Consider the following 55,237-nt stretch of genomic DNA (forward strand, 5'->3'; position numbering starts at 1 on the left):
CCCGCTGATCAGCGAGGTGATGCTGGCGATCAGATCCGTCAGCAGTTTCTCCAGGCTGGTGTCCTGGGCGCTGTCATCGCACGTTTTCTGCTGGGCGCTCAGCGCCTCGCTACCCTGGCGATCATTTGCTAAGGCGCCGAATTGAATGGCGTTATCGGCATTCATACCGAAAGAGATCGCATCCTGGCGCTGGGCGAATCCCTGCTTTTCACTGGTCCCATCCTGCAGCGGCAGCTCTGAAAACGGCGCCTGCTGTGGGATCTGCAGGGGCCCCAGCCCGTTCAATGTCGTCATGATGATCTCGCCGCTAGATATCGTTTATCGCCACTGAGTGGTAAGCGAAAGCATTGGGTTCCATTGAACCAGGAGCCAGGGTCTGTCGACGTTTCGTCGCGACCGCGCCGGAGCCCGTCGGTCGTGCATGAAGTCCATCGCCAGCAGGGCTTGATTGCCTCCGGCACCGCCAGCGGCCCGGGCGTTTCCCGCACGATGCGTTGGCGACGTTTAATGACGCGTTGGGATTAATCTCAGGTTGAAACGTTCTTCGATAAAAGTGAATTCCACCTCGCCGCGCCCTGCTTGCATCATGCCGTCATTACAACGAACGATGGATGTAGGGCATGGCAGATTTCGATCCAGCGTCCTGGCTGGGCCGTACGCAAGACGTGCATGACCAGCTCAGCCGCAACCTGATCCGCCGCATCGCCGCGACTTTCGATGTCGAGGCGCCGGGCCACGGTGAAGAACTTCCCTGGCTGTGGCACTGGTGTTTCTTCAACGAGCCGGTCGATTGCAGTGGCCTGGGCCCGGACGGCCACCCGGTGCTAGGCGGTTTCATGCCGCCGGCGCACGGCCGTAACCGCATGTGGGCCGGCGGGCGCCTGGAATTTCTCGCGCCGTTGCGAATCGGCGGCGAGGCCTGCCGCAAGACCCGTATCGAGCGCATCGAGGAAAAATCCGGGCGCACGGGTTCGCTGCTGTTCGTGACCCTGGGCCATGAATACTGGCAGGACCGGCAACTGTGCATTCGCGAGGAACAGGACATCGTCTACCGCGAGCCCACGCCACCCAAGCTGGCTGAGGGTGAGCCGGTCCCGCCGGGCGACTGGCAGCATGACGTGGTACCCGACCCGACCCTGCTGTTCCGCTACTCGGCGGTGACGTTCAACGCCCACCGCATCCACTTCGACTGGCCTTACGTGACCGAGACAGAGGGTTATCCCGGCCTGGTGGTACACGGCCCGCTGACCGCCAGCCTGAGCCTGGCGGCCTTCGTTCGCGCCAACCCGCTGGCGCGCCTGCGACGCTTCGCCTTTCGTGGCGTGCGTCCGCTGATCGCCCCCGGCGCCTTTCAGGTGGGCGGCCGCCACACCGAGCCCGGCGTCGCCGAGCTGTGGGCAAGCAATAGCAGTGGTATCTGCCAGCGCGCCGACGTGCTGTTCGACTGACCCAATGAGAATCGCGCGCCTGAATACAGGCGCCGCTGCGAGGAAAGCCCGATGATCGACCGCAACAGTGAAGAATTGAATGCCATCCGCGCAGGCGTGCGAGCCCTGTGCGCCGAGTTTCCCGCGGAGTACTGGCGCAAGATCGACGAGGAGAAGGGTTTCCCCGAAGCCTTCGTCACAGCCATGACCGAGGCCGGCTGGCTGTCGGCGATGATTCCGGAACAATACGGCGGCTCCGGCCTGGGCCTGGCCGAGGCCTCGGTGATTCTCGAAGAGGTCAACCACTGCGGCGGTAACTCCGGCACCATTCACGGGCAGATGTACAACATGTTCACCCTGCTGCGTAACGGCAGCGACGAGCAGAAACGCCACTACCTGCCCAAGCTGGCCAGCGGCGAACTGCGCTTGCAGTCGATGGGCGTGACCGAGCCCAGCACTGGCACCGACACCACCAGGATCAAGACCACCGCCGTGCGCCAGGGCGACGACTATGTGATCAACGGCCAGAAGGTGTGGATCTCGCGCGTGCAGCATTCGGACCTGATGATTCTGCTGGCGCGCACCACGCCGCTGGCCGAGGTCAAACGCAAGTCCGAAGGCATGTCGATTTTCCTGGTCGACCTGCGCGAGGCCATCGGCAACGGTTTGACCGTGCACCCCATCGCCAACATGGTCAACCACGAAACCAACGAGCTGTTCTTCGACAACCTGAAGATTCCGGCCAGCAGCCTGATCGGCGAAGAAGGCAAGGGTTTTCGCTACATCCTCGACGGACTCAACGCCGAGCGCACGCTGATCGCCGCCGAGTGCATCGGTGACGGCCGTTGGTTCACCGAGAAATCCGCCCAATACGCGCGCGACCGCAGCGTGTTCGGCCGCCCCATCGGCCAAAACCAGGGCGTGCAGTTCCCCATCGCCGAGGCGCACATCGAACTGGAAGCCGCCGACCTGATGCGCTGGCGCGCCTGCGAGGAATACGATACCGGGCTCAACGCCGGCGCGGCGGCGAACATGGCCAAGTACCTGGCAGCCAAGGCCAGCTGGGAGGCGGCCAACGCCTGCATGCAGACCCACGGCGGGTTCGGCTTCGCCTGCGAATACGACGTCGAGCGCAAATTCCGCGAGACGCGCCTGTACCAGGTGGCACCGATTTCGACCAACCTGATTTTGTCCTACGTGGCCGAACACCTGCTCGAACTGCCGCGTTCGTTCTGAGGGAACCGTCATGCTCGACAGCCAACTGCGCAGCGCCCTGTTCGTGCCCGGCAATCGACCCGAGCGTTTCGCCAAGGCGCTGGCCAGTGGGGCCGATGCGGTCATCGTCGATTTCGAGGATGCCGTGGAGGAAAGCCATAAGGCCCAGGCGCGTGAACATTTGCGCGCCTTTCTCGACGAGAATGCTGAAGCGCGGGTATGGGTGCGGGTCAACATGGCCGCGCACGCCCAGCACCTCGCCGACCTCGACCTGTGCCGTCATAGCGGCGTGCTTGGCGTGCTGCTGCCCAAGGCGGAAAGCGCCGGACAGGTCACCCAGGCGCTGGCGCGCACCGGCAAGCCGCTGCTGCCCATCATCGAAAGCACGCTGGGCATCGAGGCGCTGGCGCAGATCGCACGCGTGCACGGCGTGCAGCGCCTGACCTACGGCGGCCTGGACCTGAGCCTCGACCTGGGGCTAACCGCTGGCACGCCAGCGGCCGAGCGCCTGCTCGACCAGGTGCGTTTCGCGCTGCTCCAGCACTCCCGCCTGGCCGGGCTTGCGGCACCACTGGAAACGGTGTTTCCCGCTATCGGTGATCCCGCCGGTCTCGCACGATTCGCCCGCGATGCCGCCGACATGGGTTTCTCCGGCATGCTCTGCATCCACCCCAAGCAAGTCACGGCGGTGCACCAGGCGCTGGCCCCCAGCGAACAGGAACTGGACTGGGCCCGCCGCGTGCTGGCCAGCGACGATAGCGGCGGCGCCTACCAGCTCGACGGCCAGATGATCGACGCGCCCGTACTGGCTCGCGCACGACGCTTGCTGGCCAGAACCCGTTGACGCGCAGCCACGATGAAAGCCTGTTGCAAGGTGGGCGGTAACGCCAACGCCCGGTCTGTCGTGGAGACCGGACGTTGGCGATTTCGCAGCAAACCGGATGGGCACTCGACCGATCGATCGCCCATCCGCGGTCGAGGCACACGGGGGTTCGTGCGCGGGTCAAGGGCAAGGCGCCTTCCGAGCGGCTTGCCCCGGCGACTCATTTCAACGGCAGGGTGTAGGAGAGGATCAGGCGATTCTCGTCCAGTTCACCGGCGCCATCGGAGCGCACCGTGGCGTTGCGCCAGCGAATGCCGAGGTTCTTCAGGGGGCCTTGCTGGACCACGTAGGTGATGTCCAGGTTGCGTTCCCATTCCTTGCCGCTGCGCCCGGCGATCTGGTAGCCGTCGCCGCGGATGTAGCGGTTGATCATGGTCAGGCCCGGCACGCCAAAGAGGGTGAAGTCGAGGTCATGACGCACCTGCCAGGAGGTTTCCTGGGCCCGCGTGAAATCGAGGATCTGCACCACGTTGGCGGCATTGGCATCGGTATCCTGCAGGTACGGGAAGGGGCTGTCACCGCTGTTGTCCTGGTAGCCGACACGGAAGGTATGGGCACCATGGGCGGCCGAGAGCATGATTGTGGTCAGGCCGTTGTCGATATTGCCGCCACGAGCCGCACCGTTCTCCGAGGAGTCGAAGTAGCCGAGGTTGGCACCGAGCACCCAGTCACCCATCTTGTGGCTGCCTTGCAGGCCGAGGTAGTTCTGCTCGTAGACGTCTTCCAGCTCGGCGCGCCAGTAGGCGGCGTTGAGCGTCGGCGAGACGCTGTAGGTAGCGCCGAAATAATCGAAATGGTCGCCGCTGACGTTGTAGTTGCCGGCCAGGATTTCATCGTGGTTGCCGCTGGAATTACGCAAGTTGACCTTGTCGAAGCGGCCCAGGTCGAGCGCCAGGTCGTCGATGTCGGTCGAGCTCAGGGTCACACCGTTGAACAGCGGCGGCAGCAGGCGCGCATCGCTGGCGAGCAGCACCGGCGTCTTGGGCGTAAAGCCGCCAACCTTCAGCTCGGTCTTGGAGATTTTCATCTTGGCCACTCCGGACAGGTCGCTGTAATTGCCCGGCCCTTCATCGCCAAAGGCGTTGGGCAATAGCCCGGTGCCGGCGCGCGCGTCCGAGGAGTCGAGCTTCAGGCCCAGTGCGGCATAGAGGTCGACACCAACGCCGACCAGGCCGTCGGTGTAACCGGACTTGGCGCTGAGCATGAAGCCTTGCGCCCACTCTTCGCGCTTGGACTGCGCGGCGTTTTCCTGGCGGAAATCACGGTTGAAGTAGACGTTGCGCAGGGACAGGTTGACCGTGCTGTCTTCGATGAAGGCCGCGCGGGCCTGGGTCGGGATGATCAGAACCGGAGGAAGGGCGAGCAGCGCACAGAGCTGCGTCAGCGAACGTGTATGCATGTGTCGTGTCCGTCTTGATTGTTCTTGTAGGTCTGCCGGAGCGAATGCCGGTATGACGCACTATGCGCAGGGCCATGCACGGGCAGGTATTGGGTTTTCCTTAAGCGTTCCTTCGGCGCAGCCAAACATCGCCCGCTTAAGCAACGTGAAAGGCTGCCTTTCGCGATGAACAATTGCCCAGCGCACGGCGCGTTGCCCATGCTGGCCGCTATCGCCCCTCGACAAGGTCACTCCATGAAAGACGCGCTGATCGTTTCGCCCCTGCGCACGCCCATCGGCAAATTCGGTGGCGCCCTGGCGGCGCTGACCGCCGACCAACTGGCCGCCGGCCTGATCAAGACGCTGATGGAGCGCCTCGACGTGCCGCCCGCCTCGCTGGACGAGGTGATCGTTTCGCAGTCCTACGCCTCCAGCGAGGCGCCATGCATGGGCCGCTATGCCGCCCTCGCCGCCGGCCTGCCGATCGAAGTGCCTGGCTATACCCTCGACCGCCGCTGCGGCTCCGGCCTGCAGGCGCTGGTGGACGCCGCCCTGCACGTGAAGACCGGGCATGCCCAGGCCGTACTGGTGGTGGGCGTGGAGAGCATGAGCAACATCGAGTACTACAGCACCGACATGCGCTGGGGCGTCCGTGCCGGCAGCGTGAAACTCCATGACCGCCTGGAACGCGGCCGCGAACGCTCGCAGCCGCAGGAGCGCTTCGGCTACATCTCCGGCATGCCGGAAACGGCGGAGAATCTGGCGCGCGACTACTCTATCGGCCGCGAAGACGCTGACCGTTTCGCCGTGCGTAGCCACCTCAACGCGGCAGCCGCCTGGCGTGACGGACGCTTCCTCGATGAGGTGGTGCCGGTGCGGGTGCCTGGCAAACGCGGCGCCAGCACCACGGTGAGCCGCGACGAAGGTATTCGTGAAGACGCCAGCCTCGACAGCCTGGCCGACCTGCGTGTGATCCTGCCCGACGGGGTGTGCACCGCTGGCAACTCCAGCCAGCAGAACGATGCCGCCGCCGGTTGCCTGGTGGTTTCGCCCGAGTACGCCCAGCGTTATGGCCTGAAACCCCTGGCACGCCTGGTCGATTGGGCCGCCGCTGGCTGCGATCCGGCGCGCATGGGCATCGGCCCGGTGCCCGCGGTGAAGCGATTGCTGGAACGCAGCCAGCGCAGCCTCGCCGAGATGGACCTGATCGAGATCAACGAAGCCTTCGCCGCCCAGGCCCTGGCGGTACTGCGCGCGTGGAAGATGGACGATATCGAGCGGGTCAACGTCAACGGTTCGGGAATTTCCCTGGGCCACCCGATTGGCGCCACCGGCGTGCGCATCATGACCACGCTGCTGCACGAAATGCAGCGCCGCGATGCGCGCTACGGCCTGGAAACGATGTGCATCGGCGGCGGCCAGGGGATGGCCGCGCTGTTCGAGCGCGTGTGAGGACTGGTCATGCAGTGGATCGAGGCGAACCACACCATCCTGCGTTATCAATGGCAGCCCTGCGCGGTATCAGGCGACGTTCCGCCGCTGGTGCTCATCCACGAAATGGGCGGCAGCCTGGAAACCTGGGACGCCCTCTGCGCCAACCTGCACGGGCAGCGTCCGGTGCTGCGTTATGACACCCGCTGCGCCGGGCTGTCGGAAAAGAAACCCGGTGAACTGGACATCGACGACCACGTCGCCGACCTGCGCGCCCTGCTCGACGCCTTGCACATCAGTGGACCGGTGGCGCTGCTGGGGGTGGCCGTGGGTGCGGCCATCGCCATTCGCTTCGCCGCCACGCACCCGGCGCGCTGCCGCCAACTGATCGGCCTGGCGCCGGCCTGCGGCGTGGCCGCCGACGCGCGCCAAGGCACGCGTGACCGCGCCGAGGCGTTGCGCCGCGAGGGCCTGCGTGATCTGATCCCGGCCCTGCTGGACAAGACCTGGCCGGCGCCCCTGCGCACCGACCCGCTCGCCTTCGAGGCCTTTCGCCTGCGCTGGACCGCCGCCGATCCCCAAGGCTTCGCTGCGACCTTCAGCATGCTCGCCGGCCTGGACCTGGAAGACGACCTGCCGCGCCTGCCACCACGCACACTGTTGGTGGCCGGCGAATACGACGCCCTGCGCCCGCCCAAAGAGATCGACCGCCTGGCCGGCTTCGCTCCGCACATCGAGGCCTTGCACGTCGCCTCCGGGCATTTCATGCCGCTGCAAAGCCCGCGCTGGGTGGCGACGCTGGTGCGCCGTTACCTGGATGAGCCGGTGCGCGGCGCGGCGATCTACCAGGCATTCATCGACGACGCGACCAACCGCCGTGGCGAGGCGGAACACGCGGCGTGAGCAACGCGCTACAACGATAAGAACCTACGAGGACATAGCACCATGATGCAGTCACGCATGATCGGGGACATCAAGGTCACCCGCATTCTGGAATACGCAGGCCCGACCCACGATCCAGCGTTCCTCTTCCCACAGCTGGATAGCGCCGTGCTCGCCGAGCACAGCGAGCTGATGGCGCCGAATCACTGGGTGCCGCACATGAACAGGCTGATCGTCACCATCCAGTTCTGGATCGTCCACGTGGGCAGCAACATCGTGGTGATCGACACCGGCGTGGGTAACTTCAAGCCGCGCCCCGGCATCGCGCGGATGAACATGCTCAACGGCCTGGTGCGCGAGTGGATGATCGCCGCTGGCGCGTCGCCGGAGAAAGTCACCCACGTGGTGATCACCCACCTGCACGCCGACCATGTGGGCTGGAACACCACCTGGCAGGACGGGCGCTGGGTGCCGACGTTCCCCAACGCCACCTATCACCTGCCCAAGGACGACTTCGACTTCTGCGACCAGGGCAAGAACAGGGAGCCAGGCGTGATCGACGTGTTCGGCGAGGCGTTTTTCGACAGCGTGATGCCCATCGTCGACGCGGGCCTTGCCAGGATGATGGTGCCAGGCCAGGAAATCGCCGACTGCCTGGTGGTGGAACCGGCCCCCGGCCACAGCCCCGGCCAGGTCACCTTCCGCGTTCGCTCGAAGGGCGAGGAAGGCATCTTCTGTGGCGACATCCTGCACAGCCCGGTGCAGATCGTGCGGCCCGAGGTCAACTCCGGCTACTGCATCTGGGAAGACACCGCGCGCAAGACACGCCTGGCATTCCTCAATGCCGCCGCCGACCGCGAGGCGCTGATCATGCCCGTGCATTTCGGCGAGCCTCATTGCGGCTACATCCGCCGCCAGGGTGACAGCTTCCGCTTCGAGCCGGCGAGCTGGTAGACATCCAACGCCTACTGGCTGGCAAGCGCCGGTAGGCGCCGCAGACGCCCGGCAGGCAGTCGACGAATACCGGCTAGCAGGCCGTTGAAAAACGTAGGCGAGGCAGGATGGCCGAGGCAAAAATCACCGAAAAAGCGCAGTTTACGTATTGTAAATGAGCATTTGAGGTGGTTTTTAACGAAGGCCAGCCAACGCAGGTAGTTTTTCAACGGCCTGCTAGGCAGCAATGGCGACAGACAGTAACTTGGTCCATCACTTGGCAAGAAGTACCCGACCATGGCGATGCACTTCGATATCACCGACTTCCGTCTGTTCATCAACATCGCGGAAACCAGCAGCCTCACACGCGGGGCGGAACGCTCGTTCCTCTCGGTGCCGGCGACCAGCAACCGCATCAAGAACCTCGAAGACAACCTCGGCATGCGCCTGCTGGAGCGCTCGCCTCAGGGCGTGACCCTGACCAACGCCGGCAAGACCTACCTGCAACACGCCCGCGTCATCCTCTCGCAACTGGAAATGCTGACCGGCGACCTGCAGGAATATGCCATCGGCCTGAAGGGCCAGTTGCGCCTGCTGGCCAACACCACGGCCATCACCGAGTACCTGCCACCGGTGGTCGGCGAGTACCTGAAAAGCCACCCTGACGTGCACATCGACATGCGCGAACGACTCAGCGATGACATCGTGCGCAGCATCCGTGATGGCAGCGCCGACCTGGGTATCGTCTCCGGCAGCGTGGTCACCGACGGCTTGCAGAGCGTGCCGCTGGTCAGCAGCCGGCTGATGGTCATCGCCCCCGAGGGGCACCCGATTCTCCAAGGCGGCGAGGTGTACTTCAAACAGGCCCTGCAATACGCCTTCGTCTCGCTGCTCGAAGGCAGTGCCATCCATGTGTTTCTCAGCCGCGCCGCTGCCGCATTGCACACGCCGCTGACCATCCGGGTGCAGGTCGCCAGTTCCGATGCGATCTTCCGTATGGTCGAGGCCGGTGCCGGTATCGCCATCGTTCCCCAGGCGGGCTTCGAGCGCCTCAAGGGGCGGCAGAACATCGGCTCCTGCACCCTGCTCGACCCATGGGCGGTGCGCTCTTTCCAGCTGTGCGCCCAGGATTTCGACGGCCTGTCGGCGTTCGCCCGCGATTTCGCCAACAGCCTGATCGACTGGTATCGCACCCCAGGCGCCGAATAAGAGCCCCGTCACCAGACCGTGTGAAAACGTAGCGAGCGAAGGTCAGGCAAGGGCTAGGCGCCCCCGCAAAACGGCGAAAAAGCGCAGTTTACGAGCTGTAAATGAGCATTTTGACTGGGCTGGCATTCCAGCCGGTTTTTAACGCCGCATGGCCGAGCGCAGTAGTTTTCACACAGTCTGGTCACGCTGCCTTAACACGAGGTTAAGCCGCGCTTTCGAAGAGCGAAATTGTCGGCGCCGGAAGGCTCTGGGAGCCTTGTCGCACAGGGATGCGCTGCCTCGCCGGCAGAACACACCGATAACAAGAAGGAAACCCCATGGCCACGCAACGCTGGAAGAACCGCCCCGAGGGCTCCAACTGGGGCGACTTCGGTCCCGATGACCAGAGAGGCCGGTTGAACCTGCTGACCCCGGACAAAGTGCTGCAAGGCATCGCCGAAGTGCGCGAAGGCCTCGCCTTCTGCCTCAGCCTGCCGCTGGACTACCCGGGCGGCAACGCCATGAACGTCAACCGCCTGCCGCCGATCCTGCGCCCGCTGCTGCGCAAGGGCGGCGTGAACATGAACTACCAGTACCAGTGGATTCAGGAGGGTCGCCCGGACGTACTCAGCGACGACCTGGCGATCCTCCACCTGCAATATTCGACACAGTGGGATGCCTTGTCCCATGTCGGCGCGCTGTTCGACGCGGATGGCGACGGCGTTGCCGAGCCGCTGTACTACAACGGATTCAGCGCGGGCGGCGACGTCGAAGGGCCGAGTTCTCTGGATGACTGCGGCATCGCCGGGCCGATCAAGCCGCACAGCACCTCCCATGCCCACGCGCTCGGTATCGAACGCATGGCCGAAACCTGCGTGCAGGGTCGCGGTGTGCTCATCGACCTGCACCATCACCACGGCCTGGCGCGCACGCACATCGGCTATGACGCGTTGATGCGCGTGCTGGAGCAAGACCAGGTCGAGGTGGAAGCCGGCGATATCGTCTGCCTGCATACCGGCTACGCCGAAGCGTTGCTGGGCATGCACAAGAACCCCGATCCACAAGAGCTGGAGCGCCTGGCCGCGGTGCTCGACGGCAACGACCAGCGCCTGCTGAACTGGATCACCGACAGTCATCTGGTGGCCATCGCCGCCGACAACTACTCGGTGGAAATCTTCCCGGCCGGGCAACCGGGCACCTGCTGCTCGGTGATGCCGCTGCACCACCACTGCCTGTTCAAGCTCGGCGTGCACCTGGGCGAGCTGTGGCACCTCACGCCGCTGGCCAACTGGCTACGCGCACATGGCCGTAGCCGCTTCCTGCTCACCGCCCCGCCGCTGCGCCTACCCGGTGCCGTAGGCGCGCCGCTCAACCCTATCGCCACTGTCTGATGCCCAGGAGTCTTCCGTGTCCAAACAACGCGTACTGATCACAGGAGGTGCCTCTGGCATCGGGGCCGCCATCGCCGAACGCTGTCGCGAGGACGGCTATGAGCCGGTCATCATCGACCGCATCGGCGCCGGCTTGATCGCCGACCTGGGCGACACCCGCGCCACCGCCCACGCCCTGGAAGCCGCGCTGGCCGATGGGCCGATCACCCGGCTGGTGAATAACGTCGGCATGGTCTGCCCGAACGCGGCGCACGAGCAAAGCCTCGAGGAGCTGGAAAAGGTCTGGGCGCTGAACCTGCGCTGCTCGCTGCAATGCATGCAGGCGCTGCTGCCCGGCATGAAAGAAGCCGGCTTCGGCCGCATCCTCAACATGTCGTCCCGGGCGGCGCTGGGCAAGGAACTGCGCAGCGCCTACGCCGCCACCAAAGCCGGGCTGCTGGGCATGACCCGCGTCTGGGCGCTGGAGCTGGGGCGTTTCGGCATCACCGCCAACGCCATCGGCCCTGGCCCGATCCGCACCGAGCTGTTCGAGCGCGCCAACCCGCCGGACAGCCCGCGCACCCAGGCGATCATCGACAGCGTGCCGGTCAAGCGCCTGGGTCTTCCGGACGACATCGCCCAGGCCGCCTCGTTTTTCCTGGATCAGCGCAGCGGCTTCGTCACCGGGCAGGTGCTGTATGTCTGCGGCGGCATGACCGTCGGCGTGGCGGGCGTCTGACAACGCGCTGGCGCCGGGGCGCGCGGCCTTAACCGCCGGTTAAGCAGCCCTTGCGCAGACTAAAATTGTGACCCTGCAAGCGCACTGGCAAGCTGATTTCCAGGCGCGATACAGCCCCCGCAGGCCGTGTCCTGACAGCCATAAAAACGAGAAAGGACCTGCACTCATGATCGACAAACTTTCACCCAGCGCTGGCGAGGCACTGGCTGACATTCCGGATGGAGCCATCGTCGCCGTGGGCGGTTTCGGCGGCGCCGGCATGCCCGAAGACCTGATCGACGCATTGATCGAACAAGGCGCACGCGACCTCACCCTGGTGAGCAACAACGCCGGCCAGGGCGAGACCGGCCTGGCCGCGCTGCTCAAGGCCGGGCGTGTGCGGCGCATTCTCTGCTCGTACCCGCGCATGGTCGGCTCCCACGTGTTCGAAGAGCTGTACCGCGCCGGCAAGATCGAGCTGGAAATCGTGCCCCAAGGCAACCTGGCCGAGCGCCTGCGCGCCGCCGGCTGTGGCATCGGCGGGTTCTTCACCCCGACCGGCTACGGCACGCTGCTGGCCGAAGGCAAGGAAACGCGCCTGATCGACAACCGCCACTACGTGCTCGAATCACCGATTCATGTCGACTACGCGTTGATCAACGCCGAGGCCGGCGACCGCTGGGGCAATCTGGTCTACCGCAAGACCGCGCGCAACTTCAGCCCGGTGATGGCCATGGCCGCGCGCCACACCATCGCCTCGGTAGGCCGCGTCTGTGCCCTTGGCGAGCTGGACCCGGAACACGTGGTCACGCCCGGCATCTTCGTCAAACGCATCGTCCAGCGCAGCGCTGCGGTGCCCTCCACACAGGCAGGCTGAAGCATGGACAAACAGACCCGTAATGCGATGGCCGCCCGCGTGGCCCGCGACATTCCCGAAGGCGCCTACGTCAACCTGGGCATCGGCCTGCCGACCCTGGTGGCCAACCACCTGGACGCCAGCAAGGACATCTTCCTGCACAGCGAAAACGGCGTGCTCGGCCGCTGGACCGGCGCCCCGGCGGGGGAGGAAGACTGGGACATGATCAACGCCGGCAAGGAGCCGATCAAACTCGAACCCGGCGCAGCGTTTTTCCACCACGCCGATTCGTTCGGCATGATGCGTGGCGGCCACTTGGACATCTGCGTACTCGGCGCCTTTCAAGTGGCCTCCAACGGCGACCTGGCCAACTGGCACACCGGCGCGCCGGACGCGATTCCCGCAGTCGGCGGCGCGATGGACCTGGCCATCGGCGCCAAGCGCATCTTCGTGATGATGGAACACCTGGCCAAGGACGGGCAAAGCAAGCTGCTGGCGCACTGCACCTACCCGGTCACCGGCCTGGGCTGCGTGAGCCGGGTGTACACCGACCTGGCCACCTTCGACCTCACCGACAGCGGAATCCAGGTCATCGAGTTGGTGGGCGAAACCAGCGCCGAGCAGTTGCAAGCGGTCACCCCAGTGCCGCTGGACTTCTCCACCCTGGGCGGCAAGCCGGCGCGCGGCCTCAGCCGCAGCGCCGCGCGTGCCCTTGGCGTGACCGATTGAGACCCGCGCCATGGCCAACCCGCACCGCTGGGATCAGCGCGACCTGATCGAGTTGCTGATGCTCGAATGTGGCGTCCAACGCAGCTTTCTCAGCACGGTCAATGACACCAACGTCAATGGCCGTGTCTACGGCGGGCAGTTGCTGGGGCAAGCCTTGTGGGCGGCCGCGCAGACCGCGCCGGGCCGCAGCCCCTGCGTCCTGCAGGCGACCTTCCTGCAAGGGGCCCGCCCCGACGACGCGATCGAATACAGCGTCGAATCTCTGCAAGACGGCCGGCGTTTTTCCAGTCGCCACGTGTACGGCGTGCAAGGCACCGGGCTGGTGCTCAGCGCCAACGCTTCGTTTCAGCTCGCCCAGCGCGACCCAGGCAACCCTCACCGGCTGCAACGCCAGTGGCCCGCCCCGGAGCAATTGCCGACCCTGAACGAGCTGGCGGCACGTTATCCGCTGCGCAGTGAGGCGGTGCAGTTGCGCTTCAACGGACGCCCCTTGCTGGACGTGCGCCCGATTCATCCCGAGGGCTATTTCGACCACCCCGCCGAACACCGTGAGATCGCCTACTGGGTGCGTCTCGAACAAGCGCTGCCGCGCGAAGGCTGCCTGCACCATGCGGCCCTCGCCTACCTCAGCGACTGTTGGTTGAACGGCAGCCTGGCGCCGCCGCTGGGCCTGCTCGAACTCTGGCAGCACCACTACGTCAGCAACCTCAACCACACGCTGTGGTTCCACAGCCTGGAGCCCGATGCCAACGACTGGCTGCTGTTCGTCAACGACGCCGTACGCAGCCTTTCCGGCCGCGGCTTGGCGACGAGCCATATCTACCAGCGTGACGGGCGCCTGGTGGCAAGCATGGCGCAAGACATGCTGATTTCGCCGCGAGACGCCTGAGGCGGTGCTTAGCGCAATCGAAACACGTCCTTTCGGAAACTCGAATGGGCGCCGCGACAAAACTGACGCATGCTCGAAACACAGGCGATGAACGGCCGAGGGCAGGGCCGGCTGGATGCCACACCGCTCACCGACGAGCACATAACAACAATGTCATGGCCGACGCGCCATGCGCCGATCTCCAATAACAATAAGGACGGTCAACGACATGTTCGAATGGTACAAATCCGGCTCCCGGCAGGAGCGCAAGACATTCTGGGCCTGCTTCTCCGGCTGGGCGCTGGATACCTACGACGCGCAGATGTTCAGCTTCCTGCTGCCGGCGCTGATGGCGGTGTGGCAGATCTCCAAGGGCGAGGCAGGCATCCTGGGTACCGCCGCCCTGCTCTCCGCGTCGCTCGGCGGCTGGGTCGCCGGCATCCTCAGCGACCGCTACGGGCGGGTGCGCATCCTGATCTTCACCATCTGCTGGTTCACCGCCTTCGGCTTCCTCGCTGGCTTCACCCAATCCTTCGAGCAGATGCTGGTGGTGCGGACGCTGCAAGGCCTGGGCTTCGGCGGTGAGTGGGCGGTCGGTGCGGCATTGATGGCCGAGGTCATTCGTCCGCAACACCGTGGCAAGGCACTCGGCTTCGTACAGAGCGGGTTCTCCATCGGCTGGGCCGCAGCCGCCGTGTTCATGACCGCCCTGCTCGCCTGGTTGCCGCAGGACATGGCCTGGCGCGTGGCATTCTGGGTCGGCGTGATTCCTGCCGGTTTCGTGCTGTTCATCCGCCGCCACGTCAAAGACCCGGATATCTACAAGGAAGCCACCGCAAAGGTCGAGGAGAAAGCCTCGATCCTATCCGCTTTCCGTCCGAACGTGGTTCGCCTGACGCTGCTCGGCGCGATGCTGGTGACCGGCCTGCAAGCCGCTGCCTACACCATCATGACCTGGCTGCCGACGCTGATGGTTTCGGAACGCGGCCTCAAGCCCGGACCAGTGATCTTCACCATGCTGATCATGTGTGCGGGTGCCTTTGTGGGCTTCATGGTTACCGCCTGGCTGGCCGACCGCAAAGGACGCCGTCCGGCCCTGCTGCTGTTCAGCATCGGCGCCTGGATTTTCACCGTGGTGTACATGTTGGTGCCGATGAGCACCACGCTGTTGATGCTGATGGCGTTCCCGGTCGGAGCCTTCGCCACCGGTATCTTCGCGGTGCTCGGTCCCTTCCTCAGTGAGCTGTTCCCCACTCACGTGCGCACCACGTGCATGGGTTTCTCGTACAACCTGGGCAAGTCCCTGGGCGCGCTGTCCATCACCGGTGTCGGCGTGTTGTCCGAGCGTATCGGCCTGGCTCAATCGATCGGCACGTTCTGCCTGGTGGCGTACGCGCTGTCCGTCACCGCCGTGCTGCTGCTACCCGAAACCCGTGGCGTGCGCCTGGAAGACGTCGATGCCAAGGTGCTCGGCGACGCCGATGACGCTGGCCACAACAACCTTTCCGAAAGCAAAGCCTGAACAGGAGCGCCCCATGCTGTACTGCGTAAAGATGGACGTGAACATTCCACGCGACATTCCGACAGACGAGATCGACGCGATCAAGGCTGCCGAGAAGGCACGCGCCATCGAGCTGCAACAGGCCGGCAAGTGGCCACACCTGTGGCGGGTGGTCGGTCACTACTCGAACATCAGCATCTTCGACGTGGAAAGCAACGACGAACTGCATGCGCTGCTCTCCAGCCTGCCGCTGTTCCCGTTCATGACGATGCAGGTCACGCCGCTGGCCAAGCACCCTTCTTCTATCTTCTGACGCCAACAGCGGCCCCTTGCGGGCCGCCTTTTCGCAGATTCCCATGCCCATTGAATCGTCTCTCGATGCGCTCGACCTGAGTGCCCTGATACGCCCTGGCGACACGGTGCTCTGGGGCCAGGCCAACGCCGAACCGCTAGTGCTGACCGAAGCACTGATGGCGCAGCGTCACAGCATCGGCCGCTTTCGCGTGATGCTCGGCATCGCCAACAGCACCACCTGCCAGCTGGCGCATGCCGACACGGTCGACTTCCTCGCCTACTGCGGGGCAGGCGCCAACCGGCAATTGGCCGATGCCGGCGTGCTCGACATTCTGCCGGTGCACTACTCGCAGTTGCCCACGCTGTTCGCCAGCGGCGCTCTACGTATCGACGTGTTGTTGCTGCAAGTAGCCCCTGCCGACGCGCAGGGCCGCTACAGCCTGAGCATCGCCCACGAGTACCTGTTGGCAGCGCTGGACACCGCGCGGGTGGTGATCGCCGAGGTCAACCGTAAGGCGCCGCGCACCTTCGGTGAGCGCTGGTTGAGCGCCGATGACCTGGACCTGATCGTACACACCGATCGACCGCCCCTGGAAAACGCCAGCCCGCGCATTCGCGAAGCGGACAGCCGGATTGCCGCGCTGATCGCCGGGCACGTCGAGGATGGCGCCACCCTGCAGGTCGGCATCGGTGCGATTCCCGACGCGGTACTTGGCGCTCTGGGTGGTCACCGTGACTTGGGGGTTCATTCCGGTGCCCTGGGTGACGGCATCGCCCGGTTGATGCAAAACGGCGCCCTGACCAATGCGCGCAAAACGCGGGACCGTGGCGTGAGCATTGGCGGTGTGCTGCTAGGCAGCCGCGTCATCCACGACTTCGCCCATGACAATCCGGCCATCTCGCTACGCTCCAGCGCCTACACCCACGATGCCGAGGTGTTGGCCAGCCTGGACAAGCTGGTGGCAATCAATTCCGCAGTCGAAGTCGACCTGAGCGGCCAGATCAATACCGAAGTGGCGGCCGGCAGCTATGTCGGCGCGGTAGGCGGATCGCTGGACTTCCTGCGCGGCGCCCAACGCTCCCGAGGCGGCGTGCCGATCATTGCCTTGCCGTCGACAGCCGGCGGCAGCAGCCGGATCGTCTCCAGGCTGAATGGTCCGGCGACCGTTGCCCGCAGCGATGCCGGTTTGATCGTCACCGAATTTGGCGTCGCCGACCTCCGCGGTTTGACGCTGAAGCAGCGCCGACAGCGCCTGATAGACATCGCTCATCCCGATCATCGAGCCTTGCTGGATAGATGACCAGGCGCGAAATCAGGGATATCCAGCGAGGGCCTGCGATGTACTGAAAATTCGCGGCTGGGACTGGAGCCGAATGGATTCCAGAAAACAAAAAAGCGACCCTGAGGTCGCTTCTTCGTTGCTCCAGGGCGTTCAGTGACCCATGAAGCGAATATGGCGCAGCGGACGGGACTCGAACCCGCGACCCCCGGCGTGACAGGCCGGTATTCTAACCGACTGAACTACCGCTGCGCGTTACTGCGAGATTGGTGGGTGATGACGGGATCGAACCGCCGACCCTCTGCTTGTAAGGCAGATGCTCTCCCGGCTGAGCTAATCACCCTTCACTCTCGAAGTGGGGCGCATTCTAGAGAGCGCTTAAGGCCTTGGCAAGTTCTTTTTCAAAAAATTTTTTCATGCGTTCCAAAGGCTTAGCGATATGTCGGGAACGGGTTGGCCAATCGGCCCCAGCGGAGAATAATGCGCGCTTTGCGTAATTGGAGACTCACCGCATATGTGGTTTCGCAACCTGCTCGTATATCGCCTGACCCAGGACCTGCCATTCGATGCCGAAGGGCTGGAGGCCGCACTGGCCACCAAACTGGCCCGCCCCTGCGCCAGCCAGGAGCTGACCACCTATGGTTTCGTCGCCCCTTTCGGCAAAGGCGCCGATGCGCCGTTGGTGCATGTCAGTGGTGATTTCCTGCTGATCTCCGCCCGCAAGGAAGACCGCATCCTGCCCGGCAGCGTGGTCCGCGATGCGCTGAAGGAGAAGGTCGAAGAGATCGAAAACGAGCAGATGCGCAAGGTCTACAAGAAGGAGCGCGACCAGATCAAGGACGAGATCATCCAGGCCTTCCTGCCGCGCGCCTTCGTCCGCCGCTCTTCCACTTTCGCCGCGATTGCGCCGAAGCTCGGCCTGATCCTGGTCGATACAGCCAGTGCGAAGAAGGCCGAAGACCTGCTGTCGACCCTGCGCGAAGTGGTCGGCTCGCTGCCGGTGCGCCCGCTGGGCGTGAAAATCGCCCCGACCGCCACCCTCACCGACTGGGTCAAGGCCCAGCAAGCCGCCCCGGACTTCTTCGTCCTCGACGAATGCGAGCTGCGCGACGTCAACGAGGACGGCGGCGTGGTGCGCTGCAAGCGCCAGGACCTGACCAGCGAAGAAATCCAGCTGCACCTGTCCACCGGCAAGCTGGTCACCCAACTGTCGCTGGCCTGGCAGGACAAGCTGTCGTTCATCCTCGACGACAAGCTGACCATCAAGCGCCTGCGTTTCGAAGACCTGCTCCAGGACCAGGCCGCAGAAGACGGCGGCGACGAAGCGCTTGGCCAGTTGGACGCCAGCTTCACCCTGATGATGCTGACCTTCTCCGACTTCCTCCCGGCGCTGTTCGAGGCCCTGGGTGGCGAAGAGATCCCGCAAGGCATCTGACGCCTGAACGCGCCTGGAACGCCAGGCGCGCTGCCTTTCCCGTAAGGAACATAGATGCGCGCATTGGCCGCCCTCAGCCGCTTCGTCGGCAACACGTTTGCCTACTGGGTGCTGCTGTTCGCCGTGCTCGCCTTCTTCTTGCCGGAGCTGTTCAAGCCGCTGTCGGTGGCCATCGTGCCGCTGCTCGGCGTGGTCATGTTCGGCATGGGCCTGACCCTCAAGGTCGACGATTTCGCCGCAGTGGCCCGCCAACCCTGGCGCGTCCTGCTCGGCGTAGTCGCCCATTTCGTGATCATGCCCGGAGTCGCCTGGCTGCTCTGCCAGCTGTTCCACCTGCCAGCGGAGATCGCCGTCGGCGTGATTCTGGTCGGCTGCTGCCCCAGCGGCACATCGTCCAACGTAATGACCTGGCTGGCGCGTGGCGACCTGGCCCTGTCGGTGGCCATCGCCGCCGTCACCACGCTGCTCGCCCCGCTGCTGACGCCGGCACTGATCTGGCTGCTGGCCTCGGAATGGCTGCCGGTGTCCTTCGCCGCGCTGTTCTGGTCGATCCTGCAAGTGGTGCTGCTGCCGATCGTCCTCGGCCTCATCGCCCAGCGCGTGCTCGGTGAACGGGTGCGTCATGTGGTCGATGTGCTGCCGCTGATATCGGTGGTCAGCATTGTGCTGATCGTCGCCGCCGTGGTTGCCGCCAGCCAGGCCAGGATCGCCGAGTCCGGCCTGCTGATCATGGCGGTGGTGGTACTGCACAATGGCTTCGGCTTCCTGCTCGGCTACTTCACCGGCAAGGCCTTCCGCCTGCCGCTGGCGCAGCGCAAGTCGCTGGCCCTAGAGGTCGGCATGCAGAACTCCGGGCTCGGCGCCGCCCTCGCCAGCGCACACTTCTCGCCCCTGGCGGCGGTGCCGAGCGCACTGTTCAGTGTCTGGCACAACATCTCCGGAGCGCTGCTGTCGACCTGGTTCCGGCGCATGCGTGACGACGCGAACCAGCCGTAAGCTTGCCCGTGCCTACGGGATATGCAGAATACGCAGGCCAGTAGGGACGGCCCTGCCACTCGTCGAGTGACCATAGCGGAGACGGCTCCGACACCACCAACCGTCTCCTCGGAGGTTCACTGCATGTCCTGGGTCATCCTGTTCTTCGCCGGCCTGTTCGAGGTTGCCTGGGCTGTCGGCCTGAAATACACCGAGGGCTTCAGCCGACCGCTCCCCACCACCCTGACCGTGCTCGCGATGCTGATCAGCATCGGCATGCTCGGCCTTGCCGTGAAGCAATTGCCGCTGGGCACCGCCTACGCCATCTGGACCGGCATCGGCGCAGTCGGCACGGTAATCGCGGGAATCATCCTGTTCGGCGAATCGACCAACCTGATTCGCCTTGTCAGCGTCGCCCTGATCATCTGCGGGCTGGTCGGGCTGAAGCTGAGCACCAACTGAGCGCAAGCAAAAGCAAGGGTGCCGGAAGCGGAGAACCGCCTATCTCCGCTCCCCGCGCAACGCGCTCACCCGCGCCTGCAACACCAGCCGCCCGGTATCGGCCGGCAACGGTTGGCCGACCACTAGGGTAATGCGCGACCACAGGCGACGGAACAGCCCCTTGTGCGGAGCGCGGCTGAAGAAGCTGCCCCAGAGACCTTGCAGCGCCATGGGAATGACCGGCACCGGGCTGTCCCTGAGGATGTGCTCGATGCCGGCCTTGAACTCATCGATTTCGCCGGTGGCGGTCAGCTTGCCTTCAGGGAAGATGCACACCACTTCACCGTCTTCGAGATATTCGCGAATACGACGGAACGCACGTTCGAAGGTCTGCGGATCTTCGCTGCGCCCGGCAATCGGCACGGTACCGGCGGTACGGAAGATGAAGTTGAGCACCGGCAGGCGGTAGATCTTGTAGTACATGACGAAGCGGATCGGCCGCCGCACCGCGCCGCCGATCAGCAACGCATCGACGAACGACACGTGGTTGCAGACCAGCACCGCGGCACCTTCGTCCGGGATCGCCTCGAGGTTCTCGTGGGTCACGCGGTACATGGAGTGGCTGAGCAGCCAGATCATGAAGCGCATGGTGAACTCGGGGACGATCTTGAAGATGTAGGTGTTGACCGCGATGTTCATCAACGAAACGACGAGGAACAGTTCGGGGATCGATAACCCGGCAACACCCAGCAGCAGCATCGCCACCAGCGCCGAGGCGACCATGAACAAGGCATTGAGAATGTTGTTGGCAGCGATCACCCGCGCCCGCTCGTTCTCGGCCGTGCGCGACTGGATCAGCGCGTACAGCGGCACGATGTAGAAACCACCGAAGATGCCGATGCCGAGGATGTCCAGCAGTATCCACCAGGCCTGCGCCTGGCCCAGCAGCGCCAGCCAGCCGTATGGCTCCGCCGCCTGTGGAAACGCGCTGGAATGCCACCACAGCAGCAGGCCGAACAGGGTCATGCCCATCGAGCCGAACGGCACCAGGCCGATTTCCACCTTGCGTCCGGACAAGCGCTCGCAGAGTACCGAGCCCAGGGCGATGCCCACCGAGAACACGGTGAGGATCAGGGTGATGACCGTCTTGTCGCCATGCAGCAGTTCCTTGGCATAGGCCGGAATCTGCGCCAGGTAGATCGAGCCGAGGAACCAGAACCAGGAATTACCGAGCAGCGAGCGCGACACCGCCGGACGCTGCTTGAGGCCCATGCGCACGGTCGCCCAGGTCTGCCGGAAGATGTTCCAGTCCAGCATCAGCTCCGGCAGCGCCGCGGGCGAGCTGGGAATGCGTCGGCTGGCCAGGTAGCCGAGCACGGCCACCAGCACGATGGCGGCGGAAATCTCGCCGGCGGCATGGCCACCGGACATGATCACTCCGGCACTGATGGTGCCCGCCAGGATGGCCAGGAAGGTGCCCATCTCCACCAGGGCGTTGCCGCCGACCAGTTCCTCGTCACGCAGGGTCGCAGGCAGGATCGAATACTTCACCGGGCCGAACAGTGCCGAATGCGTGCCCATGCCGAACAGCGCCAGCAGCAGCAACGGCAGGCTATTGAGGAAGAAGCCCGCCGCTGCGACCAGCATGATGCCGATCTCGGCCAGCTTGATCGCGCGGATCAACCCATCCTTGGCGAACTTCTCGCCAAACTGCCCACCCAGCGCGGAAAACAGAAAGAACGGCAGAATGAACAACAGGTGGCAGATATTGACCAGCAGGTTGCCCTTGTCGGCGTCGGCCGCCAGGCCGAACAGCACGACCAGGATCAAGCCCTGCTTGAACACGTTGTCGTTGAACGCCCCCAGCAACTGGGTCACGAAGAACGGCAGGAAACGCCGGGTACGCAGCAAGGCGAATTGCGATTGATGACTCATCGTCCATGTACCTGGATTGGGAATAAGGCGGAGTTGCACGCGGCTCCGTGATATTGGAGGCCAATCGCGGACTAAAAGCCACAAAGCAGCCATAAGCTGCAAGCGAGCGCACGAAATCCCCCGTGGATTTTACTGGTGGCTTGAAGCTTGCCGCTCTGTTACCCGAGCAGTGCCCGCAGGCAGAAGAAGATCGCCATCCCGCCGCCGATGGTGGCGAGCAGATTACGGCTCAGCGCCGCGATGGCAATGGTGGCAATGCCCGCCAGCAGGTAAGCGTTGTTCATCGACAATTGCAGGCTCTGGCCATCGGGCATGAGCATGCCGGGCACCACGATGGCGGTCAGCACGGCAGTGGGCACGTAGTGCAGCGCCTGGCGGATCAGCGGTGGAAAACCCAGGTTGGGGAAGGCGAACAGGCTATAGCGGATCAGAAAAGTGACCAGTGCCATCGCCGCGATCAACAGCCAGAGGCTCATCGAGCCGCCTCCTTGTGGCGCTCCAGCAGCACGCCGGCAACGATGCCCGCCGCCGCGGCCGCCAGCAGGCCGAGTTTGTACGGCAACCCCTGGCACGCCAGGGCGACCGCGCCAGCCGTCAATGCCGCGGCCAGTTGTGGCCTATTGCGCAGCGCCGGCACGACGATGCCGATGAAGGTCGCCAGCATGGCGAAATCCAGTCCCCAGCCCGCCAGCGCCGGCATCGCCTGGCCAAAGAGGATGCCGGCCAGGCTGGAGCCGATCCAGCACAGGTACAGGGCAAGCGCGGCACCGGCGTGATACCACTGGCCGTTTTCCTGCACCCCATGGGCCAGGTAACGACGCTGGACCAGGGCGAAGGTCTCGTCGGTCAGGCCGAAGGCCAGAAGCAGGCGCCAACGCCCCGGCAGATGCGCCACGAAAGGTTGCAGGGAGGCACTGTAGAGCACATGGCGCAGGTTGACGATCAGCGTGGTGAACAGGATCACCGCACCGCCGGTGCCGGCGCTGAGCAGGCTCAGGGCGATGAACTGCGCCGAACCGGCATAGACCAGCAGCGACATGCCCAGCGCATGGACCAGGGAAAGGCCGGCGACGCTGGCCAGCGTGCCGTAGATGATGCCGAACGGCGCGATGCCGACGAGCATCGGAATGCTGTCGCGGGTGCCATGGATGAAGAGTTGCGAGCGGGTCATGAGTGTCCTCCGGCGGGCAGACTAGCCGGCAAGGCACGGGGCGTCTTGAACGGGATTGCTCAAACCGATGCTGGATGACGGGTAAGAGGCAGGAGGGGTCATCCTACGAACACTCTCCCCCTCAACCGTCATTCCCGCGAAGGCGGGAATCCAAATGCTTTATGTTTTCTGGGTTCCCGCCTTCGCGGGAATGACGGAGGAATAACGAACGTCCGCTCCTGCCTCCAAACTGCCCGTCAGCCTTTACAGGCCCGGCCATATGCCCCCGGCCCGACCCCGTAGGCCTGCTTGAACTGGCGGGTCAGGTGGCTCTGGTCGGCGTAGCCGAGTCGCATCGCCACGTCCACGGACGGGCAACCGGCCTTGAGCAGCGCCCGCGCCTGGTCCAGGCGGCGCTGGCGCAACCAGGCATGCGGCGGCAGGCCGGTCGCCCGGCGAAATACGCGCAGAAAGTGGAACGGCGACAGGTTGACCGCTGCCGCCAGTGTCTCCAGGGACGGCGGCTCGCCCAGGCGCTCGACCAGCAGCTCCTTGGCCCGCGTTACCGCCCGCGGCTCGTGCCCCGCCGCTTTGGGCGCGGCGATTCGCGCATGGCGCTGGAACAGCAGCAGGATCGTCTCGCGCCAGGCGCTCTGCTGCTGCAAGGCCGTCGCGCCGCCTTCGAGCAGGTGGTGCAAGGTGCGAAACGCAGCGTAGACCTCCAGGTCCTGCAAGGTGCTGCTGGAGAAGGATGGCAGGCCACACTGGGCAATCCCAAGCTCGCCGAGCACAGCGGTCACCGCGGCGATATCCGGGTAGAACGCCCGGTAACGCCAGCCGTCCTCGTGAGCCTTGGAGCCGGTATGCACTTCGTCGGGGTTGATCAACACCATGGTGCCGACCGGCGCCAGATGATCGCTGCCACGATGGCGGAAGCGCTGGGCACCCTGCTCGATCATGGTGAAGACGAAGCCTTCATGGACATGAGGCGCGAAACGCTGTTCGACGTAACGGGCGTGCAACAACTCGACGCCCGCCACCGCCTCGGCCTGCCAGAAGCGCGTCTGCTCGCGCGGCGCGGACATCCTCGCCTCAGGCGCCGAAGCGCGCCTCCAGTTGCTGCTTGACCTGCGGCCACTCGCGGTCGGTGATGCTGAACATCACGGTGTCGTCCAGACGCCCGTCGGACAGGCGCCGATGGTTGCGCAGCACACCTTCGCGCACCGCGCCGAGCTTGGCGATGGCGGCCTGGGAACGCAGGTTGCTGGCCGCCGTCTTCAGTTGCACGCGCACCAGTTGCCAGTCTTCGAAGGCATGGCGCAATTGCAGGTACTTGATCATGCCGTTCAGCCCGGTGCCGTGCTGGCGCGCATCCAGCCAGGTCCAGCCGATTTCGGCGGCCGGCAGGTGGCTCTGGAAATCGGCGAAGCGCGTGGTGCCGACCAGTTCTCCCGCCAGGCGAATGGCGAAGGGCACCGCGCGGCCCTCCTGCTGGTCGGCGAGCGCGGCACGGTAGAAATCCGGGCGCAGCGGGCCGAGCATGTATTGCAGGTGCTCACGGTTGGCGTCGGCCAGTTCGAGCAGACCGGGCAGATCGGCTTCGCCGAGCGGCTCGAGGCGCAGGGCCCCTTGCTGCAGGACGACAGGTTGCGGCGAAAACATCGGTGACTCCGGGACAAACAGGCATGCCAGGGCGTGTCACGCTAGCAGGGCCGGACTGAAGGCTCAAGGCACTTGCGACCTTGGTCGGCCCTGACGCCATCGCCAACCCATGCGAGACTATCTTGCCAAGCCCTTGATAAATCGGGCTGCACGCCTCTGCGGCGCGTCTTTCATCGGAGTGTGCATGTTTCTGTCCGGCAAGCTGATCGCCCTGTTCGCCCTGCTCTACATGGCGGCCCTGTTCGCCATCGCCTTCTATGGCGACCGGCGCCGCAAGCCGCTGCCGCCCAAGGTCCGCGCCATGGTCTACAGCCTGTCGCTGGCGGTGTACTGCACCAGCTGGACCTTCTTCGGCGCGGTCGGCCAGTCCGCCGGCCAGCTCTGGTCGTTCCTGCCGATCTACCTGGGGCCGATCCTGCTCCTACTGTTCGCCCCCTGGGTGCTGCAGAAGATGGTGGTGATCAGCAAGCAGGAAAACATCACTTCCATCGCCGACTTCATCGCCGCGCGCTATGGCAAGTCGCAATCGCTGGCCGTGGTGGTGGCACTGATCTGCCTGGTCGGCGTGCTGCCTTATATCGCCTTGCAACTGAAAGGCATCGTGCTCGGCGTCAACCTGCTGCTGGACACGCCCAGCGCCACCAGCTCCCAGGACACGGCCCTGATCGTGTCCCTGGCCCTGGCCGTGTTCACTGTGCTGTTCGGCACACGCAACCTGGACGTCACCGAGCACCATCGCGGCATGGTCCTGGCCATCGCCTTCGAATCGCTGGTCAAGCTCCTCGCGTTCCTGGCGGTTGGCGTGTTCGTGACCTGGGGCATGTTCGACGGTTTCCCCGACCTGCTGGCCCGGGCCGGCCAGGCGGCCGAACTGCAGACGTTCTGGAAGGAAACCGTGAACTGGCCGGCGATGCTGGTGCAGACCGGCCTGGCGATGGTGGCCATCGTCTGCCTGCCACGCCAGTTCCACGTCAGCGTGGTGGAAAACATCGAGCCCAGGGACGTGCGCCTGGCGCGCTGGGTATTTCCCACCTACCTGACCCTCGCCGCGCTGTTCGTCGTCCCCATCGCCCTGGCCGGGCAGATGCTGCTGCCAAGCGGCGTGCTGCCAGACTCCTTCGTGATCAGCGTGCCGCTGGCCGAAGCCCACCCGGCCCTCGCCCTGCTGGCGTTCATCGGTGGCGCCTCGGCCGCTACCGGCATGGTCATCGTCGAGGCCGTGGCGCTGTCGACCATGGTTTCCAACGACATGCTGCTGCCCGCCCTGCTGCGGCGCAAGAATGCCGAGCGGCCGTTCGAAGCCTTCCGCCACTGGATGCTCAGCGCGCGCCGGGTGAGCATCTTCGCCATCCTGCTGCTGGCCTACGTCTGCTACCGCATGCTCGGCACCAACGCCAGCCTGGCGACCATCGGCCAGCTGTCGTTCGCCGCCATCGGCCAGTTGCTGCCGGCGATGTTCGGCGCCCTGCTGTGGAAACAGGCCAACCGCCGTGGTGTGTTCGCCGGTTTGCTGGCCGGCTGCGCGCTGTGGTTCTACAGCCTGCTGCTGCCCTTGGTGGCGGGCGGCATGCGCTGGTCGCTGGACAGCTTCCCGTTGCTGCCGGAACTGCTGTATTACCCGGTCGGCATCCCGGTCGACCCGGTGACGCGTGGCGTGGTGCTGTCGCTGTGCGGCAACTTCCTGCTGTTCGCCTGGGTTTCCTGGTTCTCCCGTACCCGCGTTTCCGAGCACTGGCAGGCCGAGCGCTTCATCGCTCCGGAAATGAACCTGCGCGAGCGCAACCGCAACCCGCTGGCGGTGCAGATCGCCGACCTGATGGAACTGGCCGCCCGCTTCGTCGGCCAGGAACGTGCCGAACAGAGCTTCGTGCGTTTTTCCTACCAGCAGGACCTGCCCTTCGAACCGACGCAGAACGCCGACAGCGAGTGGATTGCCCATACCGAACGCCTGCTCGCCGGCGTGCTTGGCGCCTCGTCCGCCCGCGCCGTGGTACGGGCGGCCATCGAAGGCCGCGAGATGCGCGTCGAAGACGTGGTACGCATCGCCGACGAAGCCTCCGAGGTGCTGGAATTCAACCGCGCCCTGTTGCAGGGCGCCATCGAGAACATCACCCAGGGCATCAGCGTGGTCGACCAGTCCTTGCGCCTGGTGGCCTGGAACCGTCGCTACCTGGAGCTGTTCGCCTATCCGGAAGGGCTGATCCAGGTCGGCCGGCCCATCGCCGACATCATCCGCTACAACGCCGAGCGCGGCCTGTGCGGCCCCGGCGAACCGGAAAGCCACGTCACCCGACGCCTGTACTGGATGCGCCAGGGCAACGCGCATACATCCGAACGGCAGTTTCCCAATGGCCGGGTGATCGAGTTGATCGGCAACCCCATGCCCGGCGGCGGCTTCGTCATGAGCTTCACCGATATCACCGCCTTCCGCGACGCCGAGCAGGCGCTCAAGGAGTCCAACGAAGGCCTGGAGCAACGGGTCGAGGAACGTACCCGCGAGCTGTCGCAACTGAACCAGGCCCTGGGCGATGCCAAGGCCACGGCCGAGGCGGCCAACCAGTCCAAGACCCGCTTCCTCGCGGCGGTCAGCCATGACCTGATGCAGCCACTGAACGCCGCCCGCCTGTTCTCCGCGGCCCTCGCCCACCAGCAGGAGGTCATGCCGGTGGAGGCCCAGGAACTGGTGCGCCACCTCGACAGTTCGCTGCGCTCGGCCGAAGACCTGATCACCGATCTGCTGGACATTTCCCGCCTGGAAAATGGTCGCATCACCCCGGACCTCAGTGCGTTCCCGCTCAACAGCCTGTTCGATGTGCTGGGTGCCGAGTTCAAGGCCCTGGCCCAGGAGCAAGGCGTGGACTTTCATCTGCGTGGCAGCAAGCTGCGCGTGGAAAGCGACCCCAAGCTGCTGCGCCGGGTGCTGCAGAACTTCCTCACCAATGCCTTCCGCTATGCCAAGGGCCGCGTGCTGCTCGGCGTGCGCCACGAGGGCCAGCATCTGCGCCTGGAAGTCTGGGACCGCGGCCCCGGCATTCCGGAAGACAAGCGCAAGATGATCTTCGAAGAGTTCAAGCGCCTGGACAGTCACCAGACCCGCGCGGAGAAAGGCCTGGGCCTGGGCCTGGCGATTGCCGACGGCCTGTGCCGGGTATTGGGCCACCGCCTGCAAGTACGTTCCTGGCCTGGGCACGGCAGCGTCTTCAGCGTCAGCGTTCCGCTGGCGCGCCAGGTCGCCCCGGCAGCCGTGGTGCGCCAGGTCGAACAGAATGCCCACGCCCTCAGCGGTGCCCAGGTGCTGTGCATCGACAACGAGGACAGCATCCTCGCCGGCATGCACAGCCTGCTATCGCGCTGGGGTTGCCAGGTGTGGACCGCGCGCAATCGCCTGGAGTGCGAAAACCTGCTCAGTGAAGCCATGGTTCCGCACCTGGCGCTGGTCGACTACCACCTCGACGAGGGCGATACCGGCACCGAACTGATGGCCTGGCTGCGCAAACGCCTGGGCCAGCCTTTGCCCGGCGTGGTGATCAGCGCCGACGGTCGTGCCGAACTGGTCGCCAGTATCCACGCCTCCGGCCTCGACTACCTGGCCAAGCCGGTGAAACCGGCGGCCTTGAGGGCGCTGATCAGTCGACATCTGCCGCTCAACTGAGCGGCAAGCTGCACGTAGAAGCCCAGCCCTGCGCATCCGCTTTCACTTGCAGCCGGGCCCCCCAGACTATCAATAGCGTTGATAGCTGCTCTTCACCCGATACGTTTCCCACGGCGATGCGGTCGGCGGATCATTGCCCCATCTCCCCTTTACAGAGGACCGCATCATGATCGAACGCCGCCCCTTCGCCTCCCTTGGCCATGCCGACCATGGCTGGCTGAACGCTCGCCATCACTTCTCCTTCGCCAGCTACCATGACGACGAACGCGTCCACTGGGGCCAACTGCGCGTGTGGAACGATGACGAGATCGCCCCGCACAGCGGCTTTCCGGCGCACCCGCACCGCGACATGGAAATCATCACCTACGTTCGCGAAGGCGCCATCACCCATCGTGACAGCCTGGGCAACGAAGGCCGCACCGAGGCCGGCGACGTGCAGGTGATGAGCGCCGGCACCGGCATCACCCACTCGGAATACAACCTGGAAGACGTGACCACGCGTATCTTCCAGATCTGGATCATCCCCGAGCGCAGTGGCGGCAAGCCTGCCTGGGGCGCCAAGCCGTTTCCCAAGGGCGAACGCGCCGGCCAGTTCGTGGTACTGGCCAACGGCAACCAGGCCGACGGCGACAGCCTGACCATCCGCGCCGATGCCCAGTTGGCCGCGGCCACCCTGGGTGCCGGGCAAAGCACCGAATACGTGCTGGGCACGGGACGCAAGGCCTACCTGGTGGCCGCCAGCGGCGCCATCGAGGTCAACGGCGTGGCAGTGGATGCCCGCGATGGCGTGGCGATCGCCGACGAATCGGTGGTGCGGATCACCGCACGAGAGCCCAGCGAGGTGATTCTGGTGGATGTCGCTTGAGCGGCATCCATCGCCCCCATCGCGAACCGGACGGCCGCTGCTTTCACTTGTAGCTTGCGGCTTGTGGCTCGCCGCTTAAAATGGCGGTTTTTCCGCTCGCGCCGCCCCGGAGCCCCGATGACCCGCCTTACGCCCACCCTCGAACTCGCCTGCGACCTGATCCGCCGTCCTTCGGTAACCCCGGAAGACGCCGATTGCCAGACGCTGATGTGCGAGCGCCTCGCCGCCGCCGGCTTCACCATCGAGCGCATGCGCATCGGCGAAGTGGATAATTTCTGGGCGGTGCGTGGCGGAGAAGGCCCGGTGCTGTGCTTCGCCGGGCACACCGACGTAGTCCCCACCGGGCCGCTGCAAGCCTGGCAGCATGCGCCGTTCGATGCCCAGGTCGATGAAGACGGCATGCTTTGCGGGCGCGGCGCCGCCGACATGAAGGGCAGCCTGGCGTCGATGATCATCGCCGTCGAACGCTTCGTCGCCGAGCACCCGAACCACAAGGGGCGCATTGCCTTTCTCATCACCAGCGACGAGGAAGGCCCCGCCCAGCACGGCACCAAGGCCGTGGTCGAACGCCTGCGCGAGCGCAACGAGCGCCTGGACTGGTGCATCGTCGGCGAACCGTCGAGCACCACGCTGCTGGGCGACGTGGTCAAGAACGGCCGGCGCGGCTCCCTCGGCGCCACCCTCAGCGTGTACGGCAAGCAGGGCCACGTCGCCTACCCGCACCTGGCGCAGAACCCGATCCACCTGGCCGCGCCAGCCCTGGCCGAACTGGCTGGCGAACACTGGGACCACGGCAACGACTACTTCCCGCCGACCAGCTTCCAGATCTCCAACCTCAATGCCGGCACCGGCGCCAGCAACGTCATCCCCGGCGAGCTGAAGGCGCTGATCAACTTCCGCTTCTCCACCGAATCCAGCGTGGACAGCCTGGAATCGCGCACCAAGGCGATCCTCGACAAACATGGCCTGGACTATCACCTGGAGTGGGCGCTGTCCGGCCTGCCGTTCCTGACCCAGCCGGGCGAACTGCTCGACGCGGTGGCGGCGAGCATCCGTGAGACCACCGGCCGCGAGACCACACCCTCCACCTCCGGCGGCACCTCGGACGGGCGCTTCATCGCCACCCTCGGCACCCAGGTGGTCGAGCTGGGCCCGGTCAACGCTACCATCCACCAGATCAACGAGCGCGTGCTGGCCAGCGACCTCGATCTGCTGGCGGACATCTACCAGCAGACCCTGGTCAAGCTGCTCGCATGCTGACCTGCCCCATCTGCCAGGCCGCCCTGGGCCCGGTCGACGACGGCGTGGCCTGCCCGGCCAATCACCGCTTCGACCGCGCGCGCCAGGGCTACCTGAACCTGCTGCCGGTGCAACACAAGAACAGCCGCGACCCAGGCGACAACCAGGCCATGGTCGAAGCGCGCCGGCGCTTCCTCGACGGCGCTCACTATGCCCCGCTGGCCGAACGCCTGGCGCAACTGGCGGCCGGTTACGCCCCCGAACGCTGGCTGGATATCGGCTGCGGCGAGGGTTACTACAGCGCGCGCATCGCCGGGTATCTGCCGCTGGCCGATGGCTACGCCCTGGATATCTCCCGCGAAGCGGTCAAGCGCGCCTGCAAGCGGGCGCCGTCACTGACCTGGCTGGTGGCGAGCATGGCCCGCGTGCCGTTGGCCGACGCCAGTTGCAACCTGCTGGCCAGCGTGTTCAGCCCACTGGACTGGCAAGAGGCCAAACGCCTGCTCGCCCCCGGCGGCGGCCTGCTGCGCATGGGCCCGACCCGCGAACACCTGATGGAGTTGCGCCAGAAGCTGTATGACGACGTGCGCGACTATGATGACCAGAAACACCTCGGCCTGATCCCCGCCGGCATGCAGTTGGCACACAGCGAAACCCTGCGCTTCAGCCTGCCGCTGCTCACCGCCGAGGCCCGCGCCGACCTGCTGGCCATGACACCCCACGGCTGGCGCGCCAGTGCCGAACGCCGAGCGGCGGTGATCGCCGAATCATTCGAGACAACCGTATCCATTCGCTACGACTGGATCGTCAAAACCCAGAGTTGAAACCATGCGCCAGCCCGATATCGAGATCTACCTGAAAGACGCCGACCATAACGTCATCACCGCATGGTTGAGCGACGCAATCGGCCCCTGCGGCGAATGGCGCCAGCAGGGCCTGACCTGGAAATGCCACGCCGGCGACATCCCCGTCACCTGGTTGCCCAAGGCCGTCGGCAAGTGGCACAGCCTGTTCCTGGAAAGCGACGCCACGCCCTGGGACGACGACCTGGCCTGCGCCCGCGCGGCCTTCGCCGCGCTGAACGTGGAAGTGCGTTGCGCCCCAGGCGGCTGGCAGGAAGGCGAGACCGACGATGCCGCCGACCGTTGGCTGCGCATCAGCGCCGATGGCGAACAGGAAATCGTCTGGCGCACGGAGTAAGAACCGGTTCACGCTCAACGGTGGCGAAAACGGCAGAGGCACGCCCGGCGTCGCGTTCGACTTTACAGCAGCGACGGGACGCCTAGTCCGGGCAGGCGCTCCAGGGCGTTTTCAACGCCGTTCAGCCGACGCGCAGCAGATCGTGAACAGGCTAGGCTTTTACTTCCAGCGGCTTTCAAAGCGCCATCAACGCCCGATACTCATCGTGCGCCTGCTGGTCGGTCATGCCACTGACGAAATCCTGCAGGATGCGGCAGCGGTGATAGAACTCCCAGAGCTCGCGCTGCTCCTCGCCGTTCTCTTCCAGCGCTTCGAAGTAAGCCTTGATCTGCTGGCTGGGCAAACGACGGGCAAGCATCTGCAGGTCGGGACGCGCACGATAGGCGCCTTCGGTCAGCGCCTTGAACACTCCAGCATCGACGCGCAGCAACGGTGCGTAGGTATCGAGAATGCCTTGCAGGATGCGCAGTCCTTGCAGGTGCAGGGTTTCCACCTCCGCGTCGTTGAACACATGGCGGGCCGCGACGTTCTTGAAGGTCTGCACGATGGCGCAGGCAAGGCTGTCGTCCTCCAGCAGCGCACGATCCAGGGTGCCGGCGAACACCGTCTCGATATTCTCGATGAACTGCCCGGCAGCGTATTTCACCAGCGGGTGGATCATCAGGACCCGCAAGCGAATGAAGAACTCGCCGGCCTTGTTGATCGGTTCTTCATCATGGGCCTTGAGTGCCAGCGCGATGAGTTGGGCGAAACTGCCCTTCGCTCCGGGAATGGCCGCGTGCGGATCGCCGTGACGGGCGAACTCCTTGCGCAGCAGATCGGCCAGGCGCTCGATGTCGAGGATGCCCTTCTCCACCGAATCCTCGATGTCCGCCAGGCAATAGGAAATATCGTCCGCCGCCTCCATCACGTACACCAGCGGATGGCGCGTGCCTGGGGCCATTCCCAGCACCTTGCGCAGTTCGCCGACGAAGCGCTCCTCGGACAGGTAGAAACCAGGTTTCTTGTGCAGGTAGGCGCCAGCGCTGCCTGTCTCGGGTTTCGCCTGGTAGGCCGCGCGCACGTACTTGAGCATGCCGGCGCTCTGGGTATAGGTCAGGTTCAGGCGCAGCAGGCGCATGGCCAGGCGGATCGCCTGGGCATTGCCTTCGAAAGCCTTGAGATCGGTAAGCATGCGCGCGCGCAGCTCGCCATCGCCCACGCTGGTCGGCACGGCCGCATCGAACAGGGCATCCAGGCGCGAGACGAACCAGTCACCGATAGCGAACTCGCCGAAATGGCCGAACGGCGGGTTGCCGATGTCATGGGTCAGGCAGGCCATTTCCACCAATGACTCCAAGGCCCGCTCCAGCCCGTCGAGGCCATGTTCCACGGCCTGCGAACCAAGCTGGCGATACAGGGTGCGCACGATGAAGCGGCCGACCTGCTGCACTTCCAGGGAATGGGTCAGGCGGCTGCGCACCGCGGCGTTGCGCTCCAGCGGGAAGACCTGGGTCTTCTGCTGCAAGCGTCTGACCGCAGCGGAGTTGACGATCCGGCCGCGGTCGCTTTCCAGGCGCTCGGTCAGTTCATCGCACCAGGCCACGCTGTAGTCATCGACCGGCACAGCCCCGCTTTCGCGAGGACGACACAGGGAAATCTTGCTTTTGAAATCCACCATCAACGCTCCTGACCGACCGATGCGGCAGCCTACAGCGCCAGCATCGGTTTGGCCAAGATCGTCAATTGCCGGGAGCGGCGACGAAACGCCCCAGCAGGCGCGGGCCGAACACGTTGATCAGCAGCCCGACCATCACCAGTATCGCGCCCGCCCACTGCAACGGCGCCAGGCGCTCGTCAAGCAGCCAGGCCGCCGAACTCAGCCCGACCACCGGCACCAGCAGCGAGAATGGCGCCACTTGGCCGGCCGGGTAGCGCGATAGCAGGCGGCTCCAGAGGCCATAGCCGAGCAGGGTCGCCACCAGCGACAGGTAAAGCAGCGCGAGGATCGAGTTCAGGTTGATGTGGCTCAACGCGTGGGCGATGCGTTGCGGGCCGTCCAGGAAATAGGACAGCGCCAGGAACGGCAATGGCGGGATCAGGCTGCCCCAGACCACCAGGCCCATCAGGTCGACCTTGCCGAAGCGCCGGGTCAGCACGTTGCCCATGGCCCACATGGCGGCGCCGCAGAGGGTCAGAACGATACCGATCAGGGTGGTGGAATGATTGCTTTCCACACCGATCATCACCAGCCCCCCCGCAGCCACCAGCACCCCGACCAGGCTGCTGCCGCGCACCCGCTCGCCAAGGAACATCGCCGCGAAGCCCATGGTGAAGAACGCCTGGGCCTGCAGCACCAGCGAGGCCAGGCCGGCCGGCATGCCATTGGCCATGGCCTCGAACAGGAAGGCGAACTGGCCCAGGGAAATGGTGCAGCCGTAGGCGACCAACCAGCGCCAGGGCAGGTTCGGACGCTTGACCAGGAACAAGGCCGGCAGCGCGGCCAGGGCGAAACGCAACGCCCCCAGCAGCATCGGCGGCAAGCCGTCGAGGCCTACCTTGATCACCACGAAATTAGCGCCCCAGACGATGATCACCACCAACGCCAACAACAGATCCCTGGGTGTCATGCATGCCTCCGCTACGATTCGAGGCCGCTATTAAACCGCGATCGGCGTTCGTGCCCGATATACAGAAAGCGGCGATCATGGCCATACAGTGGGTTATCCTGTCGCGCCCACCGAGGCGAGGAGCCGCCATGAACCCCGAGGACCTCCTGCTGCTGGTCACCCGCACCATGCCCTTCGGCAAGTACAAGGACCGCCTGCTCGCCGACCTGCCCGGCCATTACCTCAACTGGTTCGCCCGCGAGGGTTTTCCCAAGGGCGAGATCGGCAGGCTGCTGGCCTTGATGCAGGAAATCGATCACAACGGACTGAAGCCATTGCTCGATCCGCTGAGAAAGCCCAAGGGCTGAAAAGGGGCAGGAGCGGACATCATTACTCGGTGTGTTTAGCCGTCACTCCCGCGCAGGCGGGAGCCCAAAAAAGCGCTTCTGGATTCCCGCCTTCGCGGGAATGACGGAATAACGAACGTCCGCAATTGCCTCGACACCGCCCTTAAAAACCGAACACCTCACTGAGATGCGTCTGATAGCGCGCCACATCCGCCTCGATATCCGGGCGCTTCATCACGTCGACGCAGAGAAAGGTCGGCAGCGGGCTCATCCCGAGGAACTGGTTGGCCTTGTGGAACGGCAGGTAGACCGCATCGACGCCCTTGCCTTCGAAGAAGTCGCTGGGGTCGTCGAATGCCTGCTGCGGCGCGTTCCAGGTCAGCGACAGCATGTACTGCTTGCCCTGCACCAGGCCGCCGCTGCCGTATTTCTGCGAGGCATCGGAACGGGTGCGGCCGTCGTTGGCATAGAGCGAACCGTGGCCCTCGGTGAACACCTCGTCGAGGTATTTCTTGACAATCCACGGTGCGCCCATCCACCAGCCGGGCATCTGATAGACGACAACGTCAGCCCAGAGAATCTTCTCCACTTCCTCCTTCACGTCATAGCCGCCGTCGACGACGGTCACCTTGACGTCGTGTCCGGCACGATCAAGGAGCGCCACAGCGGCATCGTGCAGCGTCTCGTTGTAGCGACCGTAGGAGTGGGCGAATCGCTTGGCACCGTTGATCAGCAGAATCTTTTTCATGGAAATGCCTCAAGTTGCGAATGGCACCATCCTAGAGCGGTTGCGGATTGGGAAAAACCCATCCGCAGGCAAGTGACAATTGACCAAGGATCAACAATTACAAATTCACTATTGCGCTAAGGTTGACACCCCGATCTGGAGCACCGCCATGAGCCAACCCTACGCTTTCATCCTTCACGCCCATACCCTTGCCGAGCAAGCCGATGCCTTCGAAGCGCTGTTCAAGGGCTATGTGGAACCCAGCCGGGCCGAGTCCGGCTGCCTCGAATACCACATGCTGCGCGACCGACAAGACCCGACACTGTTCATCTTCTTCGAGGTCTGGCGGTCGAAAGAGCATTTCGACGCGCACTGCGCCCTGCCACACATGCAGCGGTTCCAGGCGCAACGCATGGAATTCCTGCGCAACGATTTCGAGGTGCGCATGATCGACATGCTCAGCCAGTCATCAGCCTCGCGTTGAACCCGACGATAGGGGTTGAAAACGTCCAGGCAAAATGATTAGCTAGCGAACTATTAGATAGCTAGCATTCTTTTCGCCATGAATCTCGATGCCCTCAACCTGCAAATCAGCACCAGCCTGGTCATCAGCGGCCGGCGCTGGCGACGCATCTGCCAGGCAGCCCTGAACAACCACGGCATCAGCGAAGCCTGCGCCATGCCCCTGGTATTCATCGGCCGCCTCGGCGATGGCGTGCGCCAGGTTACCCTGGCCCAGACCCTTGGCATCGAAGGCGCATCGCTGGTACGGCTGCTCGACCAACTGTGCAAGTCCGGCCTGATCGAGCGCAGTGAAGACCCGGTCGACCGCCGCGCCAAAGTGTTGAACGTGACCGAGCGCGGGCAAGCACTGACCGCCGCCATCGAGGCCGAACTGGTCACCCTGCGCCGCGACGTCCTGCAAGGCGTTCCCCAGGCAGATCTGGAAGCCGCCCTGCGCGTATTCCAGGCGTTCGAGAGTGCCCAGCGCAACCAGGACCCGCAATGAACAACTTCCCGCCAGCCAGGGACTGGTTCTACTCGCTCAAGGTGTTCTGCGCCTCGATGCTGGCGCTGTACATCGCCCTGTACATGGAACTGCCGCGCCCCTACTGGGCGATGGCCACCACCTATATCGTCTCCAGCCCGTTCATCGGCCCGACCAGCTCCAAGGCGCTGTACCGCGCCCTTGGCACCCTGCTCGGCGCCTCGGCGGCGATCTTCTTCGTGCCGCTGCTGGTCCAGGAACCGATCCTGCTGAGCCTGGTGATCGCGGCCTGGACCGGCACCATGCTGTTCCTGTCGATGCACATCCGCACTGCCGACAACTACGCCCTGATGCTGGCCGGCTACACCCTGCCGATGATCGCCCTGCCGGTGGTGGACAACCCGCAGGCGGTGTTCGACGTCGGCACCTCGCGCTTCGAAGAGATCCTGCTCGGCATCGTCTGCGCCAGCGTGGTCGGCAGCGTGTTCTGGCCGCGCCGCCTGGCCCCGGTGCTGGCCGACAGCACGCGGCGCTGGTTCGTCGATGCGCGCAGCTATTGCGCACAACTGCTGCAACGCACTGGCGATGCCCAGGCCATGGCGGACCTGCGCGCGGCGATGATCACCACCTACAACAGCCTGGAGCTGATGATCGGCCAGTTGCCTCACGAGGGCGCCCATCCACGTACCGTGCGCAGCGCCGGCGAGCTACGCGAACGCATGGCGTTGCTGCTGCCGGCGGTCGACAGCCTGGGAGACGGGCTCGCGGCCTTGCAGCATCGCGCGCCGACGCAGGCGGGCCGGATCGCGCCGTTGCTGCACGCATGCACCGAGTGGCTACAAAGCGACGAGCCGGAAAAGCAGCGCCGCGAACGCTGGAAAGAGCTGCATCGACAACTCGATGGCCTGCGCCCGGCCCTGGCCCAACTGCCCGCCACCGAACCGAGCCTGCTGGCCAACGTGGTCTACCGTCTCGGCCAGTGGCTGGACCTCTGGCAGGACTGCCGCAGCCTGCAACAGGCCCTGGTGGAAGACGACCACGGCCCCTGGCGCGCGGTCTATCGCCACTGGCACCTGGGCACCGGCGCGCGCTTCTACGACAAGGGCATGATGCTCTACTCGGCCTGCTACATCATTCTCGGCATCTTCGTCGCCTGCCTGCTGTGGATCTGGCTGGGCTGGCCGGACGGCGCCAGCGCGGTGATCCTGGCGGCGGTGGCCTGCTGCTTCTTCGCCTCTCTCGACGAACCGGCGACGCAGATCAAGCGCTTCTTCATCTGGACCATGGTCAGCGTGGTACTGGCCAGCCTCTACCTGTTTCTGGTGCTGCCCAACGTCCACGATTTCCCGCTGCTGGTGCTGGCCTTCGCCGGGCCGTTCATCTGTGTCGGCACGCTGACGGTACAGCCGCGCTTCTACCTGCCGACCCTGCTGATCGCCGTCAACACCGCGACCTTCATCAGCATCCAGGGCGCCTACGACGCCGACTTCATGGTGTTCATCAACAGCAACCTGGCCGGTCCCATCGGCCTGCTCTTCGCCTTCATCTGGACCCTGTTGTTCCGCCCGTTCGGCGCCGAGTTGCTGGCCCGGCGCATGACCCGCTCGACCTGGCAGGACCTGATCGACATGACCGACGCCCCCACCCTGACCGAACAACGGCGCCTGGCCGGGCGCATGCTCGACCGCTTCATGCAGCACATCCCGCGCCTCAACCTCAGCGGGCAGGACAGCACCGGCGCCGTGCACGAATTGCGCATCGCCTACAACATCCTCGATATCGACGCCCACCTGCCGCGCTTGCCAGCCCAGGCCCAGCGGCCACTCGGCGCGGTGCTGCGTGGCGTGCGCCGGCATTTTCGCCGCAGCCTGCGGGCCGGCCAGCGCCAGCAACCGGCGGCATCGTTGCTCAACTTGATCGAACAAGCGCGCCTGGCCGTGGCCGAGAACGCCGCCGCACGCCCCGACGCCGCGCTGGCTACGCTTCATGCACTCGCCGGCCTGAGTACCGCCCTGCTGCCAGGCATCGCCACGCAGCCGGTCGATAGCGACGAACCCCTCGTCCCCCAGGGCCTCGACGGAGCTGCATTGTGATCGGTGACCTGAACATCTTCGGGGTATTCCTGCCCACGCTGCTGGTGATCATGCTGGTCACCTACGGCCTCTATCTGGTGCTGCACCGGGTCCTCACCGGGCTGCACTTCTACCGCCTGGTCTGGCACCGCGCGCTGTTCAACGTCGCGCTGTATACCGTGCTGCTGGGTATCGTCGAACTAATCTGCCGCCACCTGATGACCCTATGAAATCATTCGCCTTCTCCGCCGGCCGCTTCATTCTCACGCTGATCGTCGTCGCCATCGCCGCCGTGGTGATCTGGCAACTGGTCACCTATTATCTGTTCGCCCCCTGGACTCGCGACGGCCACATTCGCGCCCACGTGGTCCAGGTGGCGCCGGACGTTTCCGGGTTGATCGAGCGGGTCGAGGTGCATGACAACGACCCGGTGAAACAGGGCCAGGTGCTGTTCGTCATCGACCAGAAACGCTTCCAGGTCGCCCTCGACCAGGCCAGGGCGGTGCAGGCCGCCCGCCAGGAAACCCTGGCTCAGGCTCGGCGCGAGGAGGCGCGCAATCGCAAACTCGGCAACCTGGTGGCCCGCGAGATCGTCGAGGAAAGCCAGTCCGCCGTGCTGCGCGCCAACGCCGCCCTGCTGGAGGCCAATGCCGCCGTGGACGCCGCGCAACTGGACCTGACCCGCTCGGTGATCGTCAGCCCGGTCGACGGCTACCTCAACGACCGCGCGCCACGCAGCGGCGAGTTCGTCAGTGCCGGGCGCACGGTGATCTCGGTGGTGGACAAGAACTCGTTCCACATCGACGGCTATTTCGAGGAAACCAAGCTCGAGCACATCCAGATCGGCGACGCCGTGGACATCCGCGTGATCGGCGACAAGGCGCGCCTGCGCGGCCATGTGGAAAGCATCGCGGCCGCCATCGAAGACCGCGACCGCACCAGCGGCAGCAACCTGCTGCCCAACGTCAATCCGGCCTTCAGTTGGGTACGCCTGGCCCAGCGCATTCCAGTGCGCATCGTGTTCGACGACGTACCGGCGGACTTCCGCATGGTCGCCGGACGCACCGCCACGGTGTCGATCATCGATCGGGACGGTGAGGCCAAATGAAGCTGCGCCTGCTCGCCGTAGCCATCAGTCTTGGCCTGAGCCTGTCCGCCTGCCAGACCGTGGGGCCTGACTATCATCTGCCTGCCGACTCCGCCGTGAACCGTGCAGACCTGCAAGGCGAACTGGCCGGCGCTGACCGCGACGTGGCTTCGGCGCCGGTGCCGCAGGACTGGTGGCGCCTGTACAACGAACCCGCCCTGGACAACCTGATCCAGCAGGCCCTGGCCGCCAACACCGACCTGCGCGTGGCCGCCGCCAACCTGGCGCGCGCCCAGGCCGGGGTGGTCGAGGCCGAGGACCGTGGCGGCTTCGAGGAAAGCATCGACCTCGACCTGCAGCGCACCCAGGTCGCCGGCCAGCAATTCCTGATCATGGAAAAAGTGCCGGTGGTCAATTTCGCCAACCTCAACGCCGGGTTGTCCTACCAGTTCGACCTGTTCGGCACGCTCAAGCGTGGCGTCGAAGCGGCCCAGGCCAATACCGAGGCGGCCCAGGCCGCCGCCGACCTGGCGCGGATCAGTGTGGTGTCACAGGTGGTCGGCGCCTATGCCCAGATCTGCGCGGCCAACGAGGAACGCGAAGTCGCCCTGCATTCCCTCGACCTGCAACGCCAGAGCGTGGAATTGAGCCAGCGCCTGCGTGATGCCGGGCGCGGCAACGAGACCGAAGTGACGCGCACCCAGACCCAGTTCAAGTCCCTGCGCGCCGCCCTGCCCCGCTTCACCGCCGCGCAACAGGCGGGCATCTATCAGTTGGCGATGCTCACCGCCCAGCCCGCCGAAGCCTTGCCCCGCGACGTCAGCCAATGCGCGAGCTTGCCGAAGCTGCTCAAGGCCCTCCCGGTCGGCGATGGCGCCGCACTGCTCAAACGCCGCCCTGACGTACGCCAGGCGGAGCGACAACTGGCCGCTGCCACCGCGCGGATCGGCATAGCCACCGGCGAGCTGTATCCGGACATCAGCATCGGCGCCTCGACCGGGCTGGTCGGCGTGCTGGAAGACATCGGTGAGCCATCGACCCAGCATTGGGGCTTCGGTCCGCTGATCCAGTGGCACATTCCCAGCAGCGGTGCCCGCGCTCGTATCAGCCAGGCCGAAGCCGGTGCCCAGGCCGCCCTGGCGAATTTCGACGGGGTGGTGCTCAAGGCCATCCGCGAAACCCAGACCGCCCTGAGCAACTACCGCGCAGCCCTGGAGCAGCGCGATGCCCTGGAGGAAGCGGAACACTCGGCGCAATTGGCCGCCGACCAGACCCACACCTTCTACATGGCCGGGCGCGAATCCTTCTTCGCCGACCTGGACGCCATGCGCACCCTGAGCAGCGTGCGCGAACAACGCGCTGGCGCCGAGTCACGGGTGACCCAGGCGCAGATCGCGTTGTTCATGGCGTTGGGCGGGGGCTGGGAAAAGGCTGAGGAGCCGAAGAAAGCGCCTTGAAGCTGGAGCATAAGTCACTGCGGAGCGGTACACGTAGGGTGGACAACGCGAAGCTTGTCCACCATGTCAGAGGCTTAGGTGAGCACCTCCGGCTCGGTACAGCCTGATGGCTCGAACTGGTGGACAAAAAGAGCGTTGTCCACCCTACTGCTGTGGTATGTGGCGCAGAGCGCCACCGGCGGCATTCCCACGCGGAGCGTGGGAACGATCAGATGATCAATTTCACTCGCTCTGCGCAGCCTTCAACGCCTCGTAAGCCGGCGCCGCATAGATGCCCACCGCAACCGCCAACTCCATCACCCGTGGCAGGTCGCTGGTGTACACCAGCACCGCTTGCAGCTCGTCGTCCAGCGGCTCGCTGAAATCCACCAGCACGTAGCCGCCCTTCTCCTTGTACAGCGCCGACAACTGCACCTGGATGCGGTTGAGCGCCTTGAGCGGTTCGACCTTGGCCAACTGCTTGGGCTTGAGGGTGAACTCGACCTGGGGGCCGAAGGAGTCGGTCACCGCCTGGAACAGTTGCGGGTAATCATCGCCCTGGAACAACACGGTCTCCGGCAGGCTGCCGACCACCACCCACTCGCCAAGTGGAATCGGAAAGCTGTCGTCGTAGTTGATATCCGGGTTGGCGGCGAGAAAGGCTGCGGGATCGGCGTAGGCCTGGGCGGCCTCGTCGGCGATGCGGGCGATCTCCTCGTCGGTCATGCAGCCGGAGCTGACAAGGGTGATCAGTTCGAGGAGTTGGTCTTTCATCGTGGCAACCTGGCTGGCGAGGGGCGCACAGGATAGCGGAGCGGCTCAGTCGTGGCGAACCGCAAGCTGGGTGAACTGCACCTCGCCGACCTCGTCCGAGCCGCCCTTGTCGTCCTGCACATAGGCGCCGGCCTTGAAATAGAACGGCACGTCGCGCCAGGCCGGGTCGGCCGCATAGAAGTCATGAGTGAAATGCTCGCCATTGGCCTCGACATCGAGCACACCGTCGCGCACTTCGATGCGGTAGGAAAACAGGTCGTTGCCTACCCTGGTCGAGAACACGTGGCTGATGTCCTCATTGCTGCCTTTCGGGTGCTTCTTGACCAGCGCCTTGAGCTTGCCCTTTTCCCATTGCAGCTTGATCAACGGCCGCGCATCGAAACCGTGGATCTGCCCGACCACGATCTTCTCCGTGCTGGGCGCGCGCAACACCCGGCAGGTGGCGGTCAGTTGGTGGAAGCCCGTGCCGCTCCAGTTACGCTTGTCGTCGTTGGGGTCGAGTACCTCGCGCAACTCCGAACGCGGGTAGCTGGCGTTCTTGGTGGTGCCGCCCCCCACCGGCGCGACGAAGACCATCGCGCCATTCTCAGCCAGGTGGAAATACTTCGAGGCGTAGTTCTCGCCAAGCTGCGCCGGGCGCACTTCGCTGGCCTCGCCGTCGGGCAGGGTCAGCTTCCAGTGCGACAGGTCGTAATTGCCGGCTGGCGAGGCGTAGCTGCCCTCCTGGTCCTTGCTGCACCCGGCGACCAGCAGGCCGATGGCGAGAACACCCGCTACGCGGCCTGCGAAAGGATTCGATTGCTGCATGTGCTGCACTCCCTGGAATGTCCACGGCAGGCGAAAGGCGGGCAGGCCCGCGAAGGCTCTTTTATGCAGTGCTACGACCGTATCGGCAAGTGGAAGTGCAGGAAACGCGCTTAGAACCTGTTCACGGTCTTTTCGAGTCCGTCTAAATGACCGCATCAAGGCAATTGTGAATACAAGCCGCAGAACATTCGTCATTCCCGCGAAAGCGGGAACCCAGAAGATGTGAAACCAGAAGACTCAAAGCATCTGGGCTCCCGCCTTCGCGGGAGTGACGGCCAAACACACCGCGTAGGAACGGTTATCGCACTAATGTCCCCCCTCGACCGCTTCAATAACGCTGACGCCTGAGATCGTGAACAGGTTCTTAACGCAGTTTCTCCAGCATCTGGTAGTACCACATCCCCGCCGCCAGCATCGGATTGCCGAACACGTCGCCCAGCGGCACCTTGATCTGCCGGCAGGCGGCAAAGGTGTCGAACTGCTCCAGGGTGCCGGTCAGGGCACTGGCCATGATCTCGCCCATGATGTGGCTGGTGGCGATGCCATGGCCGGAATAGCCCTGACAGTACCAGACGTTGTGTGACAGCTTGCCGAGCTGCGGGATGCGGTTCATCACGATGCCCATGGCGCAACTCCACTGGAAGTCGATGGCCACGCCCTTGAGCTGGGGGAAGGTGCGTTCGATGCACGGACGCAGTTCGGCGGCGATGTCCCGCGAGTCACGTCCGGAATAATTGGCACCGCCGCCGAACAGCAGGCGCCCGTCGGCGGTCATGCGGTAGTAGTCGAGGACGAAGCGGCAGTCGTACACCGCCAGGTCCTGGGGATTCAGTTCACGGGCCAGATCACCCAGCGGCGCGGTGGTGACGATGCCGCCCATGGCCGGGAAGATCATGCCGTTCATCCGCTTGCGTTCGAGCTTGTGGTAGACGTCGCCGGCCAGCAGTACCTGCTGCGCGTCGATTCGGCCCTGCGCGGTGATCACCGCCGGGCGCGGCCCGTGGACGATGTCCAGCACCTCGGAGCGCTCGAAGACCAGCGCGCCCAGGCTTTCTGCCGCGCGCGCCTCGCCCAGGCACAGGTTGAGCGGATGCAGGTGCAGGTTGCGCGTGTTCTTCAAGGCGCCGAGGTAGATATCACTGGCCAGGTGGTCGCGCACGCCGGCGGCATCGAGCAAGGTGACGTCATCGCCCATGCCGCGTCGCAGCGCCTCGTCGTAGGAGGCCTGCAACTCGCCCATGTGGCTTGGCTTCATTGCCGCATGCAGGTGACCGTGCTTGAGATCGCAGGCGATGGCGTATTTTTCCACACGACTCTTGATGATCTGGTGCCCGCGCCAGCGCAGGTGCCAGATGAAATCGTCGACCTCCTCGCCCAGGGTGTCGCGCATCTGCTTGCGCATGGCTGCGTCGCCGGACAGGCTGCCGGTGACCTGGCCGCCGTTGCGTCCGCTGGCGCCCCAGCCGATCTTGTGGGTCTCGACGATGGCGACCTTGAGCCCGCGCTCGGCCAGTTCGAGCGCCGTGGCGACGCCGGTGAAACCACCGCCGATGATCGCCACGTCGACACTGACCTGCCCTTGCAGGGTCGGGTAGTCGGTTTCACGGTCGAGCGTGGCGGTGTAGTAGGACGGCGCGCGTTCGACACGGCCGTTGGAGGTTCTTACTGTCATGGGTAAACCTTGTGCAAAGCGGAAAACCTCACGGTTCTCCGCAGGGATTCGTCTCACGCCTGGGTCAGGTACCAACGCCAGTCCTGCTCGCCGACCTCGCCCATGAACTGGCGATACTCGGCGCGCTTGATCGCCAGGTAGACCCGCAGGAAACCTTCGCCCAGCGCCTCGCGCGCCCAGGCCGAGCGCTCCAGCGCACGCAATGACGACAGCCAGTCGGTCGGCAGCAGCTCGGTGGCCTGGGCATAGCCGTTACCTTCGACCGGTGCTCCCGGATCGATCCGCTCGCGAAGGCCGCGCTGAATGCCAGCGAGGATCGCCGCCGCGGCCAGGTAAGGATTGGCATCGGCACCGCAGATACGGTGTTCGATATGCCGGCTGGCAGCCGGGCCGCCCGGCACGCGCAGGCTCACGGTGCGGTTATCCACACCCCAGGTCGGCGCCAGCGGCGCATAGCTGTTGGCCTGGAAACGCCGGTAGGAGTTGGCGTTGGGGCAGAACAACAACAAGCAATCCAGCAGCGAAGCGAGCATGCCGCCCACGGCCTGGCGTAACAGCGGCGTGCCGGCCGGGTCGTCGCTGGCGAACAGATTGCGCCCCTCGCCATCGGTCAGGCTCACGTGCATGTGCATGCCGGTGCCGGCGATGTCGTCGAATGGCTTGGCCATGAAACAGGCCTGCATGCCATGGGCGTTGGCCACGCCCTTGACGATGCGCTTGTAGCGCACGGCCTGGTCCATGGCCTCCAGCGCATCGCCATGTTCCAGGGTGATCTCCACCTGGCCCGGCGCGTATTCGGAAATCGCCGTGCGCGCCGGAATGCCCTGGGCCTTGCAGGCGGCATAGAGGTCGGCGAGGAACGGTTCGATCTGCTCCAGCTCGCGTAGTCCGTAGACCTGCGTGCTGCGTGGACGCTGGCCATCACTATCGAGCGCCGGCTGCGGCCTGCCGTTGGCATCGCGCTGCTGGTCGAGCAGGTAGAACTCCAGCTCGCAGGCCATCACCGGCTGGTAGCCGTCAGCCTTGAGCGCTTCGATAACGCCAATCAGCACATGCCGGGGATCGGCGACCGCCGCCGGCAGGCCCTCCGAAGGATGCATGCTGACCTGCACCGCCGCAGTCGGTACACGACGCCACGGCAGGCGCACCAGGCTACCGGGCAGGGGATAAGCGCGGCAATCGATGTCGCCGACATCCCAGACCAGCCCGGAATCCTCCACATCCTCGCCATGCAGGCTCAAGCCAAGGATGGTGCTGGGCAGCGGGCGGCCGGTTTCATAGACGGCGAGCAGTTCCTCGCGGTGCAACAACTTGCCACGCGGCACGCCATTGGCGTCGAGGATGAACAGCTCGATCAGGTCGATATCGGGGTTTTCCGCCAGGAACGTCCTGGCCTCGTTCGTGGAAGCGAAATGCATGATGGGCTCGCTCATGATGGGCTCGCTGGCGCCACGCGGGCGCATCTGTCCATGTCCTTTACCTGTCGGGGCGGCAGGCAACGAAGGCAGTCGAAGTAGATAGAAGCCGAGCGCGTCTTGGTGCGCACTCGACTCAGCAGCGAATATCCGGCGGGCGGGCGTGGCGGCAATGCCAAAGCGCCCAGAAGGCGAGAATCAGGTTGGCGGAAGAATCGCCGGCACGCATGCGCATCCAGAGGGATGTACGAAAAACAGCGGTCGGGACGGTTGGCGAATTCATGGCCTTGGAGACTCGCACAGGCCGACAGATCGATTAAATTCGATTTCTCGCACCTTCAGATAGAGCCGCACTAAACATTGCCTGGACCTTCACGGATTTGAACCGACGCACGCCAGCGTCCTCTCAGGAGAGAACCACAAGGCGTTGCGATTGGTTATGATCCGCACATACCTTTTTTCCGCCCCAACGAAGGAAGCATGATGACCGGCCAATACACCCTCCCGGCTCTGATCACCCTCGCCCTGCTGAGCGGCTGCAGCAGCCCCCCCGCAACCGCCCCGGCCAAGACCGCGGCTTCCGCCGTCCAGGCCCAGGCCGAGGACGTCGATACCTCGCAACTGAGCGAGCCCAAGGCCGGCCTCGACTCACGCTGCAACGCCGATGGCGTACAGAACCTAGTCGGCAAAACGGTTACCAGGACGCTGGTGGAAAACGCGCGGGACAAAGCCGGTGCACGTTATGTGCGTATCACCGCCCCGCACGAGGCCGTCACTCTGGACTACAACGGCCAGCGCCTGAACATCGACACCAGCGATGCCGGTGCCGTTCTCAGCCTCAATTGCGGCTGAGGTTTCGCGGGCCCGCCGGTATGGTCACGAAGCCACCGCTCGCGGCGAGTGGCACCAAGGCCGGCACTGAACACTGCACATGCTATCTACGAAGCAAGCTTCAACGCCGGCTCCACCTCTGTGGACACGGCCAGATGACGGATCAGGCCGCTGGCCAGCAACTGGCCGAACACCTGCAGATGAGGCTGGCGCAGATGCGCCAGCAGCGCCGGTTCATCGAGCCACTCGCCACGCAACGTCCAGCATTCGCCATCACGCAGCAGGGCATAGGACAGGCAACCGCACTCGTCGCGGCTGCGGCTGGCCAGTTCGGTGAGTAGCGGCGCCAGCTTCTCGCTGGCGCCGAATCCGCAGTGGATATGGGCAATGCTGATTGCGTGATGCATGTCGGTTCCCCCTGAAGCGCGGTTTCGCTGAACGCAGACCTGGCCTTTTTCTATGGCAGGCCTGGATCGCCTCTGCCGGATCACTGGCCCGGTCGAGCATATGCAGCTTGCCAGCCCGCGCCCGTGGGTCGCTATCCGGATACTGTCGAATACTTGCCTGATTCTGTGGCAAGCCCATGCAAGCATTTCTTCCTGCCATGCTCTTGAAACATTCGTCTGGCAGGGATGCGCGAACCACTGGCACGATCCTGCACAGTGATTGCCCGATCCTGCCGGAAGGCGCACCCTCTTTCCGTTATGGACGTATGCTTGACCCCACGTTCCCGGAGGTACGTCATGCTGACCCAAACGCCCGACATCGAATCGCGCCATCATCTGCTGACCCGGCAGATCGACCGTTTCGCTCCTGAAGATGGCATCAACCAGGGTGCCATCGAGCGCCTGGCGCTGTTTCGCAGCACCGCCCCTTCGGCCATGGGTCAGCACGCGCTGTACCAACCGGCGCTGTGCCTGATCGCCCAGGGACAGAAAATCGTCCTGCTCGACGAGGAACGCTTCGTCTACGACCCGATGCACTACCTGGTGGCTTCGGTGACCTTGCCGGTCACCGGCCAGATCACCCAGGCATCGGTCGAGGAGCCCTACCTCAGCCTGCGCCTGGATATCGACCCCGCGGACATCAGCAACCTGATCGCCGAGGCCGGCCCCGTGGGCGTGCCTGCGGGAAGCGGGCGCGGCATGTACGTGGACCGCCTGGACGCCCAGTTGCTCGACCCGGTACTGCGCCTGCTGCAATTGCTCGATACGCCTCGGGACATTCCGGTGCTGTCGCCTCTGATCCAACGGGAAATCCTCTATCGCCTGCTGTGCAGTCCGGCCGGACAGATCCTGCGCGACATCGCCAACACCGACAGCCATACCCACCGGGTGACCCGTGCCATCGAGTGGCTCAACCAGAACTACCACGAACCGCTGCGCATCGAGGACCTGGCACGCTTCGCCAACCTCAGCCCGTCGACCCTGCACCATCGCTTCAAGGCCATCACGGCGATGAGCCCGTTGCAGTACCAGAAACAACTGCGCCTGCAGGAAGCCCGGCGCCTGATGCTGTGCGAGAACCTGGAAGCGGCCGCCGCCGGTTACCGCGTGGGCTACGAAAGCCCCTCGCAATTCAGCCGCGAGTACAGCCGCCTGTTCGGTGCGCCACCGCTGCGCGACCTAGCGCGCCTGCGCAACGCCGGCTGAGCGTCAACATCCTTCGGCGGCCCGCCACAGGTACCAGGACGCCACGCTGCGCCAGGGCTGCCAGGGCTCGGTGAGGTCACGCAACTGACGCGGGCTCGGCGCCTTGCCCAGCCCCTTGAGGCGCCGGTAGCCTTCACGGATGCCGAAGTCATCCACCGGCAGGATGTCCATGCGTTGCAGGCTGTAGATCAGTAGCATTTCCACGGTCCAGCGCCCGATGCCGCGCAGTGCGGTCAGGCGCTCGACCAAATCGCCGTCGTTCAGCCGCGCCGCCTCCTCCAGCGAAGGCACCAGGCCGCTGGCCACGCCTGAAGCGATGCCGTGGATGGTCTCGGCCTTGCGCCCGGAAAAGCCACAGCCTCGTAGTACCTCTGGGCTGGTCAGCGACAACTGGTCAGCGCCGGGAAAGTCTTGCCCGGGAAACAGCGTCAACAGGCGCGCGAGCATCGCCTCGGCGGCTCGCGCATGCAATTGCTGGTAAGCCACGGCCCGCACCAGCGCCTCGTAGGGTTCACGCTGCGTCTTGGGTTCGAGCAGGCAGGGCCCGACCCGGGCGATGAGGCCCGCCAGGTCGGCATCGGCCTGGCTCAGGTAGATTTCGGCGTTGCGGTATGAGTCGGTCATGGCAGGCATCGTTATGGGCCGGTGGCTTTCGAGGCGGCAGCGGACGTTCGACTTCGTTTCTTGACTCGCGGACTGGCTGAATTCCGACGTCCGCATGGCCTTGCTCCAGCGACGCCAACAGACCCTAGCACGCCCGGCCGCTCTCGCATGACTTTCAAAATGGGCTCAGTCCCAGTCCAGCGCCAGGTCGCTCTCGAAATGGCGCGGCAACCCATTGACCGGATCGACGAAGTCCAAAGTCTGCGCCAGCAGTTTCAGCGGTCGCTTGTAGTCGTCGGGCGCATCGCGCTCGTCGTTCAGCCGTGGATAAAACGTGTCGTTCCGAATGCCGGCGCCCAGCGCCGCCATGTGTACCCGCAGTTGATGCTTCTTGCCGCTTATTGGGTACAGCCGATAGCGCCACCATTCGCCGTTGCGCTCGATCACCTCGAGACGGGTGAAGCTATTCGGCTCGCCCTCGCCTTCCCGCATGCGAAAGAAGGGCTCGCCAGGCACCAGCCGCGTGGCACGCAGCAGCGGGAATTCAAGGTGCGGCAGCGCAGGGGCGATGGCTTCATAGCGCTTGTCGATACGCCGCTCGCGAAACAGCGCCTGGTAGAGCCCGCGCGTGCTCGGCTCGGCGGAGAACATCACCAGGCCAGCCGTAGGTCGGTCTATGCGATGCAACGGCACCAGATCGGGGTTGCCCAGGCGCCGTGCCAAACGCGCCTGCAACGTTTCTTCGACGTATTCGCCGGCCGGCATCACCGGGAGGAAATGCGGCTTGTCGGCGACGATCAGGTGCTCGTCGGCGTACAGCACCCGCTCGTCGAAAGGAATCCGCGTTTCCTGCGCCACCTCGCGGAAATACTGGACCCGCAACCCCTGGCGATAAGGATGCGCCGGCCCTATCGGCCTGTCGTCGGCATCCAGCACCTTGCCCTGGGCCATGCGCTGTAGCCAGACCTCGCGAGCGATGGCCGGAAAATGCGCGCACAGGCAGTCGAGTACCGTGGACCAAGGCCCGGCCGGCAGATGCAGGATGCTGGGGCGAATAGCGGGAGTGGAATCAGTCATGAGCCAAGCTGCCGGAATCGAAGGCGCATTATTCACACCTGCGGCGCCAGCGCCAGGCCGGAGGCCCGGTCCAGCCAATGGCGAGCAGTCCAGCTTGCCACCCCGTCGACAGGTATGCGGCCCGACAGCGACGGAACCGTCGGCATTCATCGGCGCCAGCCTAATCGGCCTGGCTACACACCTGGTTGCGCCCAGCGGCCTTGGCGGCATAGAGCGCGGCATCGGCTTTGCGTATGACTCCCTGCGGGTCGAGGCAGTCATCCGGCACGCTGGCATACACGCCGGCACTCAAACTCACCCGCCGCAAGGGGCTGCCGGCGTGGTCGATATTCCGCGCCGCCAGGTCGGTCAAGACACGTTCGGCGACCTGCCTGGCGCCAGGCAGATCAGTTTCCGGCAGCAGCAGGCAAAACTCCTCGCCACCGTAGCGAGCCGCCAGGTCTCCCGGACGCTTCTGTGCCGAACGGATCACCTGGGCCACCTGCTGCAGGCAGTCGTCGCCGTTGGCATGGCCATAAATGTCGTTGTACTGCTTGAAGTGATCGACATCCAGGATCACCAGCGCCATCGGCCGTTGGGTTCGGTAGGCGCGGGCAAACTCGTCGTGCAGGGCCTGCATGAAACGCCGCCGGTTGGCCAGGCGTGTCAGATCGTCTTCCAGCGCCAGTTGCTCCAGGCGGGTATTGGAATTGCATAAGGCATCGCGGGTAGCCAGCAGTTCGGCCTGGGCCTGCTGGCCATGCTTGATCAGGCGGATCAAGTAGAAACCGGCCAGTCCCAGCGTGGCGCAAAGCGCCACAACCACCAGCAGTTGCACGATGGAGTCACGCCACCATTTGGCAAGCACATCGTCACGCGCCAGGGCCGTGACCACGATCAGCGGGTAATGCTGCAACGCACGATAGCTGCACAGGCGCACCATGCCATCGATCTGCGACGGCAGGATTACGTTGCCGACCGGGCTGTTGGGCAGCAACTGGCGGAAGATCACGCCCTTGGACAGGTCCATGCCGATCTGCCTTTCATCGAATGGCATGCGCACCAGGATCTCGCCGCTGCTGCGCACCAGACTGATGGAGCCATTGCGGCGCACGTCGAAGGTTGCGTAAAAGTTGCGGAAGTAATCGATGGAGATGGTCGCCAGGATCACCCCGGCAAAGCGGCCCTGGGCGTCCTCCAGCCGCCGCGACAACGGGATGACCCACTGGCCGGTGGTGCGACTACGGATCGGCGGGCCGACATGAGGGGCACGATCATCGGGATCGTTGCGGTGATAGATGAAATATTCGCGATCGGCATTATTGGCACCAGGCGGTATCTTGCCGAACGATGTCACCAGCCACTCGCCCTGTGCGTCATAGACGAACAGCCCTTGCAGTTCCGCCTGCTCGGAGACGTAGGTCTGCATGAGGCGTTGCAGGCGGTCACGTTGCGCTTCCATCTGCCCATCTACCCGTACCCGCTCGGTCAGGTCGATGAGTACGGTATCGGCTTTCTTCAACGTATCGCCGGCCTGGCGCGCCAGGGCAGAAGCCAGGTTGGCGGTCTCGATCTGCGACTCGCGCAACTGCACGCCATACGCCGCCCAGCTCAGCCAGCCAACGATGGCAACGGGCACCAGGCAGACGAGGACGACAAAAAAACGCGCGAATGGCAGTATCGCTGGCTCCAGCAGCCAGCTTCGCCATGGTTTGAGAGGGGGTTTCGTCTGTGTCATCCGTTACGCTGGTCACGCTTGTTGTAATGGGGCAATGATAGAAAAATATCGCCATCTTGGCGCCCCCCTTGATAACCAAGGCGAACCTTGCAGGTTCGCCGCGGACAAATCTTGACGGTCGCGCGCGTTCCATCCACAGGAGTATCCCTTGAAACCATTCGCATTGCCGCTGTTCGCCCTACTGCTCGCTGGCACCCTGGCCCAGGCGGCTCCCGCCCAGGGCGTAGGCTGGATCGAGAATGGCCTGCTGCTGCCGGACAACCTGCCCTTCAAGATGAAGATGGATACCGGCGCGCTGACATCCTCGCTGGATGCCGAGGGCATCCAGCGCTTCGAAAAGAACGGCGAAAAGTGGGTGCGCTTCAAGGTCGAATCCCGCGGCAGGGACGACAAGCGTAGCGAGCGTACCTACGAGCGCAAGGTCGAACGTAACGTCAAGGTCCGCGGTGCCGGCGGCTCCGACAGCCGCCCAGTGGTACTGATGAAGGTCTGTATCGGCAACCAGGCGTATGAAGAGCAGTTCACCCTGCGCGACCGGGAAGACATGAACTACCCGGTGCTTATCGGCCGCCGTACCCTGGAGCACCTCGGACCGGTAGATGTATCGCGTACGTTCACGATCAAACCCAACTGCCCGCACGGCGCATAATTGCACGGCGATCCTCGCCCGGGAGGCACGCTAGCAAAGCGTTTGCCAGCCTATATAATCGCAACCCGCTCCACCTTGTCAGTGCCGATGCCATCGACGCAATCGGCCTTCCCGAAAGGTTCGGATGCGAATCCTCCATGCAGAAAATGCGGCCATCCTTGATGGCAGTACACGGAACAAGGGTAATTAAGTGACGAAAGACGAACTGCGCGCCGAACTCGAACGCCAGGAGCAACGTTACAAGGACGTATATGGCGGGGAAGTCGTGACCTACGCGGCGCAGCCGGACCCCGAACGCAAGCCCTGGCGCAAGCGCCCCAGCCTTATCGATCAGGCATTCCAGCAGGAACTGCAGAAGATCGAAAAGAGCCGCTCGGAAGACTGAAGCCATCCCCCGCTACTATGACCTTTCGGCGCAACGCGCGCTGAAACGTCAACAGATCCAGGGTCTTATCTGGCATAATCGCCGCCCCTTAATGAGTCGGTCATTAAACCTTCATGTTCGAATTATTCAGCGGGCTCGATGCCTGGCTGGCGTTGAGCCTGGTGCTCGCCCTGGCATTCGTCCTCACCTTCGAATTCATCAACGGCTTTCACGATACGGCCAATGCCGTCGCGACCGTCATCTATACCAAAGCCATGCCGCCGCACCTCGCGGTGGTTCTGTCGGGCATCTTCAACTTCTTCGGTGTACTGCTGGGCGGCGTCGGCGTGGCCTATGCCATCGTCCACCTGCTGCCAGTCGAATTGCTGATCAACGTCAACACCGCCCATGGCCTGATCATGGTTTTCGCCCTGCTGGCAGCGGCGATCACCTGGAACCTGGGCACCTGGTATTTCGGCATTCCGGCCTCCAGCTCACACACGCTGATCGGCTCGATCCTCGGCGTGGGCCTGGCCAATGCCCTGCTCACCGACATCCCCCTCGGCGATGGCGTGAACTGGCAGAAAGCCATCGACATCGGCCTGTCGCTGATCTTCTCGCCAGTCGCCGGCTTCATCGTCGCCGCCATTCTCCTGCTGGCCCTCAAGCGCTGGATGCCGACGCCCAAGGTGCACAGCACCCCCGAGAACCGCAAGGAAACCAAGGGCAAGAACAAGCCGCCGTTCTGGAACCGCCTGGTGCTGATCGTTTCAGCCATGGCGGTGAGCTTCGTACATGGCTCCAACGACGGCCAGAAAGGCATCGGCCTGATCATGCTGGTACTGATCGGCATCGTGCCGGCCAAGTTCGTCCTCGACCTTGGCAGCACCACCTACCAGATCGAACGCACCCGCGATGCCGCCCTGCACCTGAATGACTTCTACCAACGCAATGCGCCGACGCTGAGCGAATACCTGGCCCTCGGCAAGACCGGCAACTCCGAGTTGCCCAAGCAGTTCCGCTGCGATCCCAAGCTGACCCAGCCGACCATCGATGCATTGCTCAAGAATCTGGATGGGGTGAAGGACTACCACAGCCTGAACGAAGAAAGTCGCATCGAAATCCGTCGCTACCTGCTGTGCCTGGATGACTCGGCGAAGAAAGTCGGCAAGCTGGACAACCTGCCCGCCCGCGAGAAGTCCGACCTGGATAAGCTGCGCAAGGACCTCACGGCCACCACCGAATATGCACCGTTCTGGGTAATCATTGCCGTGGCCCTGGCCCTCGGGATCGGCACCATGGTCGGCTGGAAGCGCGTGGTAAAAACCGTCGGCGAGAAAATTGGCAAGCAAGGCATGACCTACGCCCAGGGCATGAGCGCGCAGATCACCGCGGCCTGCGCCATTGGCCTGGCCAACGTCTACAGCCTGCCGGTATCCACCACCCACGTGCTGTCATCGGGCGTGGCCGGCACCATGGTCGCCAACCGCAGTGGCCTGCAGTCCAGCACCGTGAGCAACATCCTGCTGGCCTGGATACTCACCCTGCCCGCCTCGATGGCGCTGGCGGCCGGCCTGTTCTACAGCGCGACGCTGATCTTCGGCTGATAACCAGCCACCACGAAAAAGGCGCCCCGCGAGGCGCCTTTTTCATTTGTCATTGTCCTTCGGATCGCTTGCGCTCCCGCTCGAGCTCCTGCCACAGCGCCTCGGCATCGGGGAAGTCCGTACCAGCGTCCTCACTCAGCGCCTGCGGATCGTAGCGACGCACGCAGCCTTCGCCGATGGTTGGCGGCGGCGTTGCACTTCCAGGCTGGCGCGGGTCGCTCATCGCAGGCACCTCGTTGCAGGTCAGTCGAAGACCACGGTCTTGTTGTCGTGGATCAGCACACGGTCTTCCAGATGCGCACGCAAGCCACGAGCCAGCACCAGCTTCTCCACGTCCTTGCCCAGGCGCACCATGGTATCGATGCTGTCGCGATGGGAAATGCGCGCCACGTCCTGCTCGATGATAGGACCGGCATCCAGCTCCTCGGTGACGTAGTGACAAGTGGCGCCGATCAGCTTGACGCCACGCTGGGAGGCCTGATGGTAAGGCTTGGCGCCAACGAAGGACGGCAGGAAACTGTGGTGGATGTTGATCACCCGGCCGGCGAAGTCCTGGCACAGTTGCGGCGGCAGGATCTGCATGTAGCGCGCCAGCACCACGGCGTCCGCGTTGCACTCGCCCACCAGTCGCGAAACCTCACCGAAAGCCGGTTTCTTGTCCTGGGGGTTGACCGGCACATGATGGAACGGGATGCCATGCCACTCGACCATGCTGCGCAAGTCATCATGGTTGGAGATCACGCAGGGGATTTCGTAATCCATTTCGCCACTGTGCCAGCGGTGCAACAAGTCGGCCAGGCAATGAGAATCACGGCTGGCCATCAGCACCACGCGCTTCTTGCGCTCGGAATCGGTCACCCGCCACGCCATCGAGAACTCCCGGGCAATCGGCGAAAACGCCTGGCGGAAGCCATCGAGGTCGAACGGCAGCGAGTCGGCACGAATCTCGTGGCGCATGAAGAACCAGCCACTCTCGTTGTCCGAATGATGACTGGCCTCGTTGATCCAGCCGTTATAGGTGGCGAGGAAGCCGCTGACTTTGGCAACAATGCCAACACGGTCCGGACAGGCGATGACCAGACGGAAAGTGCGCATGGGGAAACTCCAAAAACTTCGCAAGGCCGCCATTCTAGTTTCACCGGCATAGGCCGTCGAGCGATAGAAGCGGGCCGTCGCACCCTCATGCTGACAAGCATCGCGCCAGCAAACTCGCCCTATTACTTTTCGCGAGCACGAATAACTCGATATTTCTGCAAATCGCCACACCGGGAATTTGATCGGGTTATGTTCGAGCGATTATCTCCTCGTCATTAATCA

At 64.5% G+C, this 55,237-nt stretch carries 55 protein-coding genes and 2 tRNA genes (1 of these 57 running past the window's edge); 35 read left to right on the forward strand and 22 right to left on the reverse strand.

What is annotated here, in order from left to right; all coding sequences use genetic code 11:
* On the reverse strand, nt 1–294 hold the 5' portion of the coding sequence (locus tag ACSZPK_RS19330) for a hypothetical protein (RefSeq protein WP_437883151.1). 621 nt of this gene lie to the left of the window's left edge; the window shows 294 of its 915 coding nt (coding positions 1–294); the start codon lies at nt 292–294; the stop codon falls past the left edge of the window.
* A gap of 326 nt (nt 295–620) precedes the next feature.
* Here ACSZPK_RS19330 and ACSZPK_RS19335 point away from each other — a divergent pair, with 326 nt between their 5' ends.
* The 3 genes from ACSZPK_RS19335 to ACSZPK_RS19345 are packed head-to-tail and all read left to right on the forward strand — an operon-like array spanning nt 621 to nt 3,486.
* Nucleotides 621–1,448, forward strand: a complete 828-nt coding sequence (locus tag ACSZPK_RS19335) for an FAS1-like dehydratase domain-containing protein (protein ID WP_437883152.1) — start codon at nt 621–623, stop codon at nt 1,446–1,448.
* Between the two features lie 54 nt (nt 1,449–1,502).
* A complete protein-coding gene (locus ACSZPK_RS19340) occupies nt 1,503–2,663 on the forward strand; it encodes an acyl-CoA dehydrogenase family protein (protein WP_437883230.1) in 1,161 nt (386 codons plus the stop codon).
* Nucleotides 2,664–2,673: 10 nt separating this feature from the next.
* Nucleotides 2,674–3,486 carry an HpcH/HpaI aldolase/citrate lyase family protein gene (locus ACSZPK_RS19345; protein WP_437883153.1) on the forward strand — a complete coding sequence of 271 codons (813 nt, stop codon included), beginning with the start codon at nt 2,674–2,676 and terminating at the stop codon, nt 3,484–3,486.
* Between the two features lie 199 nt (nt 3,487–3,685).
* Here the strand turns inward: ACSZPK_RS19345 and ACSZPK_RS19350 are convergent, their stop codons facing one another.
* Entirely contained in the window at nt 3,686–4,924 is a 1,239-nt protein-coding gene (locus tag ACSZPK_RS19350) for an OprD family porin (RefSeq protein WP_437883154.1), read from the reverse strand.
* 234 nt (nt 4,925–5,158) lie between these two features.
* On the opposite strand from ACSZPK_RS19350, the gene ACSZPK_RS19355 reads away from it, so the two are divergent.
* The 12 genes from ACSZPK_RS19355 to ACSZPK_RS19410 all read left to right on the forward strand — a co-directional run bounded on the left by ACSZPK_RS19355 (nt 5,159) and on the right by ACSZPK_RS19410 (nt 16,974).
* Nucleotides 5,159–6,355 carry an acetyl-CoA C-acetyltransferase gene (locus ACSZPK_RS19355; protein ID WP_437883155.1) on the forward strand — a complete coding sequence of 399 codons (1,197 nt, stop codon included), beginning with the start codon at nt 5,159–5,161 and terminating at the stop codon, nt 6,353–6,355.
* Between the two features lie 9 nt (nt 6,356–6,364).
* Complete coding sequence (locus tag ACSZPK_RS19360) at nt 6,365–7,237, forward strand: alpha/beta fold hydrolase (protein WP_437883156.1); 873 nt, start codon at nt 6,365–6,367, stop codon at nt 7,235–7,237.
* A gap of 42 nt (nt 7,238–7,279) precedes the next feature.
* Nucleotides 7,280–8,170 (forward strand): MBL fold metallo-hydrolase, encoded by an 891-nt coding sequence (locus ACSZPK_RS19365; RefSeq protein WP_437883157.1) that lies wholly within the window; start codon nt 7,280–7,282, stop codon nt 8,168–8,170.
* A 276-nt stretch (nt 8,171–8,446) separates the two neighbouring features.
* Nucleotides 8,447–9,358, forward strand: coding sequence for a LysR substrate-binding domain-containing protein (locus tag ACSZPK_RS19370; RefSeq protein WP_437883158.1), 912 nt, complete (start codon nt 8,447–8,449; stop codon nt 9,356–9,358).
* 317 nt (nt 9,359–9,675) lie between these two features.
* On the forward strand, nt 9,676–10,728 hold the full coding sequence (locus ACSZPK_RS19375) for a cyclase family protein (RefSeq protein WP_437883159.1): 1,053 nt from the start codon (nt 9,676–9,678) through the stop codon (nt 10,726–10,728).
* A gap of 16 nt (nt 10,729–10,744) precedes the next feature.
* The gene (locus tag ACSZPK_RS19380) at nt 10,745–11,446 is read left to right on the forward strand and encodes an SDR family oxidoreductase (RefSeq protein ID WP_437883160.1); all 702 of its coding nucleotides are present in this window, start codon (nt 10,745–10,747) and stop codon (nt 11,444–11,446) included.
* Between the two features lie 166 nt (nt 11,447–11,612).
* Complete coding sequence (locus ACSZPK_RS19385) at nt 11,613–12,302, forward strand: 3-oxoacid CoA-transferase subunit A (protein ID WP_437883161.1); 690 nt, start codon at nt 11,613–11,615, stop codon at nt 12,300–12,302.
* A 3-nt stretch (nt 12,303–12,305) separates the two neighbouring features.
* A complete protein-coding gene (locus ACSZPK_RS19390) occupies nt 12,306–13,010 on the forward strand; it encodes a 3-oxoacid CoA-transferase subunit B (RefSeq protein WP_437883162.1) in 705 nt (234 codons plus the stop codon).
* A gap of 10 nt (nt 13,011–13,020) precedes the next feature.
* Nucleotides 13,021–13,899, forward strand: a complete 879-nt coding sequence (locus ACSZPK_RS19395; RefSeq protein WP_437883163.1) for an acyl-CoA thioesterase — start codon at nt 13,021–13,023, stop codon at nt 13,897–13,899.
* Nucleotides 13,900–14,107: 208 nt separating this feature from the next.
* A complete protein-coding gene (locus ACSZPK_RS19400; RefSeq protein ID WP_437883164.1) occupies nt 14,108–15,400 on the forward strand; it encodes an MFS transporter in 1,293 nt (430 codons plus the stop codon).
* 13 nt (nt 15,401–15,413) lie between these two features.
* Nucleotides 15,414–15,692: a muconolactone Delta-isomerase gene (gene catC / locus ACSZPK_RS19405; protein ID WP_437883165.1), complete on the forward strand. Its 279-nt coding sequence runs from the start codon at nt 15,414–15,416 to the stop codon at nt 15,690–15,692.
* A gap of 43 nt (nt 15,693–15,735) precedes the next feature.
* On the forward strand, nt 15,736–16,974 hold the full coding sequence (locus tag ACSZPK_RS19410; protein WP_437883166.1) for an acetyl-CoA hydrolase/transferase family protein: 1,239 nt from the start codon (nt 15,736–15,738) through the stop codon (nt 16,972–16,974).
* Nucleotides 16,975–17,128: 154 nt separating this feature from the next.
* On the opposite strand, the gene ACSZPK_RS19415 is transcribed toward ACSZPK_RS19410, so the two are convergent.
* Nucleotides 17,129–17,205 (reverse strand) — tRNA-Asp (locus tag ACSZPK_RS19415).
* A gap of 15 nt (nt 17,206–17,220) precedes the next feature.
* Nucleotides 17,221–17,296 (reverse strand) — tRNA-Val (locus ACSZPK_RS19420).
* Between the two features lie 171 nt (nt 17,297–17,467).
* Between ACSZPK_RS19420 and rdgC the strand changes: the two genes are divergently transcribed.
* From rdgC to sugE, 3 genes are all read left to right on the forward strand, one after another.
* Nucleotides 17,468–18,388, forward strand: a complete 921-nt coding sequence (gene rdgC, locus ACSZPK_RS19425) for a recombination-associated protein RdgC (RefSeq protein WP_437883167.1) — start codon at nt 17,468–17,470, stop codon at nt 18,386–18,388.
* Between the two features lie 54 nt (nt 18,389–18,442).
* A complete protein-coding gene (locus tag ACSZPK_RS19430) occupies nt 18,443–19,384 on the forward strand; it encodes a bile acid:sodium symporter family protein (RefSeq protein WP_437883168.1) in 942 nt (313 codons plus the stop codon).
* 123 nt (nt 19,385–19,507) lie between these two features.
* On the forward strand, nt 19,508–19,825 hold the full coding sequence (gene sugE / locus ACSZPK_RS19435; RefSeq protein WP_437883169.1) for a quaternary ammonium compound efflux SMR transporter SugE: 318 nt from the start codon (nt 19,508–19,510) through the stop codon (nt 19,823–19,825).
* A 39-nt stretch (nt 19,826–19,864) separates the two neighbouring features.
* Here sugE and ACSZPK_RS19440 read toward each other — a convergent pair whose 3' ends face one another.
* From ACSZPK_RS19440 to ACSZPK_RS19460, 5 genes are all read right to left on the reverse strand, one after another.
* On the reverse strand, nt 19,865–21,739 hold the full coding sequence (locus ACSZPK_RS19440) for an MFS transporter (RefSeq protein ID WP_437883170.1): 1,875 nt from the start codon (nt 21,737–21,739) through the stop codon (nt 19,865–19,867).
* A gap of 158 nt (nt 21,740–21,897) precedes the next feature.
* On the reverse strand, nt 21,898–22,215 hold the full coding sequence (locus ACSZPK_RS19445) for an AzlD domain-containing protein (RefSeq protein ID WP_437883171.1): 318 nt from the start codon (nt 22,213–22,215) through the stop codon (nt 21,898–21,900).
* The gene (locus tag ACSZPK_RS19450; protein ID WP_437883172.1) at nt 22,212–22,910 is read right to left on the reverse strand and encodes an AzlC family ABC transporter permease; all 699 of its coding nucleotides are present in this window, start codon (nt 22,908–22,910) and stop codon (nt 22,212–22,214) included. Before ACSZPK_RS19450 ends, ACSZPK_RS19445 begins: the two co-directional genes overlap by 4 nt.
* A gap of 236 nt (nt 22,911–23,146) precedes the next feature.
* On the reverse strand, nt 23,147–23,974 hold the full coding sequence (locus tag ACSZPK_RS19455) for an AraC family ligand binding domain-containing protein (RefSeq protein WP_437883173.1): 828 nt from the start codon (nt 23,972–23,974) through the stop codon (nt 23,147–23,149).
* A 7-nt stretch (nt 23,975–23,981) separates the two neighbouring features.
* The gene (locus tag ACSZPK_RS19460; RefSeq protein ID WP_437883174.1) at nt 23,982–24,551 is read right to left on the reverse strand and encodes a GNAT family N-acetyltransferase; all 570 of its coding nucleotides are present in this window, start codon (nt 24,549–24,551) and stop codon (nt 23,982–23,984) included.
* Nucleotides 24,552–24,735: 184 nt separating this feature from the next.
* On the opposite strand from ACSZPK_RS19460, the gene ACSZPK_RS19465 reads away from it, so the two are divergent.
* The 5 genes from ACSZPK_RS19465 (at nt 24,736) to ACSZPK_RS19485 (ending at nt 31,507) form a co-directional block, all read left to right on the forward strand.
* Nucleotides 24,736–28,203: a hybrid sensor histidine kinase/response regulator gene (locus ACSZPK_RS19465; RefSeq protein ID WP_437883175.1), complete on the forward strand. Its 3,468-nt coding sequence runs from the start codon at nt 24,736–24,738 to the stop codon at nt 28,201–28,203.
* A gap of 166 nt (nt 28,204–28,369) precedes the next feature.
* A complete protein-coding gene (locus ACSZPK_RS19470) occupies nt 28,370–29,068 on the forward strand; it encodes a pirin family protein (RefSeq protein WP_437883176.1) in 699 nt (232 codons plus the stop codon).
* 117 nt (nt 29,069–29,185) lie between these two features.
* On the forward strand, nt 29,186–30,328 hold the full coding sequence (gene dapE / locus ACSZPK_RS19475; protein ID WP_437883177.1) for a succinyl-diaminopimelate desuccinylase: 1,143 nt from the start codon (nt 29,186–29,188) through the stop codon (nt 30,326–30,328).
* The gene (locus tag ACSZPK_RS19480; RefSeq protein WP_437883178.1) at nt 30,322–31,131 is read left to right on the forward strand and encodes a putative RNA methyltransferase; all 810 of its coding nucleotides are present in this window, start codon (nt 30,322–30,324) and stop codon (nt 31,129–31,131) included. Before dapE ends, ACSZPK_RS19480 begins: the two co-directional genes overlap by 7 nt.
* A gap of 4 nt (nt 31,132–31,135) precedes the next feature.
* On the forward strand, nt 31,136–31,507 hold the full coding sequence (locus tag ACSZPK_RS19485; RefSeq protein WP_437883179.1) for a hypothetical protein: 372 nt from the start codon (nt 31,136–31,138) through the stop codon (nt 31,505–31,507).
* A 175-nt stretch (nt 31,508–31,682) separates the two neighbouring features.
* On the opposite strand, the gene dgt is transcribed toward ACSZPK_RS19485, so the two are convergent.
* Nucleotides 31,683–33,167, reverse strand: a complete 1,485-nt coding sequence (gene dgt, locus ACSZPK_RS19490) for a dGTPase (RefSeq protein WP_437883180.1) — start codon at nt 33,165–33,167, stop codon at nt 31,683–31,685.
* 61 nt (nt 33,168–33,228) lie between these two features.
* Nucleotides 33,229–34,116: an EamA family transporter gene (locus tag ACSZPK_RS19495; protein ID WP_437883181.1), complete on the reverse strand. Its 888-nt coding sequence runs from the start codon at nt 34,114–34,116 to the stop codon at nt 33,229–33,231.
* A gap of 128 nt (nt 34,117–34,244) precedes the next feature.
* On the opposite strand from ACSZPK_RS19495, the gene ACSZPK_RS19500 reads away from it, so the two are divergent.
* Nucleotides 34,245–34,463, forward strand: coding sequence for a DUF3820 family protein (locus ACSZPK_RS19500; RefSeq protein WP_437883182.1), 219 nt, complete (start codon nt 34,245–34,247; stop codon nt 34,461–34,463).
* A 142-nt stretch (nt 34,464–34,605) separates the two neighbouring features.
* Here the strand turns inward: ACSZPK_RS19500 and ACSZPK_RS19505 are convergent, their stop codons facing one another.
* Complete coding sequence (locus tag ACSZPK_RS19505; RefSeq protein WP_437883183.1) at nt 34,606–35,190, reverse strand: NAD(P)H-dependent oxidoreductase; 585 nt, start codon at nt 35,188–35,190, stop codon at nt 34,606–34,608.
* 148 nt (nt 35,191–35,338) lie between these two features.
* On the opposite strand from ACSZPK_RS19505, the gene ACSZPK_RS19510 reads away from it, so the two are divergent.
* The 6 genes from ACSZPK_RS19510 to ACSZPK_RS19535 all read left to right on the forward strand — a co-directional run bounded on the left by ACSZPK_RS19510 (nt 35,339) and on the right by ACSZPK_RS19535 (nt 40,773).
* Nucleotides 35,339–35,653 carry a putative quinol monooxygenase gene (locus ACSZPK_RS19510; protein ID WP_437883184.1) on the forward strand — a complete coding sequence of 105 codons (315 nt, stop codon included), beginning with the start codon at nt 35,339–35,341 and terminating at the stop codon, nt 35,651–35,653.
* A gap of 78 nt (nt 35,654–35,731) precedes the next feature.
* Complete coding sequence (locus tag ACSZPK_RS19515) at nt 35,732–36,178, forward strand: MarR family winged helix-turn-helix transcriptional regulator (protein ID WP_437883185.1); 447 nt, start codon at nt 35,732–35,734, stop codon at nt 36,176–36,178.
* The gene (locus tag ACSZPK_RS19520; RefSeq protein ID WP_437883186.1) at nt 36,175–38,250 is read left to right on the forward strand and encodes an FUSC family protein; all 2,076 of its coding nucleotides are present in this window, start codon (nt 36,175–36,177) and stop codon (nt 38,248–38,250) included. Before ACSZPK_RS19515 ends, ACSZPK_RS19520 begins: the two co-directional genes overlap by 4 nt.
* The gene (locus tag ACSZPK_RS19525; protein ID WP_437883187.1) at nt 38,247–38,459 is read left to right on the forward strand and encodes a DUF1656 domain-containing protein; all 213 of its coding nucleotides are present in this window, start codon (nt 38,247–38,249) and stop codon (nt 38,457–38,459) included. The genes ACSZPK_RS19520 and ACSZPK_RS19525 overlap by 4 nt, the downstream gene beginning before the upstream one ends.
* Nucleotides 38,456–39,337, forward strand: a complete 882-nt coding sequence (locus ACSZPK_RS19530; protein WP_437883188.1) for an efflux RND transporter periplasmic adaptor subunit — start codon at nt 38,456–38,458, stop codon at nt 39,335–39,337. Before ACSZPK_RS19525 ends, ACSZPK_RS19530 begins: the two co-directional genes overlap by 4 nt.
* Nucleotides 39,334–40,773: an efflux transporter outer membrane subunit gene (locus ACSZPK_RS19535; RefSeq protein ID WP_437883189.1), complete on the forward strand. Its 1,440-nt coding sequence runs from the start codon at nt 39,334–39,336 to the stop codon at nt 40,771–40,773. The genes ACSZPK_RS19530 and ACSZPK_RS19535 overlap by 4 nt, the downstream gene beginning before the upstream one ends.
* Nucleotides 40,774–40,995: 222 nt before the next feature.
* Here the strand turns inward: ACSZPK_RS19535 and ACSZPK_RS19540 are convergent, their stop codons facing one another.
* From ACSZPK_RS19540 to ACSZPK_RS19555, 4 genes are all read right to left on the reverse strand, one after another.
* Complete coding sequence (locus tag ACSZPK_RS19540; RefSeq protein WP_437883190.1) at nt 40,996–41,526, reverse strand: hypothetical protein; 531 nt, start codon at nt 41,524–41,526, stop codon at nt 40,996–40,998.
* Between the two features lie 45 nt (nt 41,527–41,571).
* Nucleotides 41,572–42,333, reverse strand: a complete 762-nt coding sequence (locus ACSZPK_RS19545; RefSeq protein WP_437883191.1) for a polysaccharide lyase family 7 protein — start codon at nt 42,331–42,333, stop codon at nt 41,572–41,574.
* Nucleotides 42,334–42,697: 364 nt separating this feature from the next.
* Nucleotides 42,698–44,005 (reverse strand): NAD(P)/FAD-dependent oxidoreductase, encoded by a 1,308-nt coding sequence (locus ACSZPK_RS19550; protein ID WP_437883192.1) that lies wholly within the window; start codon nt 44,003–44,005, stop codon nt 42,698–42,700.
* A gap of 53 nt (nt 44,006–44,058) precedes the next feature.
* Nucleotides 44,059–45,423: a glutamine synthetase family protein gene (locus ACSZPK_RS19555; protein WP_437883231.1), complete on the reverse strand. Its 1,365-nt coding sequence runs from the start codon at nt 45,421–45,423 to the stop codon at nt 44,059–44,061.
* 477 nt (nt 45,424–45,900) lie between these two features.
* On the opposite strand from ACSZPK_RS19555, the gene ACSZPK_RS19560 reads away from it, so the two are divergent.
* A complete protein-coding gene (locus tag ACSZPK_RS19560; protein ID WP_437883193.1) occupies nt 45,901–46,272 on the forward strand; it encodes an I78 family peptidase inhibitor in 372 nt (123 codons plus the stop codon).
* Between the two features lie 86 nt (nt 46,273–46,358).
* On the opposite strand, the gene ACSZPK_RS19565 is transcribed toward ACSZPK_RS19560, so the two are convergent.
* Entirely contained in the window at nt 46,359–46,658 is a 300-nt protein-coding gene (locus tag ACSZPK_RS19565; protein ID WP_437883194.1) for a putative quinol monooxygenase, read from the reverse strand.
* 336 nt (nt 46,659–46,994) lie between these two features.
* Here ACSZPK_RS19565 and ACSZPK_RS19570 point away from each other — a divergent pair, with 336 nt between their 5' ends.
* Nucleotides 46,995–47,903: an AraC family transcriptional regulator N-terminal domain-containing protein gene (locus ACSZPK_RS19570; protein WP_437883195.1), complete on the forward strand. Its 909-nt coding sequence runs from the start codon at nt 46,995–46,997 to the stop codon at nt 47,901–47,903.
* Nucleotides 47,904–47,906: 3 nt separating this feature from the next.
* Here ACSZPK_RS19570 and ACSZPK_RS19575 read toward each other — a convergent pair whose 3' ends face one another.
* From ACSZPK_RS19575 to ACSZPK_RS19585, 3 genes are all read right to left on the reverse strand, one after another.
* Complete coding sequence (locus tag ACSZPK_RS19575; protein ID WP_437883196.1) at nt 47,907–48,527, reverse strand: DNA-3-methyladenine glycosylase family protein; 621 nt, start codon at nt 48,525–48,527, stop codon at nt 47,907–47,909.
* A gap of 165 nt (nt 48,528–48,692) precedes the next feature.
* Nucleotides 48,693–49,583, reverse strand: a complete 891-nt coding sequence (locus tag ACSZPK_RS19580; protein WP_437883197.1) for a pseudouridine synthase — start codon at nt 49,581–49,583, stop codon at nt 48,693–48,695.
* Between the two features lie 160 nt (nt 49,584–49,743).
* On the reverse strand, nt 49,744–51,201 hold the full coding sequence (locus tag ACSZPK_RS19585) for a sensor domain-containing diguanylate cyclase (RefSeq protein ID WP_437883198.1): 1,458 nt from the start codon (nt 51,199–51,201) through the stop codon (nt 49,744–49,746).
* 247 nt (nt 51,202–51,448) lie between these two features.
* On the opposite strand from ACSZPK_RS19585, the gene ACSZPK_RS19590 reads away from it, so the two are divergent.
* The 3 genes from ACSZPK_RS19590 (at nt 51,449) to ACSZPK_RS19600 (ending at nt 53,920) form a co-directional block, all read left to right on the forward strand.
* Nucleotides 51,449–51,949, forward strand: coding sequence for an ATP-dependent zinc protease family protein (locus ACSZPK_RS19590; protein WP_437883199.1), 501 nt, complete (start codon nt 51,449–51,451; stop codon nt 51,947–51,949).
* Nucleotides 51,950–52,139: 190 nt separating this feature from the next.
* Nucleotides 52,140–52,334 carry a hypothetical protein gene (locus ACSZPK_RS19595; RefSeq protein WP_437883200.1) on the forward strand — a complete coding sequence of 65 codons (195 nt, stop codon included), beginning with the start codon at nt 52,140–52,142 and terminating at the stop codon, nt 52,332–52,334.
* Nucleotides 52,335–52,447: 113 nt separating this feature from the next.
* The gene (locus ACSZPK_RS19600) at nt 52,448–53,920 is read left to right on the forward strand and encodes an inorganic phosphate transporter (protein ID WP_437883201.1); all 1,473 of its coding nucleotides are present in this window, start codon (nt 52,448–52,450) and stop codon (nt 53,918–53,920) included.
* Nucleotides 53,921–53,969: 49 nt separating this feature from the next.
* Here the strand turns inward: ACSZPK_RS19600 and ACSZPK_RS19605 are convergent, their stop codons facing one another.
* Both ACSZPK_RS19605 and purU read right to left on the reverse strand, forming a co-directional pair.
* Complete coding sequence (locus tag ACSZPK_RS19605; protein ID WP_437883202.1) at nt 53,970–54,143, reverse strand: hypothetical protein; 174 nt, start codon at nt 54,141–54,143, stop codon at nt 53,970–53,972.
* Between the two features lie 20 nt (nt 54,144–54,163).
* Nucleotides 54,164–55,015, reverse strand: coding sequence for a formyltetrahydrofolate deformylase (gene purU, locus ACSZPK_RS19610; protein ID WP_437883203.1), 852 nt, complete (start codon nt 55,013–55,015; stop codon nt 54,164–54,166).
* Nucleotides 55,016–55,237: the final 222 nt, after the last annotated feature.

Source organism: Pseudomonas sp. LRF_L74 (assembly GCF_965644255.1).
Classification (GTDB): domain Bacteria; phylum Pseudomonadota; class Gammaproteobacteria; order Pseudomonadales; family Pseudomonadaceae; genus Aquipseudomonas.

Excerpts from the sequence above, each read along its gene's own strand:
- ACSZPK_RS19545 (WP_437883191.1), bottom strand. The coding sequence starts at position 42,333 with ATGCAGCAATCGAATCCTTTCGCAGGCCGCGTAGCGGGTGTTCTCGCC.
- ACSZPK_RS19540 (WP_437883190.1), bottom strand. The coding sequence starts at position 41,526 with ATGAAAGACCAACTCCTCGAACTGATCACCCTTGTCAGCTCCGGCTGC.
- ACSZPK_RS19510 (WP_437883184.1), top strand. The coding sequence starts at position 35,339 with ATGAGCCAACCCTACGCTTTCATCCTTCACGCCCATACCCTTGCCGAG.
- ACSZPK_RS19365 (WP_437883157.1), top strand. The coding sequence starts at position 7,280 with ATGATGCAGTCACGCATGATCGGGGACATCAAGGTCACCCGCATTCTG.
- dgt (WP_437883180.1), bottom strand. The coding sequence starts at position 33,167 with ATGGTGGATTTCAAAAGCAAGATTTCCCTGTGTCGTCCTCGCGAAAGC.
- ACSZPK_RS19450 (WP_437883172.1), bottom strand. The coding sequence starts at position 22,910 with ATGACCCGCTCGCAACTCTTCATCCATGGCACCCGCGACAGCATTCCG.
- catC (WP_437883165.1), top strand. The coding sequence starts at position 15,414 with ATGCTGTACTGCGTAAAGATGGACGTGAACATTCCACGCGACATTCCG.
- ACSZPK_RS19600 (WP_437883201.1), top strand. The coding sequence starts at position 52,448 with ATGTTCGAATTATTCAGCGGGCTCGATGCCTGGCTGGCGTTGAGCCTG.
- ACSZPK_RS19550 (WP_437883192.1), bottom strand. The coding sequence starts at position 44,005 with ATGACAGTAAGAACCTCCAACGGCCGTGTCGAACGCGCGCCGTCCTAC.
- ACSZPK_RS19495 (WP_437883181.1), bottom strand. The coding sequence starts at position 34,116 with ATGACACCCAGGGATCTGTTGTTGGCGTTGGTGGTGATCATCGTCTGG.
- ACSZPK_RS19445 (WP_437883171.1), bottom strand. The coding sequence starts at position 22,215 with ATGAGCCTCTGGCTGTTGATCGCGGCGATGGCACTGGTCACTTTTCTG.
- ACSZPK_RS19390 (WP_437883162.1), top strand. The coding sequence starts at position 12,306 with ATGGACAAACAGACCCGTAATGCGATGGCCGCCCGCGTGGCCCGCGAC.
- ACSZPK_RS19355 (WP_437883155.1), top strand. The coding sequence starts at position 5,159 with ATGAAAGACGCGCTGATCGTTTCGCCCCTGCGCACGCCCATCGGCAAA.
- purU (WP_437883203.1), bottom strand. The coding sequence starts at position 55,015 with ATGCGCACTTTCCGTCTGGTCATCGCCTGTCCGGACCGTGTTGGCATT.
- ACSZPK_RS19605 (WP_437883202.1), bottom strand. The coding sequence starts at position 54,143 with ATGAGCGACCCGCGCCAGCCTGGAAGTGCAACGCCGCCGCCAACCATC.
- ACSZPK_RS19455 (WP_437883173.1), bottom strand. The coding sequence starts at position 23,974 with ATGTCCGCGCCGCGCGAGCAGACGCGCTTCTGGCAGGCCGAGGCGGTG.
- ACSZPK_RS19555 (WP_437883231.1), bottom strand. The coding sequence starts at position 45,423 with ATGCATTTCGCTTCCACGAACGAGGCCAGGACGTTCCTGGCGGAAAAC.
- ACSZPK_RS19395 (WP_437883163.1), top strand. The coding sequence starts at position 13,021 with ATGGCCAACCCGCACCGCTGGGATCAGCGCGACCTGATCGAGTTGCTG.
- ACSZPK_RS19360 (WP_437883156.1), top strand. The coding sequence starts at position 6,365 with ATGCAGTGGATCGAGGCGAACCACACCATCCTGCGTTATCAATGGCAG.
- dapE (WP_437883177.1), top strand. The coding sequence starts at position 29,186 with ATGACCCGCCTTACGCCCACCCTCGAACTCGCCTGCGACCTGATCCGC.
- ACSZPK_RS19410 (WP_437883166.1), top strand. The coding sequence starts at position 15,736 with ATGCCCATTGAATCGTCTCTCGATGCGCTCGACCTGAGTGCCCTGATA.
- ACSZPK_RS19335 (WP_437883152.1), top strand. The coding sequence starts at position 621 with ATGGCAGATTTCGATCCAGCGTCCTGGCTGGGCCGTACGCAAGACGTG.
- ACSZPK_RS19565 (WP_437883194.1), bottom strand. The coding sequence starts at position 46,658 with ATGCATCACGCAATCAGCATTGCCCATATCCACTGCGGATTCGGCGCC.
- ACSZPK_RS19460 (WP_437883174.1), bottom strand. The coding sequence starts at position 24,551 with ATGTTTTCGCCGCAACCTGTCGTCCTGCAGCAAGGGGCCCTGCGCCTC.
- ACSZPK_RS19440 (WP_437883170.1), bottom strand. The coding sequence starts at position 21,739 with ATGAGTCATCAATCGCAATTCGCCTTGCTGCGTACCCGGCGTTTCCTG.
- ACSZPK_RS19480 (WP_437883178.1), top strand. The coding sequence starts at position 30,322 with ATGCTGACCTGCCCCATCTGCCAGGCCGCCCTGGGCCCGGTCGACGAC.
- ACSZPK_RS19370 (WP_437883158.1), top strand. The coding sequence starts at position 8,447 with ATGGCGATGCACTTCGATATCACCGACTTCCGTCTGTTCATCAACATC.
- ACSZPK_RS19375 (WP_437883159.1), top strand. The coding sequence starts at position 9,676 with ATGGCCACGCAACGCTGGAAGAACCGCCCCGAGGGCTCCAACTGGGGC.
- ACSZPK_RS19570 (WP_437883195.1), top strand. The coding sequence starts at position 46,995 with ATGCTGACCCAAACGCCCGACATCGAATCGCGCCATCATCTGCTGACC.
- ACSZPK_RS19385 (WP_437883161.1), top strand. The coding sequence starts at position 11,613 with ATGATCGACAAACTTTCACCCAGCGCTGGCGAGGCACTGGCTGACATT.
- ACSZPK_RS19515 (WP_437883185.1), top strand. The coding sequence starts at position 35,732 with ATGAATCTCGATGCCCTCAACCTGCAAATCAGCACCAGCCTGGTCATC.
- ACSZPK_RS19465 (WP_437883175.1), top strand. The coding sequence starts at position 24,736 with ATGTTTCTGTCCGGCAAGCTGATCGCCCTGTTCGCCCTGCTCTACATG.
- ACSZPK_RS19505 (WP_437883183.1), bottom strand. The coding sequence starts at position 35,190 with ATGAAAAAGATTCTGCTGATCAACGGTGCCAAGCGATTCGCCCACTCC.
- ACSZPK_RS19535 (WP_437883189.1), top strand. The coding sequence starts at position 39,334 with ATGAAGCTGCGCCTGCTCGCCGTAGCCATCAGTCTTGGCCTGAGCCTG.
- ACSZPK_RS19580 (WP_437883197.1), bottom strand. The coding sequence starts at position 49,583 with ATGACTGATTCCACTCCCGCTATTCGCCCCAGCATCCTGCATCTGCCG.
- ACSZPK_RS19430 (WP_437883168.1), top strand. The coding sequence starts at position 18,443 with ATGCGCGCATTGGCCGCCCTCAGCCGCTTCGTCGGCAACACGTTTGCC.
- ACSZPK_RS19400 (WP_437883164.1), top strand. The coding sequence starts at position 14,108 with ATGTTCGAATGGTACAAATCCGGCTCCCGGCAGGAGCGCAAGACATTC.
- ACSZPK_RS19350 (WP_437883154.1), bottom strand. The coding sequence starts at position 4,924 with ATGCATACACGTTCGCTGACGCAGCTCTGTGCGCTGCTCGCCCTTCCT.
- ACSZPK_RS19470 (WP_437883176.1), top strand. The coding sequence starts at position 28,370 with ATGATCGAACGCCGCCCCTTCGCCTCCCTTGGCCATGCCGACCATGGC.
- ACSZPK_RS19345 (WP_437883153.1), top strand. The coding sequence starts at position 2,674 with ATGCTCGACAGCCAACTGCGCAGCGCCCTGTTCGTGCCCGGCAATCGA.
- ACSZPK_RS19500 (WP_437883182.1), top strand. The coding sequence starts at position 34,245 with ATGAACCCCGAGGACCTCCTGCTGCTGGTCACCCGCACCATGCCCTTC.
- sugE (WP_437883169.1), top strand. The coding sequence starts at position 19,508 with ATGTCCTGGGTCATCCTGTTCTTCGCCGGCCTGTTCGAGGTTGCCTGG.
- ACSZPK_RS19560 (WP_437883193.1), top strand. The coding sequence starts at position 45,901 with ATGATGACCGGCCAATACACCCTCCCGGCTCTGATCACCCTCGCCCTG.
- ACSZPK_RS19575 (WP_437883196.1), bottom strand. The coding sequence starts at position 48,527 with ATGACCGACTCATACCGCAACGCCGAAATCTACCTGAGCCAGGCCGAT.
- ACSZPK_RS19485 (WP_437883179.1), top strand. The coding sequence starts at position 31,136 with ATGCGCCAGCCCGATATCGAGATCTACCTGAAAGACGCCGACCATAAC.
- ACSZPK_RS19530 (WP_437883188.1), top strand. The coding sequence starts at position 38,456 with ATGAAATCATTCGCCTTCTCCGCCGGCCGCTTCATTCTCACGCTGATC.
- ACSZPK_RS19520 (WP_437883186.1), top strand. The coding sequence starts at position 36,175 with ATGAACAACTTCCCGCCAGCCAGGGACTGGTTCTACTCGCTCAAGGTG.
- rdgC (WP_437883167.1), top strand. The coding sequence starts at position 17,468 with ATGTGGTTTCGCAACCTGCTCGTATATCGCCTGACCCAGGACCTGCCA.